A 55,618-nucleotide genomic window follows, 5' to 3' on the forward strand; every position below is an offset into this window, starting at 1 on the left:
CAGCTAGGGCTAAGGGGTTGGTAGAACTGTTTGTCATTGGTAAACACGCCCTAAAAAATGCCATGCTGCCTGTGGTTACAATTGTGGGTTTGGAGTTTGGCACCCTTTTAGGGGGAGCAATTTTAACAGAAACAATTTTCTCTTGGCCCGGTATTGGCAAATGGATTTATGAGGGCATTTTGCAGCGCGACTACCCAGTAGTCCAAGGTGGTGTTATATTTGTGGCCTTTGTTTTTGTCTTGGTGAACTTGATTGTGGATATTTCCTACGCCTTCCTAGACCCCAGAATTCAATACAAGTAGAGACATTTCCATCAGTTTTTTTGTACCAACCCCCTGTTTTATCCCACCATCATGACGCCCGTTACCGCCACTAGACGCATTCCCAAATTCCTCAAAAATCGTGCCGTGCAGCGATTCTTGGAATCAACCTCTGGACTCATTGGTCTAGGCATCACAATTTCTATTGTGCTGGCTGCCCTATTAGCTCCGGTGCTCAATCCCTACGATCCGGCCTCCGATCGCAACTATGCCATTCGGTTACAGGGGCCTAGCTTAGAGCACTGGTTTGGAGCGGATGGTCTGGGACGGGACATTCTCACCCTAGTCTGGTACGGTCTCAGGACATCGCTGGTGATTGGCCTGGTGTCGGTTCTGATTGGTTTATTGATCGGGGTGACGCTAGGGTTATCAGCCGGTTACTTTCGGGGGTGGGTCGAAACGGTGATTGGCTGGATCACGGATGTACTGCTAGCGTTTCCGTCAATTTTGCTTGCGATCGCAGTCGTCACCGTCACTGGCCCTAGTGTCCTCAGCGTCATGTTTGCCGTTGGCGTTGTTCAGGTACCCAAGTTTATACGCCTGACCCGTAGCATGGTGCTCTCACTACGGGAACAAGAATTTATCCAAACTGTTCGGGCATTTGGCGCTAAGTCACCCCGAATTGTTTTCTTGCACATATTGCCCGCCAGCTTAGCCCCCCTCGTAGTACAGGCAACATTGGCCATTGGCACCTCTACTTTAGAAGCTGCCGGTTTAGGTTTTTTAGGGTTAGGCGCTCAGCCCCCTACACCAGAACTGGGCACAATGTTATCCGATGCGTTTAAGGGTGGCTATTCCCTCTCAGCCCCCTGGACCATTGTTTTTCCAGGGTTGTTTATTACTCTGACCGTTCTGGCCTTTAACCTACTGGGCGATGGGCTGCGAGATGCCCTTGACCCCAAAGGTAGTCGTTAGGCTTTGATGGCATCTGCCTTAAATGAGACCAAGTCTGAGATTTCAGCATCAGTTTTTATCTCAAGTGCTAATAAAGCCTTATATGGATCACCCTCTAACCCTAACGCAAAGGCAAAGGCAGGTTCTGTTTTCATGCCGTCTTGCTTTAGCTTTTTGACTACGCTTTTTAGACGAGGTTCCGTTTCTAGCAATCTGCGTTCAATCAAAAAGTGTTTTACTCCCCATTGTTGACTAGTCGGAACAGATTGACAAAAGAGTTCGATTTGCCATCCATGGGACTGGAAAACAGCACATACAGCCGGTTTGCCCTGTGCACTGATTGCTTTGGTTTTGAAGCCAGATAAATTGCCAAACTTGGCGGTAACGCTTGCTATGAAATGGTCTAAGTCTGGCGCATAACATGCTATGTCAATATCGCTGGATGAGATCGCAATACCAAGGGGCGGAGTGCCAATAACAAATGGTTGAAATGCTTGAAGCCTCGCCATCAGGTCAAGCTCCTCAAGCACAGACACAAAATCAGATCTCATTACGGGTACAGTAGTTATATACGTCAATTATCCCTTGGTAGCTCATTCACAGAATATCGGCACTTTGCAGAAGACTATCGACCAATTCTCGGTTTACCGCAAACGTCTTCCAGACTGAAGCACACCAATTGTGAATCATTTGATCGCGTTCTACCCCTGCTACTGCCATTAGGGCATCGGTAGCATTGATTTCACCACGGTCCTTTGGGATTTGAAAGACTGGCCATTGAATTTTATTGCGGGCAAGCTTCGCATGGGCCTGCTGAATCTGTTTGCCTGTGAATCCCTTCTCGACATGCAAATACAAGCCAACCAGAGCAAACGTCAATCCGATGGACCGATCATTCTCAGATGCATTTTGTGCACCAAAAGCATCAACCACATGCTGATGAATAAACGATGGATCACTGTGTGCAAGCGTATAACAGTACAATTTGTGGTATGCATCTTCATGGGGACTCATAGCTTATCGTAATGTTTTCGTATCCAGGAAAGCGGCATAACAACCTGCGCTAACAACTGTATGAACCAACCAAGGGACTCTATTGGTAGAGATTCAACGGGATTGTTGAGCTAATCAAATCTTCTAAGATTTCCTATATCCGTCCAACCATAAGCCACCTCAATCAACGATTTTCCGCCAATTTCAAGTGCTTTTTCATGCACTGGAGTACCTCCCAGTGCAGCATAAAATTGACACGCAGGGTTATCGAGCAAAACCCATACCAGCATAGAATTAATTCCCAACAGATGGAGCCTTTCCGCAACTGTCTGCACTAAGCAATGCCCGATTCCCTTACTTTGATAGCCTTCTAGAATGTAAATGGCCATCAGCTCACCTGCATATACAGGATCATTGGTACGCTCTACCCCTCCGCTTGCAAAGCCAACAATTTCACCAACTTCTTCCTCAGCAACGTAAGTAAAGGTGCCATCTTCCGAAGCACGATTCAAAATTTGAGACCAGCTATTGACTCGACGCTCATAAGATAACTTCGCTAAATGCTGATCTGGCACAATACCTTGATAGGTTGTTCGCCAAGTATCTACATGAACTCTGGCAATGGCAGGTACATCAGTTCGAGTTGCTTCCCTGATCATCATCGGCACTCTGACTAAAGTTTAAGGTTAGTAGTTGTCCAACTATTTGGAGTCAATTCATTGACACTATTTTGCGGAATCTTTAGCTGTGAGCATCAGAGACTATGTTAGCTGTCATGCCTATTTGGCAGTTTCAGCACCATAGGGATGAAGCCAATACCGTTTTTGACTTGTCTCTCCCCGGCTGCACGAAAGCCCAACTTCTCGTAAATCGGCACTGCATACGACGACGAATTTACGCTGATTTCTGAAAGCGTTGGCTCGTTGGCTCGGCAAATCTGCAAAGCCTGGCGCAGAAGTTCTTTGGCAATTCCCCGACGCTGAAACTCTGGCGTGACGAAAAGCAAGGAAATATGATTATGGTCTCGCATTTCAATCACCCCCACAATCTTGTCTTGATCCAAAGTGATGAGGCTGAAATGATTGGTTTGAGCACGTGTTCGAAAGGCATTCGACTGAATATAGCGGTAAAACTCTTGAACCCCTTCAGATGAACATTCCGGGGCAACAAACTCATTGAAACCACGAGCCACCAATTCACTGACTTCACGTGTATCTGTTACGTTCAAAGGTCGGTAAGTAAGCGCCTTATCCATCGCTGGTGAGAAAAGCCTTCCATTTGGTATGCTCAGGCTCTTATACGGCAAACATTTGCCATTAATGCATACAGCTGAATCAACTTTTTTACCGTCAATAGTTTTGAGACTGACCATGCAGGCAGTTGGCCATGGGTCTAACTCAAATGTAAAGAGTGCGATCGCAATATCAAGGGGCGGAGTACCAATAGCGGGCGATCAACCTAAAGCGGGACGTTTTCCCAAGGATATTAGTCAGGTATCAGGTGCCGGTGAGGGACTTGATTCTGATACCGGAAACCTAACCTAGCCTAGGTTTCCTAGCTTCAGTTGATGCCCGTATCCTGATCTTCTAGGCGTCTAGATATTGTGTTTCGATCTCTTCCTCTATAATCTGCCCATCCACGTTAGCAACTTTATAAACTTTAGCGTGAGGGCGTGAACTAACCGCACAAGCAAACTCACCATCAATAAAATGGACTGCTGCTCCATCATCTGCTGCATACCCACTCGTGATCTTATCTTCACTTAACAACTGATGTAGAGAAGGTCGTCGCTCAGTCTCTCCATCATAATGAGGACAAAAGCTTCCACGGATAATTCCTAAACATGGCAAAACAGTAAACTGACCAGGGAGCGAATCTGTACTGCACTGGTCAAACCAACAGTTTGCACCTGCGCTGACACCGGCCAAAACTGTGCCATTTTCATAGGCGTTACGTAGGAACTTATCCAATTCCCACTCACGCCATAATGCCATCATGCTTTTTGTGTTGCCTCCACCCACATAGATAATATCTTGCTCTATCAGGAATGATTCAAGGTCTACTATCTCAGAACCGAATAAGGACAAATGGGTAGGGTTTACGTCTAGCTGCGTAAATGCCTTAAAAAATTTGAAAGTGTAACGGATGGCATCATCTGTAGCATGAGGCAGAAAACAAACAGATGGCTTAGTTTGACGAGCTTGCTTAACAACATATTGATCAAGGAGTGGGTTCTCAGGTTCCATAGAGAACCCACCTCCACCCATTGCTATTACTTGACGCTTGATATCAGTCATCAGTAGCCCAGATCCTAACGACACCATCATCGCTTGCTGTAGCGATGGTTTCACCATTAGCAGAATAGCTTACTACCCAGACTTAAGCAGGATGCTTGGGTAACTGATTCACTTCAATGCCTATGAGCAGCAATTCCAAATTCAAAACGAGTTTGCGTCGTTTCAGCCGATCAGAATCTCTCTTAGGAGGCAGAGCTGAACGAAAAATCAAGGGTTTCAGACGTCTGTAAGCTGGATTTTTTTATTGCTGGCCTATGAGAGATCTGTCTCCTTCGGCAAATACAACAGTAGGAATATCGCTGTCATAACCATGAAAAGTTTGCAAAACTTCTTGCATGTAATATCCCAAAGCTTTGCAATACGGTCGTCGCTGACACTTTTCTACCTCCCAAAGTTTTGCAGTTTTATCATAACTACTGCTACCAACATCATGAACTTATTACTTTACATCTAAAATCTGCTTGATTGTATATTCAGTTTTACAAGCTGCTTTTCTAAGTTTCTCGTGGTTCGATTTTTGTAATTTCTCTAAGGCATTGACAATTTCTTGATCGTCTGGATAAATCACTTGAGCAAGATTCTCAGTAGCAAGAAGCTGTTGCTGAGACATTCCTTCACTTAACGTATGCAACACAAAATTGCGATAGATAGTTAAGTAATGGTTGCTGAAATCAAGGGCATCCTGACATAGTGATTGCAATATCTGTCGGTCTGCTTCTCCTTCAGGGATGAGATAGTGCCAACAATTTCGACATTGTTCATATACCTGCTCGACTAGGGTTGTCCACTGATCATTGATTTGTGTTTTATATAATTGCACTGCTTCTCCCTTACTGCCGACATACTGTTTTGTTCGGTGGGCTACCAGCGCGGTTGCGATCCATCCCACAGTCGCAACTAACCATTTACTACTTTGACGGTCAACGCCGTCGGCATTGGGAATTGTTTGGCGCTCGTAACCATAAAACTCTGCTTGAGTATCTGGTTGTTGCAAAGGAAAAATCAAAACCTTTGCCGACCGTGTGACTCTCAAGGACGCCTGAGGTGCTTTCATAGCCCACCATACCCAGGCATCGGAAGTAAAAGTAGGGATTTGGGCACGAATATCCTCACCGTAAAGGAACTGGGTTGAATATTTGAAATTCAAGGCAATTCCTGCATGTTCAACCCGATAAAGATCAAGCTCAGCTCCAGGTTTGATTTCCAAAAGTAATGGACTGATTTGAGCACAGGAGCGACTTACGCTCAACGCTGTCATAGCTTCCCCCGAACTGCTAAAGTTCTCTTTGAAGATGACATACATATCGAGATCGCTGTTAGTGACTGTGCTCCGGTTCCCAAAGCTGCCCTGCAAGTAATAGCCTCGAATCCGCCCTAAAAAAACTTTTTCAAATACGCCGATCACACCCTGAAGAATCTGGTTGATTTTAGGGTATTGAGTGAGATAGGCAAGTGTGTACAGCTCATCGCTCATGAAGTGCCTATCTATTAATAGTTCTCCAATTTTAAGTGAATCATCATTGCCTCACCAATTATCGCAAAATCTGTGTCTGATTACTTAGGCAGCAAAATCAATCAACTTCCATATTTTGGATGTACAGACGTTCCATGGAACGTCTCTTCAACATTTACTTTAGTGTGCCAACTAACCTCCGACCGAATGCCTCCTCGCAACTGGACGAGCAATTTCCCCTTCTCGGGCTAATGAGGAGAGAAAGAGTGTAGGTTCAGAAACGTTATAGTGGCGAGAAGTATCTAACAAAAAATCAAGCCTGCCATCGCGATCTAAATCTCCAGCCCAAAGCAAACTAGGTCCAGTCCAATCACAACAGTTTTCCAATCGATATTCTTGCTTCTTGCCCTCCCCATCCTCAGAAAACGTCAAAATAGTCTGTAGCGTGTCTGCTGAGTCAACCTCAGTCAATTGAAATCGATAGTGAATGGGTATTTTTGATGATTCATCGGCATTTAGAACAACGCTTAACGAAGACAGATGATCTTGCTGTGGTAAATGTCTAGGAACCGTGACGGATCCGGCAAAAACTGTTTTAACCATGCCAGAGGTTAAAAAGTCTGGGCCTTTGACCAGAAACATTGACATCGCATCGTTATCGGTGACAATCTCCTTACCTGTAAACTCATCTCCTTCCATATCCAGAATGCCATCTCGGATCGTATTGACAGTAATGGTTGTCGGCAACAACTCAAACCCATCATCGGTGACAAATAGGCTCCACCACTGCTCCCCAGATGCTGCGACAACTTCATCACCATGGTATTTACGCACTTGCAGTAGCTCATAGGGCAGCGTTTCATCATTGAGACTGGGCAAGGATGCAGTAGCGATCGCACCATCAATATTCGCCGGGAAACCTGCTTCTGCCAGGGAAGTATCCAGAGATAAACGCGTTATCGCTAACATCGGAGTGCTGGAAGTGATTTCTTGGGCTGAGACATGGCTACAGGCCGCTAGCCCCAGACACCCCAGGCTAGCTAGTAATTGACGATACATTTATCTACCTCATTAGAGCGCTCTTGATCGGGTACCGATGCAGCCTGATAAATTGTCACCTAGATATTTCCAAATGTAACTTTTTAATCAACAGCCAGCTCAGCGCAATAGTAAACAACTTTTAAGACAATTCTAATCTGGCCTATATCTCAAATCTAGAGGGTCACGTTAACGTGGGACATAACTGATTTGGTATCGTACGCGGTGAAATAACCATGGTTGTAACCTCGTCATCCCCGTCCATTGCTGAGTGGCTGGGTCCAGAAGCTGATGATCTGCTGGGCTACACAGCTAAAGTTCCTAAAAGTCAACTACATCTGCCTGGAGCTGACTGGGTAGATCGCATTTTTACCCAGACCGATCGCAACCCACAGGTATTGCGGAGCTTACAGCAGCTATATAGTACTGGACGCCTTGCAAATACAGGCTACCTGTCAATTTTGCCTGTAGATCAAGGCATCGAGCATTCAGGAGCGGCCTCGTTTGCGCCCAATCCCATTTATTTTGACCCACAAAATATTATTGAGCTTGCGATCGCAGGCAGCTGCAACGCCGTTGCCACTACCCTGGGTGTCCTGGGCATGACATCCCGCAAATATGCCCACAAGATTCCCTTTATCGTCAAGCTTAACCACAACGAACTACTCACCTACCCTAACCAGTTTGACCAGCTGATGTTTGCCTCTGTGGAACAAGCCTGGAATCTGGGAGCCGTTGCCGTTGGCGCAACCATCTATTTTGGCTCACCTGGGGCGGCAAAACAGATTCAAGACGTTAGCAAGGCCTTTGCCCGCGCCCATGAGCTAGGTTTAGCAACAATCTTATGGTGCTACCTGCGTAGCAGCGTCTTTAAACAAGATCAGGACTATCACCTCTCCGCTGACCTGACTGGGCAGGCAAACCACCTGGGCGTCACCATTGAAGCCGATATTATCAAGCAGAAGCTACCGCTCAACAACGGTGGCTATAAAGCAGTTACCCAGGCAACCGGCGAAAAATATGGCAAAACCCACGATTTAGTCTATTCAGAACTGACTACGGAGCACCCCATCGACTTAACTCGCTACCAAGTACTCAACTGCTATGCCGGTCGTGCTGGGTTAATTAACTCAGGCGGTGCATCAGGGGAAAATGACTTTGCTGAGGCCGTGCGGACTGCAGTCATTAATAAACGAGCCGGTGGTTGCGGACTTATTTCTGGACGTAAGACATTTCAGAGAGATTTCAAAGAAGGAATCAAACTGTTTCACTTAATTCAAGATGTCTATCTAGACAATGACATCACCATCGCATAACAACATCAGATAGGTGCAATGGCATTGGCCGATGAGTTTCTGATCAACCAATGCCTCTCATTTTGTAAGCGTCCCCTGATCTGATCAACCAATGCCTCTCATTTTGTAAGCGTCCCCTGAGCGGATAAGCGTCCCCTGAGCGGAGTCGAAGGGGACTTTTTCGTGGGGGTTGGCTTCGACTTCGCTCAGCCAACATTCAGCCAACATATTTTCTGGGACGGTTACTTAATATTTATATTTGTTCCCCAGATCTACAAAAAATCTTAGACTCTTCACAATCTTAAGCAAGCGGCACATTTTCTCAAATAAAAGGGTAAATATAGGGTTTTATCTATGTATTCTTGATTCTTTCCAGATATTTATCAGGGTCGTATGTATTTATATTTGTATTTACCACAATCACCACTAATTAAAGTAATTCCCATCAAGTCCGATCCTCACAGTAGGCGCTTGCCAGTTCATGCTTAAGCAGCCAAAATCATGTTCCAGTGTCCATTTGTCCATATTCTGAAACAAAAGGAATTGATTAGGACTCTGTACCCCCATGCTCGCTGCTCATTAGTCTCCTAGGGAATGGAGTATGAAATACAAACCAATCATACTGTCAGCTGCAATTGGCGCACTGCTAGTTTGGATAGGGTTGCTAGTAAAAGGGCGTTCAGTTAATGGTGCCCCCCATGTGCTCTATCAAGGGCATCTATCGGAGCAACTTCAACAGGATTTAAGTGTCAACGAAACTGTTCTTAAAAACCGACAATCGCTACAACCGTCTTCTAAGGAACTCGCCCAAGAATTAAAGCAGATAGATAAACTGCACGGTGAGCTTCAAAATATTCCTAACTTTCTGAGCAATCGGAGCAGTCAGCAACTGCAAGGAATTTTGGATGACTATGGCGACAGTGTCACTGCAAAAGCTGAACTTGCAGAACAGTTTCAAGCACAGAACTTAGTTATAAAAGATACGCTATCGGCCCTACTCACCTTAAATAAAGACATTAAGACAGCAGGTTCTGAAAAGGTGGGAAAACAGACTTATCCCGCTGTCACAGACCTGCTCGAACAGATCGTGATCTATACTTTTGCGCCAAGCGAGGTATCACTCACTGAACTTCAGGGCCAAATTGACCAGTTGCAGGCGTTGGTGGATGCTGGCAATGTTCGCGATCGCGCCACCGCCGAGAGGGTGCTCAATTACTCCCGTATTATCTTAGAACAGAAACCTCAGATCGATCAGCTTAGCCAATCGCTATTAGCATTACCCACCACACAACAGTTACAGAATCTATCTAATACCTATGAAGACGCTTACTCTAAAGCCCATACCAGGGCTAAACTGTTTCAACTAGCCGCTCTGCTATGGAGCATCGGCATGGTGGGGGTTCCTATCTATTTCAAGCTGAAAAAGCAACAATCCCATAAAGCTGAAAAAATCACCAATTTTCTATCCGAGAGCCTGGATGATGCCTTTATCGATGTCGATAATCAGTGGGTCATAACCTATGCTAATGCCCATGCCGCAAAAGATTTAGACAAGTCACCAGACGAACTCATCGGCCAAACACTCTGGAGTGCATTACCACCAGAGCTTGGCAAAGACCAGGAACATTACTACAAAGAAGCGTGTAATCAACAGTCTACGGTGACATTTGAGGCTCGTCTCATCTTGAAGTCTCGCTGGCTTGAGTTCCGCCTTAGCCCCAGCATGGATGGGCTTTCGATATTTTGGAAAGATATCAGCACCCATAAGAAGGCCGAGTTTCAACTGGCCCTGAGCCTTGAAGCCAATGATGAAGCCCTAAGAAAAGCTCACGAAGCCCAGAAAAAAGCAGAAGCAGAGCGTCTAAAAGCAGAAGTAGAGCGTCTAAAAGCGGAAGAAGCCAGCCAGGCCAAAAGTGAATTTCTTGCCAATATGAGCCATGAGCTACGCACACCGCTCAACGCTATTATCGGTTATAGCGAAATGCTTGAGGAAGATGCAGAGGATTTGGGTCAAGATGGCTTTATCCCTGAACTACAAAAGATTCATGGTGCTGGCAAACATCTCTTGGGCCTGATCAACGATGTTCTAGATCTCTCTAAAGTGGAAGCTGGTCGCATGGAGATGTATTTAGAAACATTTAACATCAAACCTTTGGTGCAGGATGTAGCCGCAACAATGCAGCCGATGATCGCAAAGAATAACAATACTTTAAAGATTCAATATTCAGATGATATTGACAAGATGCATGCAGACCCAGTTAAGGTCCGACAAAGTCTCTTTAACCTGTTGAGTAATGCCAGTAAATTCACTCAAAATGGCACCATTACCGTCAATGTGACTTCAACCCAGACTGACAATAACAGCTACATAGACTTTTGCATCCAAGATACGGGTATTGGCATGATGCCAGAGCAGTTACAAAAAGTCTTTAATGCTTTTTCTCAAGCAGATTCTTCAACCACCCGAAAATATGGTGGCACCGGACTTGGGCTCACGATCACTAAACGATTTGTCCAGATGATGGGAGGTAACGTCAATGTCCAAAGTGAAGTTGGCAAAGGCACAACATTCACGATACAAATCCCGAAAACTATTCAGGAAATCACCCGCCCCTTATCGGACAAAATTATAACTGAGCCAACCATAGAATCCACCAGTCCGCCCCCACATACCAATGGACATAGCCCAGAATCGACCGCTGACATTTTCAATTTCTCTTTAATAAAAGCACCCTGTTCGGGATGTGTATTGGTTATCGATGAGGATACAACAACCTGTGAGTTGATTTGGAAAACTCTAGTTAGTCAAGGTTTTTTTGTTGTTTTAACCCACAATAGTCGCAAGGGGGCAAAAATGGCCGATCAGCTCTTACCTGACCTGATCATCCTGGATCCAATGATATTGGATATGAATGGTTGGCGAATGATTGAGGCCATCAGACAAAATTCTAACCCCAGGAAAATGCCCATCATTTTACAGACTTCAACAGCAGCGCAGAATCATGGTGTTTCTCCAGATGCTGCGGATTATTTATCTAAACCCATCAATCCTGAAATACTATTAACGGTCGTTAACAAGTACCTACAGGAAAGCGACCCAACCATTCCTGCATTAATTTAATTCTCTCTCACTGCAATCGCATGACTCAGACAATCCAAAATAGTGGGTGTAATATCTGTGAGATCATCCACATGACTAAATTTGTTAGCCGCAGGGCCAACCACCCATAACGGTACGGCATTGAGGGTATGGCATTTTGTAGATAAGTCTTCTACATTGCCATGGTCACTGACCACAATGAGTGTTGCATCTGCGGCTAAGGCTGCAATGACGGCAGCCAGGAACCGATCAATCCGCTGCAATACGGTTACGGCTCGGTCATAGTGTTGGGCATGGCCTGCATAGTCGCTGAGATAGCACTCAAACAAGGTGACGCTATGGCTGTTGCCCAGTGCTGCTAGATAGTTACCCGCCACCTCAGGGGTAATGGGTGGTGTAGCCACACCCCGAGAGCTGGCGATTTCTCCCGTAATATCCCAAAAAATTGCTTCTCCTGCTTCATATTCGTACTGCATACGAAACGGCAGCCCTGCGGTCATATTCAACAGCGTACAGACGGAATAGCGCCATCGCCGCTGAGCAATGGCTTCAAAGTAAGCTGGAGAATAGAGATTCGCTAGGGTGGCTGTTTCTCCCAGGGCGAGTACCTGTTTGAACAACCCATAGGGTTCAATCAGCTGACGCAGGGAGCCATTGGCAAAACCGGTCTGGTGCTTCCCGCGAAACTTAGCGGCATTGTGGCCTGTGTAAATGGTGGTTTGTCCGGTGGCACTCTGGGGAAGTCCTGGCACCCCCAGGGTGGCGTCTATGGGTTTGAGCAATAGGTTAGGGCGTTGGGCATAGGCCCCAGCCAGCAAGGGTTGGCTGCACAGGGATTGCCAGTGGGGCATCGCGGCAGGATTACTCACAGGGTTATGGGGTCCAGGGGTGCCTAAACCTAGACCATCTAAAAACAACAGAATGAATTGGGGTTTGCCCATTGTCTGGTGTTGGGTGAGCCTATCCCCCTCCTATGCTGTTGCCAGTATCGGTTTCTTTAAGTGAATTTGATTAGCCTCGGCCCAGGTGTGGAGATCGGAGAAGCTGCGATCGCGATATTTCCCATACCGTTCTCGCTTATTACGAATCCGCTGGGGTAATGCTGGAAAAATACCAAAGTTTGGCGGCATCGGCTGAAAATGCTTAGGTTCTGCAGAGCTAATAAAGTCAAACAGCGCCCCCATCATTGTCGTCACCGGCAGCGACACCAGGGGCAGCCCCAACACAGACCGAGCGGCATTGGTGCCCGCTAACCAGCCCCCTGCACAGGCGGCTGTGTACCCTTCAGTTCCCACCAGCTGACCGGCTGCAAACAAGTTGGCCCGCTGATGAAACTGCAGCGCACTGCTCAACAGTTCCGGTGAATTGATAAAGGTGTTGCGATGCATCACCCCCATGCGGACAAATTCAGCATTCTCCAGACCTGGAATCATGCGAAATACTCGCTTTTGTTCGCCCCAGCGCAGATTTGTCTGAAACCCAACCATATTCCACAGCTGACCACCTTTATCTTCCTGGCGCAGCTGCACCACCGCATAGGGTTTTTTAGTTTTATTTTCCGGTGCATCAAACGCACCATAACGCTGAGTATCAAACAAACCGACAGGCTTTAGAGGCCCATAGCGCATGGTGTCTTCACCGCGACGTCCCATTTCCTCAATGGGCAAACAGCCCTCGAAAAACTTTGCCGTTTCCTGCTCAAAGTCCTTTAGTTCTGCCTGTTCTGCCGCACATAAGGCTGTCCAAAACGCCAGGTACTCCTCCTTATTCATGGGGCAGTTGAGATAGGCCGCCTCACCACGGTCATAGCGGGAGGCCATAAACGCAACATCGCGATTGATGGACTCGCCTACCACAATTGGGCTGGCCGCATCAAAAAAGCTCATGTAGTCCTGGCCTGTAAACTGGCGCAGGTCCGCCGCCAGGGCGTCGCTGGTCAGTGGCCCTGTGGTCAGCACCACCGGGCCATCGGTCGGAATAGCTGTGACCTCATGACGACGCAACTCAATTAATGGATGCTGCTCTAATGTTTCTGTCAAGTCGCGACTAAAGACGCCCCGATCCACCGCCAGGGCACCGCCGGCAGGGACCGCATGTTCATCAGCCCGGGCAATCACCACTGAGCCGAGCTGTCGTAGCTCCTCATGCAGCAATCCTGACGCGCGATCGGTGGCCTTGGCCCCAAAGGAGTTACTGCACACCAGCTCTGCCACATGCTCTGAGTGATGGGCCGGACTGAGCTTGACCGGACGCATTTCGTGGAGCACCACGGGAATTCCTGCCTGGGCAATTTGCCAGGTGGCCTCAGTACCGGCAAGGCCACCGCCAATAACGTGGATAGGTTTTGTAGGGTGATCCGTCATAGCGCAAGTAGTGCAGAATTCATCATTGTAGGTTGGGTTGAGCCCGCGAAACCCAACAAATCGACATTGTGATATTTCGTTGGCCTTGTTGGGTTTTGCGTTGATTGGGCTTGGTCAGAGGCGAGGGATATCGCTTGTTGGGTTTCCCATGATAGGTTCGGGCAGAGGCGAGGGGAATTGTGGGGGAGCTCAACCCAACCTACGAGGGGCTGGTCCACTGGGGATAGCCTGCTTCAATCAGGGCCTGATCGCGAATGCGGCAGGAATCACATTTTCCGCAGGGGGTATCTCCACCGGCATAACAAGACCAGGTTTGGGGAATTGGCACCTTTAGCGCCACCGCCCGCTTCACAATATCAACTTTAGAATCCATCACTAAAGGTGCCTTCAGCGTAATCGGGGTTCCCTCTACACCCACCTTTGACGACAAATTTGCCAGGGTTTGAAATGCTTCTAGATACTCAGGTCGACAGTCTGGATATCCTGAATAGTCCACCGCGTTGATCCCTAGATAAATCGCTTCAGCCCCTTGAGCTTCAGCCAGCGATAGGGCCAGGGAAATAAACACCGTATTGCGCCCTGGCACATAGGTAGATGGAATCACATCCGGTGCCACCCCATCTTGAGGCAACGTTTGCTGAGTATCCGTAAGGGAAGAGCCCCCCCACTGGGACAGATTCACATCCACAATGAAATGCTGGTTAATCCCTAGATGACTGGCAATTACCTTAGCCGCCACTAACTCGCGACTGTGGCGCTGACCATAGCGAAACGATAGGGCAATGACGCCATAGCCATCTGCGATCGCTTGGGCAGCGACAGTGGCAGAATCTAACCCACCGGAGAGTAAAACAACGGCCTTTTTCATCTCATCTCCCCTACTCCTACCTAACTCCCAAGAATTTGTGGGTTTGCAAGCTCATACGCCAGCCAGAATGCCGTTTGACATAGTCAAATACCAGCCGCTGACTATGGTCACTGGTCCATTCCGGCTGCAGTAGCTTAATGGTGGTCACCGGCACCTGGGCCGCTTGCTCTTGAGCCCAAATCAGATCGTCTTCGGTGCTAATCACCACTTTCAGTTCATCTGCCTGGGCATAGATACTGGACTGGGGTGGCTTAAAGCGTTTCGGAGACAATGAGACCCAGTCAAACTCACCGCTAAAGGGATGGGCCCCTGAGGTTTCTAGATGAATGCGTAACCCTGCCTGTCGCAGTGCCTGGGTGAGGGGGGCCAGATCGTGCATCAGGGGTTCGCCCCCAGTAATGACCACCATGAAGGGCTGGGCTGTGTGCGCCTGTTTGACCAACTCACCCATGGTCTGCTGCGGATGGGGCTTGGTGCTCCAGGAAATTTTGGTATCACACCAGGGGCAGCCCACATCACACCCAGCCAAACGAATAAAAAATGCGCTGGCCCCGCACCAGGTTCCTTCGCCTTGCACAGAGTGAAAGGTTTCAACTATCGGGTAAGTAGTTTCGGCAATATCTGCCGTAGGAGACAAGGTTAGTTCGCTCAGCATCATGCACCCTCATCGTATTCAACCCAAGAATCGGGAGTTTCGGACACCGCCACCTTTAAAGTGACCCCGACAGGTAGCGACTTACAGGTCTTGTCGTAGATGTATTTGGCAATCATCTCAGCGGTCGTTTCATACCCCTCCGGCAGCACCTCATTGAGTAGGCAATGATCCAGCCCCCCTTTTTCCACATCGCGTTTAGCCCAACGCAGGGTCCGAAAATCTGTCACCATCACCTCATGGGGACAATATTCAGAGCTGTGGAGCTTAGCGGCAGCCGCTTCCATACGAACTCGATAGGTGTGGCCATGCATACGTCCGCAGGGGCCGTCATAGTCTTTGATGAAGTGCGCAGCATCAAAGGTAAATTCTGTTTTGAGAGTCCACTTGGCCATGGGTGCTGGAAAACTGATAGGCAGTTTCCCATGATAATTCAGAAATCACTACAACCTGAGTTGTAAGGAAAATATCAGACGCTGAAAATCCAAGAAATCTAAAGTATCCACGAGCATGGTAAATCAAGAACCTAAAAACCTGGCAGAACAGCAGTTAATCCAATCGTTAGATTCGCAACAGTTAGCCCTGGTAGCAACCTGGCTATTATCCGAATTAGAGCATCGGTTTGAAGAAGGCTATAGGCATCCTGATATGGTCTGGTCACTAGCCTGGATGAGTCACAAGCTTTGGATCTTGTCATCTAACAAACAAAATCCCCAATAGCTATATGCGGTCAGCTATCGGGGATTTATTGTTGGCAAATGCAAAGATTAGCAACATCCTAAGTACATAATTTGCGTAGTTTTACTGTACTTTTTACGTACATTCTTCCTATTTTTCCAAACATAACGACTCAAAAAACTAGACTTAATCTTAATCCCCCGTTAATTTCCCCTTGAACTATGCGTACAGAGCCCCCTCTTCATTCCAGCGAGCAGGTACTGCTCAACTCGCTGACGCCAGAACAAATGATGGCGGTCGCCGAATGGATGGGTATAGAAACAAAACTGAGAGCCAAAGAAGGCTACAGCCAGCAAGTAAAAGACACCTTAGAATCCATGGCTGAGCGGCTACGAGATCTAGCTCCACAAAGTAAGTTTTTTACCAAACCCAGTCACAAAAAGGAACCTAAAGGATACGTCGTCAGTTACCTGGAATTCTTGTAGAACCTAAGATTAAGGCGCTTGCCCCCCTTCAACCACGGGAACCTCAATCGACTCCTGAACTTCTGGCCTCGCCTTACTGATCCTGGCCAACATCGCCAGCAAAAACCCTTGGGGAGGGAGATGGCTTGGGCGCTTGGCATTCATAGCCATTGCTTTAATAATGGCTTCTTCTATATCGCCACCGTCTAGAATCGTGGTGATTATCCACATGCGTGCGTATTTTTTAGGCAACATTGTTCACATAATCTTTGCAAAGTAACTAAAAAGCATCAGCAAATTTAACTAGATACTTATCAGGAATTTTTACCAGGTATTCGCAAATACGTACTCTTGTGTTGGTAAGTGCATGGGTGATATAGGGGTCATTAGCGTCTTATAAATTGAACAGTTACAGCGAAAACAATGGATACATAGAGTTTTCAACAACTATACGTTCAGCATGAGCCAACGCTCAGCCGTACTCACCAGAAAAAGTAAAAAATCCGTCAACTGTCAAGGGCAAACGATAAACTACATAAAATTTTTACATTTGTTTGACTAGGTAACGGAGTGTTGACTAAGCGATGTGGCTGAACGTTTGCCTACATTCCACATCAAGATCTTAGCGTCGAGCTAGACACCAACATTTGAGCAACCAAAGCTTCCCTCAGACCCAAAGCTGAATTTCTATGCCTGAAACCCTCGGTGGTCTTATAGAATCTTTCAGAAGTGCTTGATGCTAGGTCAAGCTGACGACATTCTAATGTTGGGTACCCCCTTTATCTTGGTCGTAGACATTTAAGTCTTGTCCTGCCAAAGACTACCCACGGATCAGAACCGCAATTTTCTCCATCCCCTCATCCATGACTAAAAAGCGTATCCTTTCAGGCATTCAAACCACTGGCAACTTGCACTTGGGGAACTATCTCGGCGCAATTCGTAACTGGGTAGAGATGCAGGATGAGTATGATTGCTTCTTATTTTTGGCCGACCTGCATGCCATCACCGTTCCCCACGATCCAAAACTGCTGGCAGAAAATACCTATAAAGTCGCGGCGGCTTACTTGGCCTGCGGCATTGATCCAGAGCGCTCAACGGTCTTTGTGCAATCCCACATCAGTGCCCATAGTGAACTGGCTTGGCTGTTCAACTGCATCACCCCCCTAAACTGGTTGGAACGGATGATTCAGTTTAAGGAAAAGGCTGTCAAGCAGGGAGAAAACGTTAGTGTCGGATTGCTGGATTATCCGGTACTACAGTCTGCAGACATTTTGTTGTACGAACCCGACCTGGTGCCCGTTGGTGAAGATCAAAAGCAGCATATTGAGCTTACCCGCGATATCGCGGTCAGACTAAACCATCAGTTTGGCAAGAAAAAAGAACCGGTACTCAACGTGCCCGATGCCTTGATTCGTACTGATGGAGCACGGGTCATGAGTTTAACCGATGGCACTAAGAAAATGTCCAAGTCAGACCCATCTGAACTTAGCCGCATTGAAATTGGCGATACCCCTGATTTGATTAAGAAGAAGATCAAAAAATGTAAGACTGACCCCATGCGTGGGTTGGAATTTGGTAACCCAGAGCGTCCCGAATGTAATAACTTACTGACGCTGTATATGCTGTTATCGGGTCAAGAAAAAGCAGCCGTAGCAGAGGAATGCGCCGATATGGGTTGGGGTCAGTTTAAGCCGTTATTAACGGAAACTGCGATCGCAGCCCTACAGCCAATTCAAGAAAAGTACCAGGCCCTGATGGATGATCGTAGCTATCTTGAATCGGTGCTCAAAAAGGGTAATGAGAAGGCTACAGTTATTGCCAATAGCACCTTAGCTAAGGTTAAGGACGCGTTAGGCTATTCAAAACCGCTATAAAGATTACTGTCCCACTGTCCCGTACCATGGAGGATATCCACTGGACATCTGTTGACTATTCCCCAGGTGAAGCATTTCCCAGGGGAGCGATGTTCTATCTCTCTACAATCTTGCTTAAATAATTTTTTTCGATGAGCACATCTAACGGCTTCCATTCAGCCCCTTCGCTGTTGCGGTCTGCGATCGCAAACCATAAATTTATCATTACCGCCGAGGTGATGCCCCCCAAGGGCGGAAACCCCAGCCACATGATCAAAATGGCGCAGCTGCTAAAAGGACGGGTGCACGGTGTCAATATCACCGATGGCAGCCGGGCCGTGTTGCGGATGTCCTCGCTAGCCTCGGCAGTATTGCTTAAGCAAGCGGATGTTGAACCCATTTGTCAGATGGCCTGTCGCGATCGCAACCGCATTGCCCTCCAGGCTGATCTGATGGGAGCCCATGCCCTGGGCATTCACAATGTTTTAGCCTTAACCGGTGACCCCGTTAAAGCGGGCGACCACCCTAAAGCGCGAAGCGTTTTTGATCTCGAATCTGTGCGGCTGTTGCGAACCATTGGCCAGCTCAACCGGGGGATTGACCTCAACGAGAAAAAATTACCCGACGGTCCCCTGAACATTTTTGCCGGAGCCGCCATTGATCCCCAGAGCCCCAGCTGGTCTGGCTTACAAAAGCGCTTTGAGCGTAAGGTCGAAGCTGGTGCCCAATTTTTCCAAAGCCAGCTAATCTCTGACTTTGAGCGTCTAGAAAAGTTTATGACCCAGATTGCAGCCCAGGCCCAAAAGCCCATTTTGGCTGGCATCTTCCTGCTCAAGTCGGCTAAGAATGCAGCTTTTCTAAATCGCAATGTGCCTGGCGTTCACATTCCAGATGACATTATCAACCGTCTGGCCACAGCGAAAGAACCCTTGCAAGAAGGAATTGCGATCGCGGCTGAGCAAATCAAACTGGCTCAAAGTCTGTGCCAGGGTGTGCATATTATGGCCATTCGTCGCGAAGATCTGATTCCAGAAATTTTGGACCGGGCAGGCATTGGCCCGGTTGACAAACCGAAAACATCGATGGAAACGCCTCAGCCATTAGAATTTCCAGTGTTGCAAAACTAAACCTGATCTATGAATTTACAGCCTCAGCCCATGGCAGATCGTGGGAGCGGTTAGGCCTGACCATTGTCCCAAAAGCATCATGCCCTGCTTACGCCACACCCCTAGGTCTGCGCAGAAATCCCCACCAAGGATTGCAAGTCATAGTCGCGATCGCAATCCCTCAGGCAAATTCCCGCACTAATCACCGCTAGATCATCCTTAGCAAGGGTACTCGTATGAGACTCACCATCCGCCGTAGTCCAATGAGCTGACCAAAAGTCTCCTTGCTCCTGACAATGTTGCAAATTACCATCGCCAGTTTTAATCGCTAAGCTATAGGCCGTAAGAGCCTCTGGGGTTAAGCCTGCCATATGCAGCTCATCGGGCGCAGTACCCTCAGCAAGCGATTGACAAAGGTAGGGTGAGATTGCATGCTCTGCTGACCGCTCTCCCTGCTCAAACCAGAAAGCATTGCCATCCCAGCGAGCAATCACCTGATCAAAGGCAAACGCATCAGTCACCAAATGCACCACCACAGGCCTCACTTCCCCTAGCTGCCGGTGCACATCAGCTTCATTAATTGGATAAGCTAACCAGCTACGATGATATAACCGATGCACTAAATAAAATCGAAACGGCTGCAATCGCCGTAAATATTGCGCTATCTCAGGTACTCCTGCTTCCTTAACCAAGGTAACAGTCTCATAGGTCGTCGGGCGAAACAGTCCCCAACCTTCAAAAGGCCATCCCTTTAATGTAAATGTATACACCAATCCGTTCACACGGGTACGCAAATAGCCCTGGCGTACACAGGGGGCTAAAAAGTCTGATTGACTAACAGTCTGTTCAGTCTCGATTAAGTGATTCAGTAGCTGATGGATACTTACCATGGGGTCACCTCCTGAATATCTTTAACAGTGACCCCGGTGTGAATTCCTAACGGATATCCCAAGCTATACGGGATCTTGCTTAATTGCCTGGACAAATTCCACAATTTTCTGCGGAACGTCCGGAAAAAGGCTACCGAGTTTTTTAATAACGTTATGGATGCCCTCACTGCCTCCAGCAATTAAACCGGCTGTTAATATGACATCCAACACTCGAAACAAATAGAAGCGAAAGATCTCCAACACAGACTCTGGTACTGGAAAGTTGAATGCATTTTCTAGAGATCGCACACCCACTAAACTAATCAGCGCTCCAAAAATAATAGCCACTCGCAAAAGATTCTGGCGCATGTAGGTTCTATAAACCCGAAGCTTTTCCTCTGCATTAAATAAACGCAGCTGAGTTGCTTCAATAACTACGCTCTTCGAACTCGCCTCAGCCTGAGCGAATAGCCCCTGAAGCTCTAGCTGCATCTGCTCTACCTGAACAGCTAATCGCTCTTTCTCCGGTGATAAATATGAAAGCTTGTATACCTCTAGGGCACGCTCTAAAAAAAGAGCTATAACTATTAATAGTGTCAGCTGCTGGATAACAATCTTAAGAATAGAACCCTGCAGTGCAGGGGGATCCATCGGAATCAGGATATACAATAAACCACATACTAAAACCGTATAGAACGCATAACGAGGAAATTTTAGTAGGGATTCACGGTCCATAGAATTGCTTCCAGATAGCTCTCTGTTTGAGCATTTCATTATCTATGGCTGCTTGTCTACAGTTTCTATAGATTCTTCACTGCCCCAAAATAACGTGGTCGCCAATAAAAGCATGGGCTAGAAGTTATTAGTTATTGGGTATTAGGTGTGCGGTTAAGGTGCATGGCATAAAGCTAAATGTAAGACCCACAATGCTAAATCCAAAACTCATAACTAAGCCCTCAGGTTCTCCATCTAAGAGAGTAAGTCACGAACTTTTTTCAGGTCTCGCTTACTACACTGACGTTTCTTTGCAGCGTAGATCCTTCGACCATATGTTCGCAAAGCTTTTTTGGCATCAATTGTCTCTTTGAGTAACATATCCCAGACAAAGGAAGATGATAGTACCTCAAAGGTAATGCGATACCAGATATTCTTTATTTGACGATACTGTTCATAAGCACTGATTTCAATCTCACGTTTAGGGGGGGTAGGTTCCAATCTACGGCACGTCAGGGGAGCCACACACAGCAATCCCGTTTCAGGGTGCACATAGAATTTTGTTCCATAGCTGTCTGCTAAAGAAGGCCGTTCGCCACGCCAGGACCAACGATTATTGTTGGCATACGGTAGACCATCAATAATTTCCACATGCTGTTCTACAAAATCCCAAAGGTGATCAATCACATGCTGACCAGCCATGGTACGAGGATTAAGATCACGACAGAGACGACTATACACCTGGTCCCAGGGTTGACCCACTTGCGATTGCAACAACTTACGCAACGGTCCTAGATGATCCGATAACCACTTCGATTTCCGTCGTGGCTTAATCAGATATGGGCTCAGCAACCCATCTTCGGTTGCTACCCGCGTAATCTGCTCCAGCTCTTTGCGATATCCTTTGAGTTTTTTAGAACTAATACGCATCCCACCTCGGGGACGCTCAATCACAATTTCACTCAGTCGATGTTCGCTCATAATGCAAACTCAATAACAATCTTATGTAAGGCTTTTCCTTCTGGGCATTTTTTATTACACCCATGCCAGGTAAGACTTTCAACCGAATATGGGCCATTTCGGCCTCCAACGATAACAACTAATGGAGAGGACGGGACTCGAACCCGCATCGACCAACGATAACTTTCAGGAAACGCGCTTCCTTACTACCCGCAGGCAGATGGGAACTTCCCCCATCTCGGACAATGAATTCCTTTCAGTGCTTCTGCAACCTGTTATCCGTTTACGGTTTTCGGGAAACGTCGCGATGCAACTATGAACCCTACTTTGGTAAACCTGGTCGTCCTGATGGGAACCGTCTTCCAACGTTTTTACGGCTGCCTTGTCCAATTTAGGCTACCTCCCCTTGGGTTGACCGACGGGGCTTGAACCCGCTAACACTGGTTTCACAGACCAGCTCCTCGTCCACTTCGGATTCGGCCAACATAATAAATTCGAAGAGATTATTGGGTGGACACTGGTCGGAATTGTAGGCGTAAGCCTTCTCGCTAGAGTACCGACATCTTTCTGCTTGCAAGGCAGATGCTTTTCCAGTTAAGCTACAGGCCCATTGTTTGCAGTGGCAGGAGTGGTAGGATTTGAACCTACACAGATCGAGTTAGAAGATCGATGCCCATCCTCTAGGCGACACTCCCTTGCTAAGCTGTTGCTCGAATTGTTGACCTCACAACTTCTAAAATTTGACCTAATTTGTTCAGACCGCTGCCATCTTTTCCACACCCCCAATAGTAATCTCCAGGAGCATTTTCAACCAATGTCTCATTGTCAGTCCCTAGCAAAATAGCTTGGATATCCGCATGTGTGCGAAATTTAGTGAGCACGGCTCGATGCATAATGTCATCTTTGACCTGTTCCCAATCAGGACGAAGGGGATGGCTTCGGTTTCGACCCATCACAGCCGCATCCTTGGGTGCTTTCGCATTGCCAATTTTGTCGGCCCAGCTTGGATCGGTTTCTATGAATTTCTGAGCCTGGAAGTAATGTTCTGTTGTCGGCCACCATCGACCATCTAACAACACACCATGTCTCGAAAAATTTGAGAAACACCCGTAAGGTTCTTCGCGATTGCTATAAAAATAAATCGTCATAAAAACCTCCACCTTCATTCAGGAAATCCTTGTAGGGGCAACGCCTTGTGCCTGCCCTGTTGCAGAATCTTGTGATGAGTTTTTACACACTCCTTAGAGGATGGCTACTTTAAAGCCGACCTTTCAGATTCTTCGCGATCCCTGTTTGCAAACGCACATCGTTTTGGTATTACCGTTCCTCTCGTCCTTAAAGTATGTAGGCTCTAACCGTGAGGGCACGCATTATGATCCTGGCCTCCTGAAGAGACGTTCTATGGAACGTCTCTTCAGGGTAATTTCTAAATAACATAAACTTCAATAAAAACAACCTCCTTACTGGTTAATAACAAGCACCTCTACTAGCCTTTGTAGGCTTTACCTTCTCGAAAAGTACCTAGGACCATCGCCTTCGAAGGGCGCTGCTCTGAATCCGCTGGGCTATGGAAGCAAGTGGTAGTCCCGATAGGAATCGAACCCGTAACCTTCTGTGGGTAAAACAGCTGCTCTGCCAATTGAGCTACACCAGCAATAGTCCCCGAACCCACCCTCACTAAATTCAACCGATCAACACAAGGTAGTAAGCAGTCACAATAGGATGTGCACTTGTCACAATGCTGGGCGTAATTTATAAACGGGAATCGAACCCATTTGCACTGCCCCAGCGCATCCAAGGGTCGTTTGGTATACGACGTTTCCAACTTGCCCAGTTGGCGGGTTGTGTTCGCTTCTGTTGAATTTAGCTACCGACTATTTGTTTTAACCACCTAACAGGTCAATCTGCCAGTTCAGCGATTGAATCTGGGCATCTAGCAAACGATAATCCCGTGAGATACCGTCTAACTGACGCTGTAGACTGCCAATATCTACTGTACTCACAAATCTCACCTCTGAACGGCTGTACCGATCATGGGTAATGGAGGCGGCTTGGATTAGGTTTTCCAAAACACTTCGCTTAGTGAATAGAGTATCCCGCTGAGCCAGGGCATCTGACAGAGAACCCTCAGCAAATGCTGTATTAGCATTAGTCTGATTGATCCGCTGCACCAAACGGGTAAGTTCAGTAATTACAGTATCCACCTCTGACAACAGCTCTTGGGGGTTCTCGGGAGGCTGTTCACCTTCCTGGACCTTGGCACTGCGGGTCAAACGCTGACGCAGCTGAGCAATTCTCTTCTGACAATCTGCCCGTTGCATTAAGGCTTCTGCAAGCTTCATCGGATTCACCTCCTTTTGTAAGTTTGTTGCTATTGGCATTACTGCCATACCCCTGACAGGAGTCGAACCTGCAACAAATCCGTTTTAAGCGGATCATGTCTACCAGTTGCATCACAGGGGCAAGGGACTTAAAAGTCCATGGGCTGTGTAGGATTCGAACCTACGCTCTTCCGTTTAAGAGACGGCTGCTGTACCACTTAGCTAACAACCCAGAAAACATATGTAGAGTGGGCAATGTCCACCATCCAAAATTTGGTGGGCCGCCAGAGATTCGTTCGCAAAGCGTCTCCGCTAGGAGTTACTCTGATCTGTCTGCTTAAAAGGCAGCCACTCTACCATTGGGCTAACGACCCTGGTACTCTCGGTGGGAGTCGAACCCACAAAAACTAGATCCTCGGTCTAGTGCGTATACCGTTCCGCCACGAGAGCATATTTGGGCAAACGCCCAGTACCCTTGGTGGGAGTCGAACCCACAAAATCTGGCCTCTGAAGCCAGCACGTATACCGGTTCCGTCACAAGGGCAAATGGTCAGGATGGCAGGATTTGTAGACGCCAGGCTTCTCGAAGAGTACCTGCGGCTCCTTGCCCCCAAAACAAGGCTTCTGACCACTGAATTACATCCCGATTTGGTACCCTTGGTGGGAATCGAACCCACAACAACCGCGTTCTAAGCACGGCATGTCTACCAGTTGCATCACAAGGGCAAATGGTCGGGATGGTAGGATTTGGTACTCCTGATGGGAGTCGAACCCACACGTAAGCTGGTTTTGAATCAGCCGCCTCTTCCAGTTGGGCTACAGGAGCAAGAAATGGAGAAATTAAATCGACCCAAGCATGATCAAATCTCTCCAATTCCCCCGCTAGGGTTTGAACCTAGAATCTTCGCAGTCAAAGTGCGAGATGTTGCCAGTTACACCACAGGGGACTGGATGCCGAGGTAGGATTTGCACCTACAACCTCCTGATTCAGAGTCAGGCGACTTGCTAATTCGTCCACTCGGCAATAGTTGCTGCTGATTTGAAGCATATTCTGTCATTAACCTCGTCACTAGCGGAATATGTTTAACTTGACTTAATCCTGATTCCACCTCAGTTTGTGTGAGGGGATGTAATCAACGGTCTCCGTCCATTGAGAGAAGAGGCAATTAACAAATTACGCATCCAGTCGTCATGATATCGGAAGCCATTGAGTTTCTCAAAGGGACACAAACAGCCTCCATTTTGCTGCTGAGTTTTACGACAGAATGGATGAAAGTTCCACAGCATCGCCATGGAGCGAACGGATAACTCAGCAGCCTCCCAAGCCCCATGAAAATCTTGCATGGCATAGAGTGCCCGGTCGAGATAGTTCATGGGGCGATCCACCTGATTACTGGTGCGATAGGCATTAGGAAAGTCGAAGGCTCTCTGGAAAAATAGAGATTTTTCTCTGAGTCGTTGTAACCGGTCATGGATGGCGTCGGGAAGCTCCACCGATTGTGTCCATTCGAGAAAACGACGCAATCGCTGAGCAAATTGACGTTTGCTGGTGGCGTGATAGATATGCCAAAGCTTGTCGGTTAAGCAGGTGCGTAACTCAGGCTTAGAGCGACACCAATCACGCACTTTAATCACCTCATGTAGAAAGCATAGAATCCAGGTGATGCCAGGAAATAGGGTTTCCCAGGCTCGACGAGTCGCGTCCCATCCATCGGTGGTGACTGTCTCAGGTCGATAGTCAGGGGCATGCTCGCTCATCTCTTGCTCAAAGTCCCCATACGCCGCTTGCAAGTCCTCGTATCCAGCCGTTGGGCTCAGACCACTGCCCACAATACACCCCTTAGCCGCTGTCACCACCCAATAGATACGCTCTCCTTGATGGCTACCATGCTTTTCATCGGCCACTAGATGGGGGGGAGCGACTCTTCTGTTTTCAACGTTGTTCCGACAATGGATGCTCGGCCAAGAGATTGACACAACCGATACCAATGCATCTCCGAGCGGCCCAATACGTAAGCAATCCCATCATAAGAGAGGCCATGCTTTCTCAAATACATTGCTTTGCCTGCTAGCTCAGACGTTTCACTCATATAAGGCGTGACGAAATCGGGACGCAGTTGATAGGCTGTTTTTTGTTTGGGAAGATATATACGACGTGTTTTCAGGTGCTGACGAGCTGAGGTCACCCACCCATGAAACCGATATCCCTCCTCAATTCCCTTGGGGAACAGCTCCGGATAGCTGGCTATTTGCTCGTTCAGGTACTCTCGGTAGGCCTCACGGTCCTCAACCAACTGGTCATAATCAATGCTATCGGCGATGGGCAGGCAGATCGTTTTATCCCCTGCTGTCCCTCGTTGCTTGCGTTTGGCCATCATACTTGGCCTCCAAACTCGATGACCTTATGATATCCAAACAAACTTAGTTGGAACTAGACTTAATCGGGGATCAGCCACACCCGACAATCAATGGCTGGGGCGAGAGGAGTCGAACCTCCAACTTCCTGGGTAACAACCAGGCGCTCTGCCAATTGAACTACACCCCATTGAGCACCCATGATTGAGTGCAAGCCCCCCAGATCCGATTTGAACGGATGACCTCTTGTTTTTCAGACAAGCGCTCTTACCTGACTGAGCTACCAGGGGATTCAATATATGTTTTTCAAACTCATTGAAAAACAACGAGAACGGCAGGACTTGTAGACGTAAGGCTTCCCGAAGGATATCTGCAATCTTCGGTTCCGCAAACCGACGTGTTATCCATTGCACCACGTTCTCTGGAGGAGAGAATGGGAGTCGAACCCATAGTGAGATTTGCTATCCCACGACTGCTTAGCAGGCAGTTTGCTTTACCAATGACGATCTCTCCAAAGAGGGTCGGGTGGGAGTCGAACCCACAGTGTTAAAGAACTCCGGTTTTACAGACCTTTACCTGCGCCCATAGGAGCCGACCCTTGGCAGTGGCGACGGGAGTCGAACCCGCAAACACACGAGTGAAAGTCGTGGGGCTTTACCAATTTGCCTACGCCACCCTAAACCGCAGAGACTAGAATTCGTAGACGACAGGCTTCCCGAAAGATACTCAGATCATCGGGTTTGGAGACCGAGGTGCTAGCCGTTACACCATCTCTGCTTCTGGTTGCAGCGATGGGAGTCGAACCCACATATTCTCGCTTATGAGGCGAGCACCTTAACCACTTAGGTTACGCTGCAGTGGAGTCCAGGACGGGGGTGACGAGATTTGAACTCGCGACGTCCTGTTCGACAGACAGGCACTCTAGACCACTGAGTTACACCCCCAGAAAGGGAAATATTTAGTTTTCAAGGTTCTGGTTTGAGTCTTGATGACGTGTTAAGCACTTATCTTTGAGACTTAAATTCGTAGCACTCCTGCGTTATTTATATACTACAAAACATAATACACAACGTCAAGAGTTTTCGAGAGATTTTTAGAGAGATTCTTGAAGTCATGTACAAAAAGGGTTTGAGCGCCTTTAAGGATTTTCAATAAAAATCAACAAGATAACAAAAAATCTTATTGGAATCTTCTCGAATTTTACACAAAGGGGCCACGCTCAAGGAAATAAAGCCGTTTTACTTTTTGCACTTCACTTACGGCGTCAACATGATGTTTATCAGTAGACACCGTCAAGTTTCTCTCATTAGATGCACTGAAATTGGATGGTTGTTGTCGCCGAGGAAATCGCCAATATTTAAATGACTTACGACTCCAAGCGAGAAAAAATGGTGAGACAAAATACATGGTAATGCTCCTGGTGGGAAAGCAGATTTTTACAGTTATGCGATCGACAAACTAGATGTATGAAATCTGTGGAATTGGAAAATGTAGAATTTTGAAATTCCAAGGTATAGCGATATTTCTCGATTATTTTCTGGCGCTGTAAGCCGTTGTTTCACAGCCCATATGCCCAACACAGAGCAAATTTAGCCCAGCTCAAAGCCTCCCTTCTATGAAGGAGATGTAGGAGGGATCTCACCTTACATTAGTGATTAACAAGCCCTACTAGCCCCTTTGGCAAGGGGCCTTACAAAAGGACTTTTACCAAAGGGGGAGACTCAAAGTGTTACTCAACGTGGCACAACGTTTACTGATTTTCACAGCAAAAGACTATTTTTAAGTCTCCATGCAACAACTACATGAAATATGCCGTCTGTCGGTGGGTTACTCGCCACAGTTCGTAGATAAGCATTTCACTTTCAGGTGTAAGGGCAGTTATAAAAGTGCCAGATTCAGCGTTAGCACTATTTGCAATCCAGGTTCCCTTAAGGCTTACTTCAACAAACTCGTCATCAACACTTGCTAGATCAATGACATCTGTTACATTTTGCCGTAGTAGATACTCAAGCTGATTAATACCAGGCAATTTAACAGGCAGTAAAAAGGAAGCTCGACTGGGTTCTAGATGTAAGGGTTCACCAACATGAACTGCTAACATAACTCGTTGGGTAGCAACCGCATCCAACGATGCAGTTACTTGTTCAAGAAATAAGCCGTAATCGGTATAGTTCAGCTTCAACACGGCTGACAATCTCCATGGATGGTTGGGTCAGTCACATGCCGACGGCGGCATAGGGTTAATTTTTTTGTTCTTTCCAGAATTGCTCTGCAAAAGCAACTACTGGATGCATGGGCGCTTTAGGCTGTTGTTTGAGCGGCATATTGGCAAGCTCAGGGGTACGGGCACCCTTGCGAGAATTGCAGGGGGCGCACGCGGTAACCACGTTATCCCACGTGTGAGCACCACCTTGTGATCGCGGTACCACATGGTCCAGCGTGAGCTGTCGCTTACTACCGCAATATTGACAACTATGGCCATCACGCCGCAGAACTTCGCGACGGTTAACCGGTGGTGTTTTCCAAATGTGCTCGCTATCCCCAGCCCGCAGACGAAGGTGCTCAGGAATCTCAAGGGTCAGGCTGGGCGATCGCATCTGCCAGGTTTTCCCCAGTAGGTCTACAGGTTCTGCCCGGCCTGTTACTAAAAGAACTGTTGCTCGCTTTAGGTTAATTCGCACCATGGGTAAGTAGTTTCTGGAAAAAAGTACGATGGGTCGATACGTAGGCAATACGTACTTATATGGTCGTAATGTCATGGTTAAGCCCTTACAGCTCTGAAATTCGTAAAAAAGTCCACAAACAATGACCCCCGCTTCCGGGTTCGGGAAGCGGGGGCCAAAAACCTGACTAGTTTTGGAGTTAGGTAGGTAACATGGCTAAGCGCCTGCATCCCCCGCTTCGTCTATATCTTGTTAGTTCTGGTCGATTGAGATCATCGCCAATCAAGCTATGGCCTATTTCGCTAAATGCAAAACGATCTAAACCAGCGCCAGAAATCGCTTTGGCCATAGTGCCACCCATAATCGTGGGAACGTTACTAGATTCTAGACACCGCACCACCAGCGCCATGGATACATGGCCAAATAATTGTAAATATCTTTTCACGACTATGGTTTCCATAGAGTTTTTCATGGTATCTAAACCTCTGGTGTGACAATTAAAAAGTGCCTCTAGTGCACTTGACCAAAGCAATTCGACCTGACTGCCTTTCTGTCTTACTTCTTATACTACATATGTAATACAAGAATGTCTACCCTCTTTGAGTAACTTTATGGTTTTAACGAAAAAAGCCTACATTAAAACTATTCATGCTTGTTAGAGCTACATTCTCTGGGAGAGCTATAGTCAGCAACACCTTAACAGTTGTGGATTCCGGATGTATCTCAAAATTAGTTTTGGATAATATTCAGGATACGATTGCTTGCGTTCACCCAAGTAAAAATGCCATAGCAGCCTCGCAGCTACAGCCCGCCAGGGTCGCCATGCCTCGCTAATCATTTGAGCTTCATCAGCTGTAGGTCGTTTAGTCAGGCCCTGATATTGAACAGTATTGAGGGTTATCTATTATTGAATAACGTCATAGTCAATTGCTCGGGCTGTTCTCACAGGTGGAGCAGGTTCGTTTTGAATGGCCTTGATCGCTGTATATCCTAGGGGCAGTGACGCCAGCAAACACATCGCACCAGTCCCAACCAACGATAGCTGTCTCACGGCTTTGGAAGCTCGACGAGCATCGGGATATTGTCCCTGACGGTAGAATTGTCTAACTTGCCAGGCATAGAGTAACGCCGTTACTCCAAGGGGTGGAAACGTAATGAGGGCAGCTAAAGCTGTTGACCAGTGACTGGGGGGGCAGGGCTGATCCTTATAGAGATCATATGTTTTTTCCCACTCAGGTCCACGGACCTTACCGACATAGCCAATTAGGGTAAACTCAGTGATTTCTGAGAGTTCCAGGGGCAACAACAGGTCACGAATCTGATTGGGTAGCGAAAAATAGCTAATACCTTCACCCACCTGTCGCTTGAGGAAGATTTCTAGGTTTTTACCCCGTTGTTTTACATCAACCTCGACAGGCTGTAAGGCATCCTGCAGTAAATCTCTAATCGGGGCTAAACCATCTGGTTTTGCAGGGGGTGGGACCAATTCAGTTAAGGCTGGATCATTCAGGACCGCCAGTTGCCAATCAGAGATCGCACCCTCCATATCGCCCAGCTGTTGGCGTACGTTGCCACGCCTTAGATATGCCTCTGCTGCATTAGGGTTGAGTTCTAAAGCTCGGTTAAAACTGACAAGCGCCGCATCAAAGTCCTCTACCTGACTTTGAATGACGCCCACCTGATAGTGGGCTCGGGCATAGTTAGGATTCACCGCAATTGCCTGTTGCCAATTGCTCAGAGCATTTGCCATATTGCCTTGAGCATAGGCAAGCTGACCATATTCAAAATAAGCAACTGCGGGATTCTCAGCACACTCAATTGCAGCAATAAAGTCCTGTTGGGCGTTATCCAACTGGTCTAACGCGCGATAACTTAAGCCACGTGTAATATAAACCGCAGCCACATCAGGATGATGACTTAATGCTTTGGATAGGGTTGCGATCGCACTCTGATGATTGTCCTGTCGTGCTAGCGTACACCCACGTCGATAGGCTAAACGTGCTCGCTGCCGTGCGTACCAACTTTGCTTATCCATAATTAATTAAACTTATCCCTGCCGTTATTAATCCCAAGCTATCCGTAGCCTAACCATCCTTCAGAGGAAATAAAGTCAGAGTGATAACGGAAGCTTGAATAGTCAATAAAGAATTGATTCAGTACTTACCGTTACAAAATTAAGCAGTTCGATTCATGGCGATTACCCAATCCTTCACACCAATTTTGCTTGTTTCCTAAAAAACTTTCCAATGTCGAAATTATTTTCTGGGAAAAATTCACCTATGCCATTGCACCTAAAGTCCTACGACAATTGGCGTAGAGGGAAGTTCCAGAAATCCATTGCTATGAAATGGCGATGAAGCCTCGTCAGTTTTTACAGACACTTCGATGAAACCTATGTAATTCGAATGAACAGGCATGGAAGCCCAAAATAAGCCTATGTTAGCGTCAGTGAGAACACTTACACACCATGGTCAATGACCGTTCTCTCGCTGAAAACAGAATTGGATGTCGCAGAGTTTTTATTAAGTAAAGGATGGTTTCCTGAGGAAATCAACGGAATTTTAGTTTTTCCTCTGCCTAGCGCTGCTTTTTACCAGTTAGGCAGTAAAAATCATCCAATAGTTAATAGCGATGTAATTAAAGCTACAACTGTTACGCCAACTACCCTTTTCCGAGCCCGGCAGCTTCTAGAAGCGGCTGGGTGGGTAGATCGAGAACTCGACTCTTTGCTTAAACCCTGCTTATACAGTGTCGATCCTTGGGCCAATCAAACGATTCACCACTGCGAGGCTACTCATCAACGTTTCGGCTATTTAGATGACCCATTACCAACCCTGAATCACTATCGACGGGCTATGGCATTCAAGCGCATTGTTAGTCTGGCCCTAGTAATAACAATGGTTTCTGTAGCTGTAGTCTTGTTTGGATGAGCAGTTGTGTAGACATCTCTACATCCGCACAAATTTATCAGTTGCCTCCACCAAAGCACTCAAAATGCCTGGTTCTGTAGCCGAATGGCCTGCATTCGGGACAATGATTAATTCAGCTTCGGGCCAAGCACGATGCAACTCCCAAGCAGACGTCATGGGACAAACGACGTCATAACGGCCTTGTACGAGCACCGCTGGAATATGGCGAATTTTAGCGACGTTTTGCAGCAGCTGATCAGGTGGGTTGAAAAAGCCCCCATTGATAAAGTAGTGGCACTCAATGCGGGCAAAGGCATCGGCAAATTCATCATTGCCAAATCGTTCAATAACTTGGGGGTTCTGAATTAAATAACTGGTACTTGCTTCCCAAATAGCCCAGGCACGGGCAGCCTGCTGTCGAATGTCAGGATTAGGGCTGGTTAAACGTTTGTAGTAGGCTGCCACCAGATCATGGCGCTCCTCTCCAGGAATGGGCGCAAGGTAGTGCTCCCAGGCATCAGGGAAAATATAACTTGCTCCCTCCTGGTAAAACCATCGGATTTCCTGGGGGCGCAGCATAAAAATACCCCGCAAAATTAGCCCTGCACATTGCTGCGGATAGCGCTGAGCATAGGCCAACGCCAGGGTGCTGCCCCAACTGCCACCAAAGACCGTCCATTGATCGATGGCGAGATGCGATCGCAATCTTTCAATATCATCCACTAAATCCCAGGTGGTATTCTCCGTAAGCTCAGCGTGGGGTGTACTCTGACCACAGCCCCGCTGATCAAACAGAACTATGCGCCAACGTTCAGGGTCAAAAAACTGTCGATAGATAGGAACCGTGCCGCCGCCTGGTCCACCGTGCAAAAACACGACCGGTTTCCCCTGAGGATTTCCGACTTCTTCAAAATAAAGGGTATGGATTGAAGAGACAGATAACTGACCGGTGCGGTAAGGCTCGATAGGAGGATAGGGTTGACGCATAGAGGGGCTTAGCAACGATTTGCCCCGTCATTGTCGCACCCAAATTGCCCCCGATTCCGTTTATTTCACAGAAACCGGCTTCCGCACCACATACCAACGCCCAGTTTTTGGATCACGATAGGTTTGAAACGGCTGTTGTTTCAGCGGTTTAGTGCAAGTTTTGGGCATTGACTTAGCGATTTTCACGACTCTTGTATAGATCAATTCACATATTGTGGCCCGATTTCCCAAAAAAATTGAGTGATCAATCCTTAAGTACCATGTGATTTTTGTCACAAAAGAACAAAAAATCCTGGTGGTTTCCCCATTGTATCCAGGATTTACAGAGTAGTGCCAGGTGTCGGTCTACACCTGAAATGAGTCTAAGCTTAGCAATTTCAATGACATAATCAAATCAATCAGAACCAGATAAGCCAGTGACTTAACCAATTTGGGCGTCAACTCAATCGCAGACACCCCTGATCATTTAGCCACATCCTGTAGATAGCTTACCCAGAAAATTTATTGCTCAAAGTTTAATAAGGCATGGGCATTCATTTAAGAGAAGATTTTTAGGAATTGATGAATGAGTCTCTCCTAGAAAGCTCATCAAAGCGGTCTATAGGCACTTACGCCTTCATTCCTTACGTGCAAAATCACTCTGCCATCCCCACATAATCGGGTCAGAATCATGTTCTCAAGTCAAGACTTATGCGTTTAAGGTAGCGGCGAAAAACGCAGGGGGCTTACTATATAAGACAGTTTTGGCGTGATCCACCATGTCGGCAATACTATGGCCCGGTCGTTCTCATCCCTTGGGAGCTACCTGGGACGGTCAGGGAACAAATTTTGCAGTTTTCTCAGAAAATGCCTCAGCAATCGAGCTGTGCCTCTTTGATGCTAATGGAAATGAGCGTCGGCTAAGGTTACCAGAGGTAACAAACCACGTATGGCATGGATATTTACCAGACGTCGGCCCCGGTCAGCGCTACGGGTATCGGGTATATGGTCCCTATAAACCTAAACAGGGTAAACGGTTTAATGCTGATAAATTACTGCTTGATCCCTATGCTCTGGCCATTAGCGGCGATATGCAATTTAGCCCCGCTATTTTTGGTTATCCGATGGAGCACTTTGCCAATAGCGATCGCGACTTAGAGAAATCCACGCTGGATGATATGCAATGCGTGCCCAAGGGTATCGTGGTGGATCAAAGTTTTGATTGGGGGGATGATCGCCATCCTGAGACACCCTGGCATGAAACAGTTATCTACGAAGTGCATGTCAAAGGGTTTACGCGTCAGCATCCAAACATTCCACCAGACCTACAGGGTACCTATGCAGGGTTAGGTCACCCTGCCGCCATTGAGCACCTGAAAACATTAGGGGTTACTGCGGTAGAGCTCCTACCAATCCATCACTACAATGCCCACCCTAGTCACCTTGTCACTGTGGGGCTCCACAACTACTGGGGCTATGATTCCATTAACTACTTTGCTCCCTTTGCAAGCTATAGTGCCGGTGGGGATGCGGGTGACCAGGTCAATGAGTTTAAGGCAATGGTCAAAGCCCTCCATCAGGCAGGCATTGAAGTGATTTTAGATGTGGTCTATAACCACACGGGCGAGGGCAATCACTTTGGCCCAACGCTGTCTCTGCGGGGTATCGACAATGAAGCTTACTATCGATTAGTTGAGCGCAGTCCTCGCCACTATATGGACTTTACCGGCTGCGGTAACTCTCTCAATGTCCGCCATCCCCAGGTACTCAAACTGATCATGGACAGTTTGCGCTACTGGGTGCAGGAAATGCACGTAGATGGCTTTCGGTTTGACTTAGCGTCAGCCCTGGCGCGCGAACTGTATGAAGTCGATAGCCTCGCGGCCTTTTTTGACATCATCCACCAGGATCCAGTGTTGTCCACCACAAAGCTGATTGCAGAACCCTGGGACCTGGGTGAGGGCGGTTACCAGGTCGGTAATTTCCCATTACTCTGGTCTGAGTGGAATGGCAAATATCGTGATACCATGCGAGACTTCTGGCGAGACAATCATTGTCGCCTGGGAGAGTTTGCGTTTCGGTTTACGGGCAGTTCTGATCTCTATCAAGCGAATGGGAAACTCCCCCATGCTAGCGTCAACTTTATTACCGCCCACGATGGCTTCACCCTGCGAGACCTGGTGAGCTACAACGAAAAACATAATGAGTCTAACGGTGAAGGTAATCGGGATGGTGAGAGCTATAACCGGTCCTGGAACTGTGGTGTTGAAGGTGAGACTCAAAATGAGGAAATTTTGGCGTTGCGATCGCAACAGCAGCGGAATCTTCTCACAACGCTCTTTCTCTCCCAGGGAGTACCCATGATATTGGGGGGTGACGAGATGGGCCGTACCCAGCGTGGCAACAACAACACCTACTGCCAGGATAATGAGATCGCCTGGTTTGACTGGAATCTACGTCACCAAAACAAAGAGCTACTAAACTTTACCCAACGCCTGATTGCATTTCGAAAACAGCACCCTATCTTCTGTCGTCGTCAATGGTTCCTGGGTCGCGAGATCCATGGCTCCGGCGTCATTGATATCGGTTGGTTCAATCCTGACGGCAGCATTATCAGTGAGGAAGACTGGCACGATGGTAGCTCCAAAGCCATCAGCATCTTTCTCAATGGAGAAGAAATTCTCACCACCGATAAGCAAGGTCAGCGCATTATTGATGATAGTTTTCTTGTCTTTTTCAATGCCTATCCTGAGTTTCAAGAGTTCTCCCTACCACCATCAGTCGATCGCAAAGAATGGCGGGTTATCCTAGACACCAAAAATCCCACCGGGTTTGTAGATGATGGCCCCACATATGATCATACCCAGAACGTCCCGGTTGCTGCTCGATCCCTGGTTTTACTAGCCTGTCCCCACTGTTTTGATACAACTTCCGGTGCTGATGGGGCTACATGCACGTTACCAAAGCGAGGGTAACATATGGCTAATAGTTACGATCTAATCTATGCAGTGGTGCGCCAAATTCCCGCAGGCAAAGTCGCCACCTACGGTCAGGTGGCCGAGCTAGCAGGGCTTATGGGCAAACCTCGGGTAGTCGGCTATGCACTTTATAAGGTAGCGCCTGAAGATGAAATCCCATGGCAGCGGGTCATCAATGCAAAGGGAGAGATTTCCACATCTGCCTTTCGCGATGGCTCAGACGACCTACAGCGGATATTACTGGAGGAAGAAGGGATTGAGTTTGAGGGCAACAAGATCAACCTTAGCAAGTATCGCTGGCAGCCGCCGCCAGAGATGATTGAGGCGATTGATTTTGGCGAGGATTAGAGTTGGGGTTCGACTTCGCTCACCCCTCTCGACTTCGCTCACTTCTCTTGAGCAACTTTTAGTTCTTTCAATTCGGTTTTACTCAGTCGTAATGAACCTAGCTGGCTGAGCAAAGCCGAAGTCAGCGGCACTACATCTCCGACATCACACAAAAACTCTTTCCATGGGCATCAAAAAACCAGGCAAAATCGGCGATTGCAAACTATCTTTCGACAATAAAGTCCCAACTAACTCCAGCTGGGCATCACTGCGGCGATAAACTTCCATCGTCTGGAGTTGCCAGTTTACAATCCAGTATTCTTGCACTCCATACAGTGAGTAAAGCTTCAGTTTAAACTCTTTGTCACGTTGTTCATTGCGTTCGCCAGGGGACAAAATTTCTACCATCAGCTCTGGAGTGATCACTAGATGACCAGCTTCGTCAATACCATTGACTAAACGTTCTTTGCTGATCCACACCACATCTGGAATGACTGCATCGTTAGGGGAAAAGATTACACCTGGTGTTTGGAAAGCGCTACCCAAACCAGTTTCTTCTGACCAGACTTCTAATCGGACCTGTATTTTACCCGCTGCGCTTTGATGACGAATATGGGGAGCGCGGGTCACAAGTAGTTCTCCATTGATGATTTCATAACGTTTCCAACCACCGTCGTCGGGCATGACGTCGAGGTCTCGAACTGTCCAGCGTATGGGGTTGGTAACCATAGAAATTGCAACTTGGTTTGGGTCTAGTATAGCGAGGGGATAGCTGCTCTATTAAGGCAATGCTACAAATCTGAGTAGATACCTTTAGTTTGGCTAGAATACAGCGGTGGCAATGATATCTCCCCCCATGACTGATACGATTTTGCTGGTGATTGACTGGCGTGATGCTGATAGCGATATGCCCGAGGAACAGCAAGAGGTATTGACCCAAACATTATTTCAGGAGCTACGGGCACTAGACGAGGTGGAGGACGTTAAGCGGATAGCTGACCCAGATGTTCCCGATGGGGGCATGGGAGCTAAATGGTTATGGAGTGTCCTTACAGCAGAAATCACCATTGAGGGGATTAAACAGGTTTGTCAGGATGCCTATGAACGACTACCAGGAAAGCCCATTGAGTTCACCCTGGAGGTTGACGGCAAGAAAACGAATATTGAGGCTAAAAACATCCGTCCAGATAATTTCGAGGAGACGCTCGAAAAACTGGTTGCAGCAGCGCAGAAACTTAAGGACAGTTAATCAAACAGTGGGGGATTGACTGGCTTAGGGCTGAAAGAACTATAAGGTGCTGCTAATTGCTGGGTGAATGGCTAAGAAAATTGCATTGCTGATTGGTGTTGGGGAGTATGGCAATGGGCTGAAGCCACTGCGATGTCCAGCCAATGGTGTGAAGACGATGCAAGTGCTACTGAGAAATCCTGATATTGGCGGCTTTGACGAAGTAGTACCGCTGATTAATCCGGATGTGGGGACGATGCAGGCCCGCATTGGTGAGGTATTTGGTCAGCTATCCAAAAATGACCTGGTGCTTTTTTACTTTACCGGTCATGGCATCAAGGATATGACCGGTAAATTTTACCTATCTACGGCTCAGACTCAGCTGTTTGAAAGCGGCACCCTCAACCCGGGCACTGCTGTTTCAGCAGACTTTGTGAAAGGTGTTATTGGTAATTCCTTGGCTCAACGAAAGGTAGTCATCCTCGACTGTTGCTTTGGGGCAGCCTTTGCCAAGGGCTTTTTGGGCATGGATGATAGCAGTATTGATGTAGAAACTCAGCTAGGTGGAAAAGGTTGGTGCGTCTTGACAGCATCTACATCGACTAAATATGCCCTAGAGCAAGAAGGTGAAGACCTATCAGTGTATACCCGCTACTTAGTGGAGGGTTTAAAGACTGGTGGTGCTGCTCCCGACGGACAAGAACTAATCTGTATCAGAGATTTGCATAGCTATGTGCAAATCCAGGTAAAAGCCGCAGCTCCGGCAATGGAGCCTACAATTTTTAACGCAAAGCAAGGAGAAGAGATTGTTATTGCCAGAGTGCAGTTGGATAACTCACAGCGCTATCGCAAGCAGGTACAAACCAAAATAAAAAATATACGCAATATTACATTGAATGAATTTGCCCTTAACGGTAATTATTGGACACTGGCAGACGTTATTCGTCCTACAGCTTTTCATAATTTGACTTTGTTGAAAGAACAATTAGGTTTGACAAATGAAGTTACCGAAGCGATACAAGAAGAATTTCTTAAGCCCTACAGGGAAAAAACTAAGAGTTTAGCTAAATACGCTGATTGCTTAAAAGCAGAAAAGGACTATGGCTATCCCCTTGATAACGATGCTATCAAGGAATTAGAGGAATCTAAGCAACTGCTCAATTTACGAGATGACGATGTGCAGTTGGTGGAGAATAAGATTCTAGGCCACTGGTTGAAGCAACAGCCTCACAAACAGCTACCAGTTGAATCGTCTACGCTACCTAATAAGAAGCCTGTATCAGACTTATCGGCTCAAAAATATCAACAACAACAACAACAACAACAACAGAAGCTAAAGCATCCTAAATTTTCTTTCAAGACAGTAAAAGTAAATAACAAAGGAAATGTCATTGAAACTAAACAAAGTAAGGCGGAATGCTTTGCCGAAGACTTGGGTAATGATATTACGTTAGAAATGGTGCACATCCCAAGTGGCACGTTTATGATGGGAGCTGCCGAAGGAGAACCAGGTGCGAGTGGATATGAGTACCCGCAACATAAGGTGACAGTGCCTGAGTTTTGGATGGGGAAATTTGCGATCACTCAGGAGCAATGGCAGGCGGTGGCAAGACTCAAAAAAGTTGAGCGAGATTTAGAGAGCGACCCGGCACACTTTAAAGGAGTAAAGCGACCGGTCGAATGCGTGTCTTGGCAGGATGCTGAGGAGTTTTGTAAGCGGTTGTCAAAAAAGACAGAGAAAGAATATATGCTGCCCAGCGAAGCTCAATGGGAGTATGCGTGTCGGGCTGAAACCACAACACCGTTCCATTTTGGGCTAGCAATCACTACAGAGTTAGCCAACTATGATGGGAGCACTTATTATTGGAGTTATAGCTATGGTAGTGCTTCACGAGAAAAGTATCGTCAGGAGACAATTGATGTAGGCAGCTTTGCGATCGCAAACGCATTTGGGCTCTATGATATGCACGGCAACGTGTGGGAGTGGTGCCTGGACCACTGGCATGATAGCTATACTGGAGCACCGACGAATGGTAACGCTTGGGTTACTGGTGGTGATTCATCTCTACGCATACTGCGGGGTGGTTCCTGGAACTATAATCCAGGTTACTGTCGCTCTACTAAGCGCCGCAGGGCCAATCTTGGGAACCGTCTCAACAGCTTCGGTTTTCGGGTAGTCTGTTTTTCCGCCAGGACATAATATTTACTCTTTTAGCGCGAAGCGCTTACTCGCCCCTAGGCTCTGCCTGGGCAGCTCTACTGGTGGCTCCGCCACGAATACTAGAGGCAGAGCCTCTGGAAATCGGTCCAGGCAGGGCCTGGGACCTAGAGGGAGCAATTGGTAACACCCCTAGTTCTCCCAAATAATCCCGATGACTCGCATAACATCAGTAGCCTGAATCATCCACATGCCAGTACTTTACCGGATTATTAAGACTGTTGTGCAAACTGTTCAGGATAAATTCCCCAATTCACCCACCGAATCGCTTCCCTTGCCGACTGTAAGTTAGGAGGCACACGAATAGTATGAATAAAGTTAGTACTGGGGCAAATCATCTTCAATAAAGAAATAGATTGACCATCAATATCATCAACCAACTCGTTTAATTTAAGTAGGGTATACTCTTGCCAGGAATCCACCTCCGAAGCATTTAGTTCCTTACAAATACGCTCGTACCCAATACCCTGAATTAAAATTCGCCGTAGTTCAGCATTGTTTTCATTCAATACCCATTCTGCAACCCAGTTTTCAGGTTTAACCTGTCCATATTTTTTAGGCAGAGCGACCCCATGGTGAAAGTAAAGACCATACCCATCTTCATATAAAACAGAAAACTCTCCTTCTCCATGAAGACGCTCATTTACATCAAAGGAGAGCTTAATAGGACGACTACAAACAAAGCAAACTTTTTCATAAGGTAAAACCCAACCACAACGGGTGGTTAAACCGTGAAAAGCAGACCATTTCTCAGAGTCGTATTTACAATTTAGTATATTGATACAAAAGTCCCACCAAACTGCCTGAACCGCCCATAGCTCTGGATAAATACACTGATCGTAAGCAATATATTGGCTGAGTTGCTTACCCAAACGATGCACAAAGCGGCTAAATTGTTGATGTTGTAACAAGATCTCTAACCGTTTCAGCTGAGAAAATACCGACTTATCATTGATACGATGGCGTAGTTTACGCACCAAGCAAGCCACCATTTGCATATGAAGCCGCCCAATTTGTTTTTCTACTAAGTCAGTCAAAGAATGTTTTAAGGGCGGATTAGAAAGCCTCTGTTTGATTAAAGATAATTTGTCCACAGACAAACGGCGTTCTGGCCGATCAATCAGTGGTTGCCGCAGTTTTTTCAGGAGATCGCTTTGTGGTTTTCCTAAGGTCTCACTGCTCTGTTTTCTTAATGAAATGCCTAAGTTATGCACCAAAAACTGGGCAAGTTGGCTATTTAGATCGGGGCCACATTGATTGAGATATATTTCAACTCTTTCAATCAGCTGTTGCTCCAAGTCTCCAACCAGGTTTTCAAGGATATGTCCCAGGGCAGCATAAGGACTCTCACAAAAAACAACTTGAGGTAACGGTAGGCCTACAGCTGCATAGGCTGTCGTAATCGCCTCAGTTGCATGTTTTGGATCAATCGCTTTTTCGGGAAAGATATGGGATTCCCATTTTTTCTCTATCTGTGATGCCTTCTTAAGTTGTTCTGATATTAGGTGAGTCGGTTGTTTCCAAAACATCTGCTGCCCTCTAAAATGTGCGTTTTATCTACACTCAGAACAGGGATTAATCGACCACATACTTCCAATTACTTAAAGATTTTCGCTTTCCAGCTTTCTTTGAGGTAGTTTTACGTTGACGTTTGGATGTCGTTTGGGAAGAGGGTGTAACTGCTGAAGATGTATTAACATCTCTAGTGCTATATTGCTTGTCTCTATATCCCAGCACATCAGCCATCAATTGCTGCTTAGAGCTAGTTCTCACACTATCAACAATTTTCTTTAGAAATTCTTGATCGGCATTTTCTTCAGTAATAAACTCTTGGTTGAGTTGGGATGAAAAGGCACCATTTTTGCGTGGGACATACTCCCTTTGAACATATATCTTCCAATTACCGTAGTGAACTTTTAAGGGCCGATGTTCATCATGGGACAAAATCGCCACCTTAGAGCGGACCTTGAGATAAAGTTCCCCCTGATGGGAAAATAAAGTAGCAATGCCTTTACTGATGCGATGTGAATGCCCCGTAGACATGCCTTCTAGCAAGGTAAGATGGGGCAGTTCATCACCAAGAACATGTGAGGTTGGCAATAGAATGACATCTCCCTGGCGTATTGGTCTCATAAACCTATTCCTTGAGTCAAAATTTGATTGTTATCAACTCTATACAAAGATCAGCAGGAAACTAATGAGGCAGGGTGTATGAACTGAGCGCTATGTATTGTTAAAAATCTTACTGGAGTAAAGCTTTACGCAATTCATTTTGCCCATATATTACGGATATAAAAATCGAAAAAGTTTACATCAATTCAGTATTTTCACTACCATTTTGAAGCTTGAGGCTTACATGATGCCAGTCCACAAGACTGATTTCATAAATGCTCCAATATTGATAAAGCTTTAATAAAGTCAACTTGGACCATACAAACCTGTTTTAGGCAACTTGCGACGTTTTATTACCAGCTCCTACTGGTGATTACCAGCTCCCACTGGCTCCACCTCCTGAAGAACGACCTCCCCCTCCTCCTGAAGAAGAACCTCCTCCAAACGAGCTACTGCTACTTGACTTTTGCTTTCTGGGAATCGTCACTGTGTAGGTATTCTCATAAGAACAATGCTGACATGTCTCAGTTACCCGAGCAGTTCCTGAAGAGGAATAAGTGGCTGGGCGAATTATATCTCGCCTAGATAAAAGAGTTTTGTAGCGACACCCTCTACAGGTTTTATACTGAGACAACAAACTACCATAGCGATTAATATTATGGCTTTGACAGCTAGGGCATTGCCAAACATCATAATCAACAGAACCTAGTTGTTCCTCCACATTTTGCCCTTGATCCAAATACTGATTGTCACTGTTCTCATCCAGACGCACCATATCAGCACCACAGTCCGGACAACGACGACGACGGTAGCGTAAAAATTGCCTCATTATCAAACCAACACCACCCAAACCAGTCAGACCACCCCCCACTAACCAGTTCTTATGATTGCCATGGCCATCGTAAGAAGGCGCAGTGTCACGGCTGACGACAGGGCTACTTGACCGAGATGCTGCCGCTGGTGATGTTGTTGTTGTTGTCTCCTCAGGCTGAGTTACACGCCGGATAATTGCTTCAGTCCCCTGCAAAATTCCACCACTGTAGTCGTCTTGCTTAAAGCGCGGCACCATGTACTCATCAATCACTGACTTCATTGCAGAGTCCAGAGATGTGCCGTAGCCAGAACCCACTTCTATCCTTACTTTTCGATCATTCACAGCCACCAACGTCAGAATGCCATTATTCTTTTCGGCATCACCAATGCCCCAGGTATTAAATAAGTTGGTAGCAAACGACTCAATCGTACTGTCCCCAGTCCCATAGTCCTGAATTGAATTAAGGGTAACAACCGTAGCTTCAATGCCATGGTTAGCCTCCAGGTTTGCCAACGATTGCCGAATGCTGATCGCATCCTCTGGGCGCATCAATTGAGCATAGTCGTTGAGGTATGGATCGCTGGCTGTGGGATACCCCGTTTGAGCCCAGGATGGTAACACACTAAGATGAGAGAATAGAATGGTTGCGATCGCAACCACTGTCACTATCACCCCTCGCCGCATCCAATGCACAGGCATGTTAGGTCTACTAAGCATAGTTACGATCACCTGAAGAGCCATTGTTATCTACAGACCTTCAGAATTATATTTCGGATTTTTCCATACAACAACATCAAGAAAATACCGGTTGCTGAAGAATACTGTACTCAGCAACCGGTGTTTTTATGACTGACTTGTTACAAAAGCGATGAATTCCCTAGAACGCAGGTAAAGCAGGCAACGGCTCTCCTAACCATTTCTGGGAAAAGTCATCTAATTGACCACCTAAACGCTTGTGATAGACAAATGTGTTCACCCATTGGAGTAAGTCAACCTCACCACGACGTAGGCCGATGTGAGCGGGGGATTCTTTGATGATAAATTTGCCCTCAATAGTCTTGTCGGGGTTGTTCTTTGATAGCTCAGATGCAACCACATTACCTGTGGCAATCATATCCACCTGACCAGAAATCAAGGACGATGCTGTCAGGCTGTTGTCAGCAAAGCGCTCTATCTGTACATCATCGCCCACCGCATCGGTCAGTTCCAGATCCTCTAAAGTCCCCTGGGTCACCCCGACCTTATAACCACCTAAATCGTCAAATTCACCCACACCAGAAATCTCCGATGAGCCGTAAATTCCAGAGAAAAATGGAGCATAGGGAATGGAGAAGAAAATAGACTTAGCCCGCTCAGGATTAGCTCCCATACTGGAGATGACTAAATCCACCTTATTTGTTTGTAAAAAGGGAATCCGGTTATCACTGGTCACTGGCACCAGCTCTAGCTCAACGCCCAAATCTTCAGCAATCAAGTTGGCCACATCGATGTCATAGCCTTCCAGATTACCGCTAGCATCCACAGAACCAAAGGGGGCAAAATCTTGGGGTACCGCAATTTTAATTGTCCCTGCTTCAATGATGCGGTCCAGACTGGAAACAACAGCAGCATCGTCCTGAGCTGTCACACTGGGGGAGTTACCACCACCAGCACAGGCTACAGCAACCAACGAAAACACACAGGCGATCACTGCAATGGAGATGGTTTGCAGCCACCGTCTTGGGATAGAAAAACCCATGATTAAAGAATCCTCACTCAAATCCTTATGGGGCTAAGGAATGTACGATAGGCCCACCGTAGCAGGCTGAATAGCAATCACTGTATCCTGGGTTACTTTTTTATCTCAGTATGCTAAGGATTTCTCTAGTTTTCGGCTGGCAACAGAAATTGGAAAACAAATGCCGAAGTAAACAATGGCAGTAACCAAATATACAAAAAAGGGTTCGAAGGTCACATTTGTAATATTGGTAGCTGAACGGGCCAGTTCAACAAAGCCAATGGCAGAAGCGAGAGAGGTTCCTTTGATCACCTGTGCTAGAAAACCTACAGTGGGAGCAATGGAGCGACGGACAGCCTGGGGCAAAATCACTAACCCTAACTGTTGACAGTAATTCATACTTAATGCCTTGGATGCCTCCCACTGGCCAGAGGGAATCGACTCCACCGAGCCGCGCCAGATGTCTCCCAGGAAGGCACTGGTAAAGGTAGTTAGGGCAAGCGTTGCAGACATCCAAGGACTAATGTCAATGCCCAAGATGCTGATGCCAAAGAACGCCAGTAAAAATTGAATGAGCAGGGGTGTGCCCTGAACAATTTCTAGATAGACCCAGCTGATGCCCTTAAGAGGGCGAAATGGAGAGATTCTCATCAGCATAAGGAGGAAACCAGCTACTCCTCCACAAATAAACGCAATGGTGGATAACAGCAACGTCCAGCGGGCGGCCCATAATAGAGCAAAGACAATATCTAGGTGACTAAAATCTCTCATGTAATCCCTCAAATGTAGCGGGTGAAGGTGAAAAGGCGACGGTGACAGAGCTGAGCGACGAGTTTAAAGCTGAGGGCCAGCACTACATAAATCAGAGCCAGGGCAAAGTATACTTCAAAGTCTCGGAAGGTGCGCGATCGCAAAAAATTTCCCATAAACGTGAGCTCTTTAGCTGAAATTTGCGACACTACACTAGTTAGTAGCAATAGCAACACCATTTGGCTGGTGAGTGCCGGGTAAATATTGGCAATGGCGGGCTTAAGGATCACCAGACGAAAAATCTGCCATCTGTTTAACCCAAGGGACATACCTGCCTCAATCTGGCTTTGCTCAATGGACTGAATGCCGGATCGAATGATCTCGGTGGAGTAGGCTCCAAAATTAATGGTAAGCGCCAGCAAAGCGGCCTGACTGCTGCCCAACCGTGGCCCCAAGCTAGAAATACCAAAGAAAATAAACAGCAGTTGCACCAGGAAGGGCGTATTGCGAATGGTCTCCACATAGGCAGCTGCTAACATACCAAAATAACGATTGTCAGAGGTACGGCAAAGGGCACCAACTATCCCTACCATTAACCCTAAAACAATGGCCAAAGCTGACAGCTGCAGGGTGAGGCCCACTCCTGCCAATAACAAATCCCAATTATCCCAAATGACTTGAAACTGAAACCGATAGGTCATTATTTATCTATGCATCCTAAGCTGTGACTGTTGCTACTTGCCAACCCAGAGTGCGGGCTCGCTCCTGGGCAATTTTAGGCACATCTGCAGCAATAAATTGTTCATGAAGGATCTGAACGCTAAGGAGATGATTGATCATGGCATCAATCTGTACTTGCTCGGCAACGGGTATACTCAGGTGACGACAATTTGCGGCAATGTACGTTATAGATCGAGACCGCTACCCTCATCTTGATCTGCGGGTCGACCATGACGAGCAGCCCCTGGTTACCCTGCGCACTGCCTTTGAAGAGTCTTGCAAGGATTATTATCAGTCCTTCCGTCAAGCGATGCCTTCAGAACAGGCTCAGGTGTTACCCCTGGAAACACCCTGGTTAGATGAAGCAGTGTAAGTCTTATTTCACCACTAACGTTTTGACATAGCCTTCTAACTCAGGGCTAAACCGAGCGATAAAACCGCCGTCGGCACCATACAGTTCAATCGGTAGCTGGGTGCGCTTGCCAATATTGATCACCTCTTGCAACAGCTGGTTGACTTCAACAATCATCTGATCAGAGGCCGGTACACTCACACGATTATTCGGATCGGCAATGGAGAAATCTGCCAATGCATCATAATCTTTGGCTAATTTGAGCTGTACTGCCCCCCGCTTCATCCCAAACTGACAAAACGTGGGCTTACAAATACTAGAGAAATCCTCTTTAGCCTTATCGAATCGAAGGGCTAAACGCAGATTTTCCTGAGCCTGAGACAGCGCCGGTTCATAGTTTTTTAAAAGGGTCTGACCATCGGCATAGCGTGACGTGCCCACCGGCACCCCCTTAACCTGGGTAATCGCATCGCGCCAGCCCAGCATAGCGAGGGTCCACTGTTCCTCTGATTCATATTGACGGGCCGTAGCTGCATAGCGCACAGCTTCGTTGTAAAACTGGTCGGCAGCCTGCTCCTGTTGATAGCGGGTACGCACCTTGGCTAAATCAGTCTCATAATTAGTTAACAGCTCATTCGCCTCCCCATGGGCCATGGTGCCTCTGGGAATCTGTTTTAGTTGTTTAACAGATTTATTCCAAGAGTCTAACGCCGTTTTCCAAGCAGACATTGTATTGGCAATTTCCGCTTGGTCCTTAGCTAAAGAGGCCGTCAGCTGTGCCTGATTCAAGTTTTCTTCTGCCTGCTGCTCCGACGTCACCCGTCCTTCAATCGTAGTTAAGTTATTGCGGTATTCCTGCAACTTTGGTGAAACAAACACCTCATAGATAGGGCTTCCGGCAGGAATCTCCTCTAGCTGGGCAATGGTTGCACGCCAGCGTTCTGCAATGCTTTCCCAATGGGCAATGGGGTGGGGTGGATTTTGACTTTCCTTGGCAGCGGTCAGGGCATTTTCCTGGGCGGCAGCCACTGCATTAAGCAGGTCAGCCTCACCCTGATAGTCATCCAATAACGCTTGCGCACTGGCATGATGCCTTGACCATGGGGGAATTGGCTTGAGGGTATTCACAGCGGTATTCAGCTGGTCCCCCATATCCAGTACAGTTTGCGGAGTCGGCTGATCCTGCAAAGCGATTAAGGCAGCATCTCCTAAGGCTTGGGCTTGCTGGATGCGATCGCATCCAGCCATCACACAGGGTCGACTTAACCCGTACCCCAAAGCGCCAAATACAGCTGCCATGCCAATACCCGCCGCCATCAAACCACGACTCACCGCAGGCGCATCCGCAACAGTCTCAGGTGTTTCATTCACAGCGACTGACGCCGCTTCTCCCACATCCTCTGAGATATCTTCTGGAGACTTCTCGTAAAACCCATCCAAATTTAAGAGTTCATCGACTGATGGCTCATCGACCGGCAGGTCCCCCTCCATGGGGGGCAGTTCTTCACCAAATAATAATTCTTCTCCAGATAAAAACTCTTCCTCTGATAGATCACCCGTTGCCTCATCCTCTCCGTCATCCTCCTCAAACAGGCTCTCAGAAGCTATTTCCGGCTGATTGTTCAACAAAGGTTCAAACACCTGATCGTCAAGCACCACATCATCCAACAATATGGGACCTGAACTATCTTGCAAGAGCCAATTAAACCGATGCACCGCAATGGGTTTCGCCATAAATGGCTGCTTTAAATAGACTTTAATTGGAATGGGGTCTCCCGTTGCACCCAGATGCTCTGCTTCAACAGGCAACCCATCAATCTCCAACCGATGGCGGATCGAGGTTTCTACCTCCGCAAAGACATAGTTGACAGGCACTGTGTCCACATTAGGGCTTTCCACCAGCACCATAAGCTTGCCTCGGCTAACAGCACACTGTATCGCAACTGCTTCAGGGACCTCCGGTGAGCGACTTAAATCGTAAGTCAAATCAGCCGATAGGCGACTTAGAGTAAACGCCGACGCTAGACTCATGCTCTACGCCTCCACAAAGTTAACCAACAGGACAAGTGCCCTAATAAACAACTATTCACAACGCATCTATGATGCAATCATTAGGCCTTAGCTTACCCCCATAATTTCCTTGGGCTCAGAGGGGCAAGGGGGTATTAAAGCTATTGAATAGTGGCCTATTGTTTACGTTTTCGCAAGCCCTTTTCTTCTTTGTTCAGCATCCATTTGTAGAATCCTAATATCATTGATGGCTCCATCGATTACCCCATGAACGTTCTAATCGTTGAAGACGAAACTGACATAGCTGACCTGATTCAGCTGTACTTAACCAATGAGAGCTTCACCACCGAAATCTGTAGCAGCGGCACAGCGGCCCTTGAACGTTTCCCTATTTTTCAACCAGACCTAATCATCTTGGATTTAATGATTCCCGGATTAGACGGCCTAGAAGTATGCGCCCGCATCCGTCAAACACCTGGCACCAAAGATCCCTACATCTTAATGTTGACAGCCAAAGGGGAAGAGTTGGATCGCATCATCGGCCTATCCACCGGAGCCGATGACTACATGGTCAAACCCTTTAGTCCCCGCGAGTTAGTTGCGCGGGTAAGAGCCTTATTACGCCGTAGTCTGCGTGGGGCACCTGCCAGCCACACCTATCGAACCGCCCACTTTGCCATTGACTTTGATCAGCGCTCTGCACTGTACCAAGATTCAGAGCAAACTTCAGACTCCATTGCCCTTGACCTCACACCGCTAGAGTTTGACTTGCTCGCCACATTTTTGAGCTACCCTGGTCGCGTTTGGAACCGATCACAACTCATCGAAAAGCTCTGGGGAGACAATTTTTTTGGCGATGAGCGGGTAGTCGATACCCACATTGCCCGTCTCCGTAAAAAAATTGAACCGAACCCGGCTCAGCCTACATTCATCAAAACCGTTGTCGGTGTCGGTTACCGGTTTGAAGATAACCATCAACGTTCTTAATTTTGAATTTTAAGTTTTGAGTTCAAGGCTCAATTCAAAATTCAAAACCCAAAATTCCCCATAGCCTTTAGTCCATGGCCAAAGTCCCAACAAACATTAGCTTACGCACCAGATTGCTGCTGTCCCACCTGATTGTCATGGCAGTTGCAATCATCGCTTTGGCCGGTGTCAGCCGTCTGTCCACTCCCCGATACTTTGTGGTGACGCTTGAGCGTTTAGAAGGCCGGGGGATTCGTATTCAGCAGGTGCGCGGCCAAATTTTAGAAAGTTTCACCGATGCTTGGGCTCGGGGGATGGTCTGGTCAGTTCTCTTAGGAGGAGGAGCCGCTGGTGGTATTAGTTATTTGCTATCGCGACGTATTATTCGTCCACTGACGCGGATGGAGGGAATTACCCAACGATTTGCCGCTGGAGACTGGGCAGCCCGCGTTCCTCCATCCGATATCCCAGAACTCCATCAGCTTGGCCATAGCTTTAACCGCATGGCTAGCGAACTGGAACAAGTAGAGCAACAGCGACGGGACTTAGTCAGCGATTTATCCCATGAATTGCGGACACCGCTCACCATCCTCCGGGGCTACCTGGAAGCCCTGAGCGATCAAAAATTGCCTGCCACCCCTAAAACCTATGCAAAGCTCATGGGTGAAACCCAACGTCTGCAACGTCTCGTCGAAGATTTACAAGAACTCTCGAAACTAGAGGCAGGGTATCTACCCATTCAACGGCAATCCACCGATCTGACAGCCCTGACGGAGCAGGTCACCCAGCGTTTCCTCGATCAGCAGCTAGCATCAGACAAACCGCAAATTGTCGTAGATACGACTCCTGATTTACCCGCCGTTGAAGCTGACCCCGCCCGTACCGAACAGGTTCTCGTTAATTTACTGAGCAATGCTCTGAAATATACCGAAATTGGGCAAATTACTGTCAAAACCTGGCAAAATGAAAGTCAGGTTTGGCTCGCGGTCCAGGATACTGGCATAGGCATCGCTGCTGCTGATTTACCCCATGTTTTTGAACGTTTTTGGCGCGCCGACCGCTCCCGCAGTCGTGGTTCTGGTGGTACCGGTATTGGCCTCGCCATCTGCAAACGTCTAGTCGAACTACAGGGTGGCGAAATTTATGTCAGTAGTGAAGTCAATCGGGGCAGCACATTTGAATTTTGGTTACCCAAAGCTACGCAAACCCGCTAAGTTTTGACGTAGATAGCCAACCCACCGATTACAATCCTTCAACCAATAGGCCATAATAATTATTATCAATGACCGTGACTGCGGACACTCAATTGATGAGAGACTATTGCTAGCATCATGGTTTATCCAATTGAGCCCTTCTTAACCGCGGCTAGTAATCGTCCGCTTCATTTCGCTCATGTCTGAATCCAATTCCCCAGGTCGTCAAGATCCTCGCCTTAGTAAAAAGCTGTGTGATTCAGGTCAGCTTTTTCGGGAGCGTTATGAGGTTGTGCGCATTTTGGGGCGCGGTGGTTTTGGGGTCACCCATCTAGCGCGCGATCGCATGCTGCCAGGTTCACCACTCTGTGTGATCAAACAGCTATTTCCAAAAGTCAGCCATCCCATTGCCCTAGAGCGAGCTAAGCAACGATTTCGCCGTGAGGCTAGAATTCTCGGACGGTTAGGCAGCCATTCTCAATTACCAATGCTGCTGGATTACTTCACCTTTAAGGGGGAGTTTTTTCTAGTACAAGAGTATGTGCATGGAGATACCCTGAGTCGCGAAGTTCGCAAAAACGGTGCTCAAAAGGAACCTGCCGTTAAGCAGTTCCTCATCGAAGTGCTGCCAGCAATCCGCTACATCCATCGAAATCGAGTGATCCATCGGGATATCAAACCCCCTAATATCATTCGCAGTAGAGATGACAATCGTTTGGTACTGCTAGACTTTGGGGCCGTACGTGAATGTCTTCATTATGATGATGACCCTGGGGACCATGCCGCGAGTCCTACGACACATTTTGTGGGCACCATGGGGTTTGCTCCACCTGAGCAATTGGCACTACGTCCCACCTATAGCAGCGATATTTATGCCCTAGGTGTTACTTGTTTATATCTACTGACAGGTAAATCACCTTTAGAATTTGACATCGATCCCAATACCCAAGAAATCAGCTGGCAGCGCTCTGTCAACATCAGTACATCCTTTGAACGATTACTGGCTAAAATGCTGACCACTGACTTATCAGAGCGATTCAAACGCATTGATGAAGTGCAGCGTGCCCTCCAATTAGATGCCCACTACAGCAATTTAGAACTCTGCCTCAATCGCGTACCCAAGACACAAGAAGTATCCAACAAAGAAAACGTCATCGAGTTGGATCAAAATAAATCGCCAATTCAACGCCGAGCAGCCGCTATTCGTCGACTACGCCAACGTCAGCATATGAAAAACCGACCGAGCACGGGGCCTGCGTTCCCGCTTTAATTAGCCTCCACATCCGCCAAATGATTGAACCAGGCCTGGATGGTCCTATCAAGGACTTCAGGCACCTCGTCATACAAGCAGTGGCCAACATCATCAATGGCTCGATAGCTGATGTCTGGATTTGCCGCCAGGATTTGCTTCGCCCACGCCGTCGGTAAGATATTATCCTTCGAACCCCATAGCAGGAGAATTGGGGCAGCTACCTGCTGAATTAAATCAGCGGTAACATCACTAAACTCTGCTTTAGTGCGAGATTTCACTAAGTAACAAAGTGTACGGGCTGCACCGCGTTCCAAGGTAGGTCGCGTAAATATCTCCACAAGTTCATCATCTACTCGCTCAGGCTGCTGATAAATGTTAGTGAGCACCCGGCGAATAAAATAAGGCTGACGCACTAGTGCAAATAAAGGACGCAATAGTAATGGCGTTGAAAATAGCCCCTCCACGCCCCGTGATAGACGGTCTGCCCACCCAGATACGAGTTCCTGACGGGCCAGTGGCAGTGTGAGCAAAATCAGCCTCTCTACCATGTCTGGATGCCGAGCAGCTGCCGTCAGAGCCACCAAAGCTCCCAGGGAATGTCCCATCAAAATTACGGGTTGCCCCATGAGCATTTGCCAAAAATCGTAGACTTGCTCCTGCCACACCTCCGCCCCTAGAACCGCTGCCGCCTTCTGGGAATGACCAAATCCTAGAAGGTCCAGAGCGTATATCGGTCGCTGTTGGCCCCATAGCTGTAAATTGGATCGCCACTGTTCCAAATTGGCCCCAAAGCCGTGAACCAATAGCATCGGCGTCCGCTGTTGGGCCTCCAGTTCATGGGGGCGAATGTAGGTATAGCGAATACGCCATCCTCGCCAGTACCAGAAACGCTGCTGCCCCAACTCAGGATGATTAATGGCTTGAGGTTGCTTCATGGAGTCGCTCTATAGGGGCAGATGATAACTATCATGTAACTTAAGGCAGATTGCTATTAAAGGAATCAATAGTGGTGAGTGGTAGATACCTTTAAGATAGATTAAGAATCATTTACTGATGAGTTGATTAGTCCCTCAGACTCATCACTGGGGATAGCGAGGCGTACTATGACCGAGACCAAGCAGAGAGATGTTCAGGTATTGCCCATCGCAACAAATACACTGGCCCTGCGCTCCCGCAGTTGGAATCGACTGCGTTTTGAAATTGAGTATGCGCTCGAAAAGGGAACAACGGCTAACTCTTATTTGATTAATGCTGATCAAATCGCATTAATCGATCCTCCGGGGGGCTCATTTACCACTATCTTTTTAGACGCGTTGCGATCGCACGTTGCCCTCGACCAACTTGATTACATTATCCTGGGTCACATTAATCCCAACCGATTGGAAACCTTACAACACCTGGTTAATGAAGCCCCCCAGGTAACAATTGTTTGTTCTAATCCAGGTGCGATCGCCATCAAAGCAGCGGAGCTGTCCCTACAAAACCCTTTATTTGTTATCAAGAATGCCGACGAGGTTCTCGATCTCGGTCAGGACCATAAGCTGCAATTTATGCCAGTGCCCACCCCCCGTTGGCCTGACGGACTGACTACCTACGATCCTGCCAGTTGCACCCTTTATACCGATAAATTTTTTAGCGCCCATATTTGTAATGATGACGCCTACGATCTCCGCTGGGAAGATTTGTTAAACGATCGTCGTTACTACTTTGATACAGTGATGGCCCCTAACGCTAAACAGGTTGCCACCGCTCTGGAAAAGCTTAGTGAGTTTCCAGCCCACCTTTATGGAGCTGGTCATGGCCCCATGGTGAAGTATGGCATCCATGAACTCACCCACCAGTATCAACAATGGTGTGCCCAGCAAAAGCAACAAACCCTTAGTGTTGCTTTAATTTATGCGTCGGCCTACGGTAACACTGCCACCATTGGTCAAGCCATTGCCCGAGGCATCACTAAGGCGGGTGTCGCAGTTGAATCTATCAATGCTGAACAGGCTCCCCAAAGTGACATCAAAACCGCAGCCGAAACCTGTGCCGGGTTTATCATTGGTTCTCCCACCCTCGGTGGTCATGCACCGACCCAAATTCAAACAGCACTGGGTTTGCTGCTCTCTACGGCCTCTAAAAATAAACTAGCCGGTGTATTTGGCTCCTACGGCTGGAGTGGCGAAGCCATCGACCTCCTCGAAAGTAAATTGCGGGATGGCGGCTATAGTTTTGGCTTTGATCCCATCCGTGTCAAATTTAAACCGGACGAAGTCACCCTCAAGTATTGCGAAGAAGCGGGTACCGACTTTGCCCAAGCTTTGAAAAAAGCAAAACGTGCAAAAGCACCCCGTACCCCCGCAAGCAACGTTGAAAAGGCCGTTGGTAGGTTAGTCGGCTCCCTATGTGTCATGACGGCTAAACAAAGTGAAGTTGCCAGCGCCATGCTGGCTTCATGGGTCGCCCAAGCGACATTTACACCGCCTGGTTTCACCGTTGCTGTCGCCAAGGAGCGCGCCATCGAAACATTGATCTATCCAGGCAATCCTTTTGTGCTCAATATCTTGGGTGAAGGCAAGCATCTAGGTCCCATGAAACAATTTCTCAAGTCCTTCACCCCCGGTGAAAACCGCTTTGAGGGTATTGATATTGAAGTTGCCGATAATGGCGCTTACATTCTCAAAGATGCGATCGCGTATCTAGAATGTACCGTCAAACATCGTATGGACTGTGGAGACCACTGGGTTGTCTATGCCACAATTGATAGCGGCCAGGTCCTCGACAACAATGCTAAGACGGCTGTTCACCATCGCAAATCCGGCAACCATTACTAATCTTGCATTAGAAGCTAACACCGAGAGTCTTAAGGATCAGTCGAGACTCTTACCAAAGCTCTGATTTTCTTACCTGCTAAGCACTTTTCTAAGAAAAGGAGTATGCTTTAACATCTCAACTCTCTTCCAGCATCTCTTGGCCGACCAAAAGATGAAATTCCCATTGCCTAGAAACGAGAGTCATTGATTATTGAGCTGCATCCCTATCTTCATGTACGTAGCACGTTTTGCTATTGCTTATAACTATGTGCGCAGCAAACTGCTATTGGTGCAGCCTCTCCTTTGGAGATATGCATAGCAACAAGCAATCTATTGAAACGCAAAGTTTTCCAGAGACCTAAGCCTACAAAGGTTTCCCCTTAGGGTAGAAGCACTAAATTCAATGCTTGGCTAGTATTCCTCACAAGGATTCATGACTCTTTACATGTCAATTGGCAAGCTAGCCCATGCGCCTAAAAATATGTTACCTGTAGAAATATTTCATTCCCTTAAAATTACACTGTTCAATATTAATTTATGACCGTTGCGCCGTATCAGTCTGATCTATTCAAAAGGTGTAAAGAAATTTATGGCTTCTTGTCAGATTGCCAGCGACAAGCAACCTATAGTCAGCATGCGAAGCTAGCTAACTTTACAGTTCCCATTAGCTCCATTGAACCGTGGCTAGTTCTACAACAGCTAGAAAAAACATACCCAATACATTTTTACTACTCCACCCCTCAATATACCCTTCTAGGATTAGGCATAACTGTTGCTCAGCAAGCTGCTGGGCCTGATCGGTTTGAGCGTATGCAACAGTTTGTAGACGTCTGGAAACGTCGCATTCTTTCATCAAACCAGAGTGGGCCGATTATTCAACCCTATTTCCTTTGTGGATTTACCTTTTTTGAGCAAGCCCATGGTCTCTTTGATCCAGCTCAGGTATTCGTCCCACAGATACAAATTCTTCAGCGTAATGGACAAACAACCGCCAGCTTAAACTATCTCATCGACGATGCTGTCAATATCACTCGTGTAGTTGATGACATTAG

Annotated in this window: 56 protein-coding genes, 20 tRNA genes and 1 pseudogene (1 of these 77 running past the window's edge); 20 read left to right on the forward strand and 57 right to left on the reverse strand. The window is 47.3% G+C overall.

Going from position 1 to position 55,618, the window contains the following annotated elements:
• Window positions 1-302: ABC transporter permease (locus DXZ20_RS18960; RefSeq protein ID WP_163703544.1), on the forward strand; the 302-nt coding region annotated here is incomplete at its 5' end.
• Between the two features lie 51 nt (window positions 303-353).
• Window positions 354-1,235, forward strand: a complete 882-nt coding sequence (locus DXZ20_RS18965; protein WP_163699867.1) for an ABC transporter permease — start codon at window positions 354-356, stop codon at window positions 1,233-1,235.
• Here DXZ20_RS18965 and DXZ20_RS18970 read toward each other — a convergent pair.
• The 4 genes from DXZ20_RS18970 to DXZ20_RS18985 all read right to left on the reverse strand — a co-directional run bounded on the left by DXZ20_RS18970 (window position 1,232) and on the right by DXZ20_RS18985 (window position 3,579).
• Window positions 1,232-1,723, reverse strand: a complete 492-nt coding sequence (locus DXZ20_RS18970; RefSeq protein ID WP_250565832.1) for a DUF4269 domain-containing protein — start codon at window positions 1,721-1,723, stop codon at window positions 1,232-1,234. The genes DXZ20_RS18965 and DXZ20_RS18970 overlap by 4 nt on opposite strands.
• An 88-nt stretch (window positions 1,724-1,811) precedes the next feature.
• The gene (locus DXZ20_RS18975; RefSeq protein WP_163699872.1) at window positions 1,812-2,228 is read right to left on the reverse strand and encodes a DUF5946 family protein; all 417 of its coding nucleotides are present in this window, start codon (window positions 2,226-2,228) and stop codon (window positions 1,812-1,814) included.
• A gap of 110 nt (window positions 2,229-2,338) precedes the next feature.
• Window positions 2,339-2,869, reverse strand: coding sequence for a GNAT family N-acetyltransferase (locus DXZ20_RS18980; protein WP_163699874.1), 531 nt, complete (start codon window positions 2,867-2,869; stop codon window positions 2,339-2,341).
• Window positions 2,870-2,973: 104 nt separating this feature from the next.
• Complete coding sequence (locus DXZ20_RS18985; RefSeq protein WP_163699876.1) at window positions 2,974-3,579, reverse strand: GNAT family N-acetyltransferase; 606 nt, start codon at window positions 3,577-3,579, stop codon at window positions 2,974-2,976.
• Here DXZ20_RS18985 and DXZ20_RS18990 point away from each other — a divergent pair.
• Window positions 3,578-3,751 carry a hypothetical protein gene (locus DXZ20_RS18990; protein ID WP_163699878.1) on the forward strand — a complete coding sequence of 58 codons (174 nt, stop codon included), beginning with the start codon at window positions 3,578-3,580 and terminating at the stop codon, window positions 3,749-3,751. The genes DXZ20_RS18985 and DXZ20_RS18990 overlap by 2 nt on opposite strands.
• A gap of 42 nt (window positions 3,752-3,793) precedes the next feature.
• Here DXZ20_RS18990 and DXZ20_RS18995 read toward each other — a convergent pair whose 3' ends face one another.
• From DXZ20_RS18995 to DXZ20_RS19005, 4 genes and pseudogenes are all read right to left on the reverse strand, one after another.
• Window positions 3,794-4,504, reverse strand: a complete 711-nt coding sequence (locus DXZ20_RS18995) for a Type 1 glutamine amidotransferase-like domain-containing protein (RefSeq protein WP_250565833.1) — start codon at window positions 4,502-4,504, stop codon at window positions 3,794-3,796.
• Window positions 4,497-4,577, reverse strand: a pseudogene (locus DXZ20_RS38760) (WD40 repeat domain-containing protein); the annotation flags it as partial. The pseudogene DXZ20_RS38760 and the gene DXZ20_RS18995, both read right to left, overlap by 8 nt.
• 366 nt (window positions 4,578-4,943) lie before the next feature.
• Window positions 4,944-5,978, reverse strand: coding sequence for a hypothetical protein (locus DXZ20_RS19000; protein WP_163699880.1), 1,035 nt, complete (start codon window positions 5,976-5,978; stop codon window positions 4,944-4,946).
• A 171-nt stretch (window positions 5,979-6,149) separates the two neighbouring features.
• Window positions 6,150-7,016 (reverse strand): hypothetical protein, encoded by an 867-nt coding sequence (locus DXZ20_RS19005; protein ID WP_163699882.1) that lies wholly within the window; start codon window positions 7,014-7,016, stop codon window positions 6,150-6,152.
• A 215-nt stretch (window positions 7,017-7,231) separates the two neighbouring features.
• On the opposite strand from DXZ20_RS19005, the gene DXZ20_RS19010 reads away from it, so the two are divergent.
• Window positions 7,232-8,311 (forward strand): class I fructose-bisphosphate aldolase, encoded by a 1,080-nt coding sequence (locus DXZ20_RS19010; protein ID WP_163699884.1) that lies wholly within the window; start codon window positions 7,232-7,234, stop codon window positions 8,309-8,311.
• A 580-nt stretch (window positions 8,312-8,891) separates the two neighbouring features.
• Entirely contained in the window at window positions 8,892-11,411 is a 2,520-nt protein-coding gene (locus DXZ20_RS19015; RefSeq protein ID WP_163699885.1) for a DAHL domain-containing protein, read from the forward strand.
• Here DXZ20_RS19015 and DXZ20_RS19020 read toward each other — a convergent pair.
• The 5 genes from DXZ20_RS19020 to DXZ20_RS19040 all read right to left on the reverse strand — a co-directional run bounded on the left by DXZ20_RS19020 (window position 11,408) and on the right by DXZ20_RS19040 (window position 15,668).
• Window positions 11,408-12,331, reverse strand: coding sequence for an alkaline phosphatase family protein (locus DXZ20_RS19020; RefSeq protein ID WP_163699887.1), 924 nt, complete (start codon window positions 12,329-12,331; stop codon window positions 11,408-11,410). The two genes, DXZ20_RS19015 and DXZ20_RS19020, sit on opposite strands and share 4 nt — an antisense overlap.
• A gap of 30 nt (window positions 12,332-12,361) precedes the next feature.
• Window positions 12,362-13,753, reverse strand: coding sequence for an FADH(2)-oxidizing methylenetetrahydrofolate--tRNA-(uracil(54)-C(5))-methyltransferase TrmFO (gene trmFO / locus DXZ20_RS19025; protein ID WP_163699889.1), 1,392 nt, complete (start codon window positions 13,751-13,753; stop codon window positions 12,362-12,364).
• Between the two features lie 199 nt (window positions 13,754-13,952).
• Window positions 13,953-14,621, reverse strand: a complete 669-nt coding sequence (gene queC / locus DXZ20_RS19030) for a 7-cyano-7-deazaguanine synthase QueC (RefSeq protein ID WP_163699891.1) — start codon at window positions 14,619-14,621, stop codon at window positions 13,953-13,955.
• Between the two features lie 16 nt (window positions 14,622-14,637).
• A complete protein-coding gene (locus DXZ20_RS19035) occupies window positions 14,638-15,276 on the reverse strand; it encodes a 7-carboxy-7-deazaguanine synthase QueE (protein WP_163703546.1) in 639 nt (212 codons plus the stop codon).
• On the reverse strand, window positions 15,276-15,668 hold the full coding sequence (locus DXZ20_RS19040; RefSeq protein WP_163699893.1) for a 6-pyruvoyl trahydropterin synthase family protein: 393 nt from the start codon (window positions 15,666-15,668) through the stop codon (window positions 15,276-15,278). Before DXZ20_RS19040 ends, DXZ20_RS19035 begins: the two co-directional genes overlap by 1 nt.
• Window positions 15,669-15,783: 115 nt before the next feature.
• Between DXZ20_RS19040 and DXZ20_RS19045 the strand changes: the two genes are divergently transcribed.
• Window positions 15,784-15,993, forward strand: coding sequence for a hypothetical protein (locus DXZ20_RS19045; protein WP_163671163.1), 210 nt, complete (start codon window positions 15,784-15,786; stop codon window positions 15,991-15,993).
• 179 nt (window positions 15,994-16,172) lie between these two features.
• Window positions 16,173-16,436 (forward strand): hypothetical protein, encoded by a 264-nt coding sequence (locus tag DXZ20_RS19050; protein ID WP_163699895.1) that lies wholly within the window; start codon window positions 16,173-16,175, stop codon window positions 16,434-16,436.
• Window positions 16,437-16,445: 9 nt separating this feature from the next.
• On the opposite strand, the gene DXZ20_RS19055 is transcribed toward DXZ20_RS19050, so the two are convergent.
• Entirely contained in the window at window positions 16,446-16,670 is a 225-nt protein-coding gene (locus DXZ20_RS19055) for a hypothetical protein (RefSeq protein ID WP_006518826.1), read from the reverse strand.
• Window positions 16,671-17,278: 608 nt separating this feature from the next.
• On the opposite strand from DXZ20_RS19055, the gene trpS reads away from it, so the two are divergent.
• Together trpS and DXZ20_RS19065 are read left to right on the forward strand one after the other, a co-directional pair.
• On the forward strand, window positions 17,279-18,289 hold the full coding sequence (gene trpS, locus DXZ20_RS19060; RefSeq protein WP_163699897.1) for a tryptophan--tRNA ligase: 1,011 nt from the start codon (window positions 17,279-17,281) through the stop codon (window positions 18,287-18,289).
• 131 nt (window positions 18,290-18,420) lie between these two features.
• On the forward strand, window positions 18,421-19,395 hold the full coding sequence (locus tag DXZ20_RS19065) for a methylenetetrahydrofolate reductase (RefSeq protein ID WP_163699899.1): 975 nt from the start codon (window positions 18,421-18,423) through the stop codon (window positions 19,393-19,395).
• A gap of 101 nt (window positions 19,396-19,496) precedes the next feature.
• Here DXZ20_RS19065 and DXZ20_RS19070 read toward each other — a convergent pair whose 3' ends face one another.
• The 32 genes from DXZ20_RS19070 to DXZ20_RS19225 all read right to left on the reverse strand — a co-directional run bounded on the left by DXZ20_RS19070 (window position 19,497) and on the right by DXZ20_RS19225 (window position 31,291).
• Complete coding sequence (locus DXZ20_RS19070; RefSeq protein ID WP_163671167.1) at window positions 19,497-20,264, reverse strand: hypothetical protein; 768 nt, start codon at window positions 20,262-20,264, stop codon at window positions 19,497-19,499.
• Window positions 20,265-20,327: 63 nt separating this feature from the next.
• On the reverse strand, window positions 20,328-20,978 hold the full coding sequence (locus tag DXZ20_RS19075) for a hypothetical protein (protein ID WP_163699901.1): 651 nt from the start codon (window positions 20,976-20,978) through the stop codon (window positions 20,328-20,330).
• Window positions 20,979-21,212: 234 nt separating this feature from the next.
• On the reverse strand, window positions 21,213-21,938 hold the full coding sequence (locus DXZ20_RS19080) for a hypothetical protein (protein ID WP_163699902.1): 726 nt from the start codon (window positions 21,936-21,938) through the stop codon (window positions 21,213-21,215).
• Window positions 21,939-22,324: 386 nt separating this feature from the next.
• Window positions 22,325-22,401, reverse strand: a tRNA-His gene (locus tag DXZ20_RS19085).
• Window positions 22,402-22,537: 136 nt separating this feature from the next.
• Window positions 22,538-22,612: transfer RNA gene (locus DXZ20_RS19090), tRNA-Arg, on the reverse strand.
• Window positions 22,613-22,615: 3 nt separating this feature from the next.
• Window positions 22,616-23,065, reverse strand: a complete 450-nt coding sequence (gene ybiA / locus DXZ20_RS19095; RefSeq protein WP_163699904.1) for a riboflavin biosynthesis intermediates N-glycosidase — start codon at window positions 23,063-23,065, stop codon at window positions 22,616-22,618.
• Between the two features lie 430 nt (window positions 23,066-23,495).
• Window positions 23,496-23,568 (reverse strand) — tRNA-Val (locus DXZ20_RS19100).
• 232 nt (window positions 23,569-23,800) lie between these two features.
• Entirely contained in the window at window positions 23,801-24,259 is a 459-nt protein-coding gene (locus DXZ20_RS19105; protein ID WP_163671171.1) for a DIP1984 family protein, read from the reverse strand.
• 47 nt (window positions 24,260-24,306) lie between these two features.
• Window positions 24,307-24,380, reverse strand: a tRNA-Leu gene (locus DXZ20_RS19110).
• An 18-nt stretch (window positions 24,381-24,398) separates the two neighbouring features.
• A tRNA-Lys gene (locus DXZ20_RS19115) sits at window positions 24,399-24,470 on the reverse strand.
• Window positions 24,471-24,512: 42 nt separating this feature from the next.
• Window positions 24,513-24,612 (reverse strand) — tRNA-Lys (locus DXZ20_RS19120).
• Window positions 24,613-24,688 (reverse strand) — tRNA-Leu (locus DXZ20_RS19125).
• Window positions 24,689-24,708: 20 nt separating this feature from the next.
• Window positions 24,709-24,782, reverse strand: a tRNA-Leu gene (locus DXZ20_RS19130).
• A 3-nt stretch (window positions 24,783-24,785) separates the two neighbouring features.
• Window positions 24,786-24,884, reverse strand: a tRNA-Pro gene (locus tag DXZ20_RS19135).
• Window positions 24,885-24,887: 3 nt separating this feature from the next.
• Window positions 24,888-24,964: transfer RNA gene (locus tag DXZ20_RS19140), tRNA-Leu, on the reverse strand.
• A 22-nt stretch (window positions 24,965-24,986) separates the two neighbouring features.
• Window positions 24,987-25,064: transfer RNA gene (locus DXZ20_RS19145), tRNA-Leu, on the reverse strand.
• Window positions 25,065-25,112: 48 nt separating this feature from the next.
• Window positions 25,113-25,185, reverse strand: a tRNA-Gln gene (locus tag DXZ20_RS19150).
• 1 nt (window position 25,186) lies between these two features.
• Window positions 25,187-25,262: transfer RNA gene (locus DXZ20_RS19155), tRNA-Gln, on the reverse strand.
• A gap of 86 nt (window positions 25,263-25,348) precedes the next feature.
• Window positions 25,349-26,143 (reverse strand): hypothetical protein, encoded by a 795-nt coding sequence (locus DXZ20_RS19160; RefSeq protein ID WP_163695747.1) that lies wholly within the window; start codon window positions 26,141-26,143, stop codon window positions 25,349-25,351.
• A complete protein-coding gene (locus DXZ20_RS19165; RefSeq protein WP_163695745.1) occupies window positions 26,143-26,616 on the reverse strand; it encodes a hypothetical protein in 474 nt (157 codons plus the stop codon). The genes DXZ20_RS19160 and DXZ20_RS19165 overlap by 1 nt, the downstream gene beginning before the upstream one ends.
• A gap of 91 nt (window positions 26,617-26,707) precedes the next feature.
• Window positions 26,708-26,783, reverse strand: a tRNA-Asn gene (locus DXZ20_RS19170).
• 25 nt (window positions 26,784-26,808) lie between these two features.
• Window positions 26,809-26,883: transfer RNA gene (locus DXZ20_RS19175), tRNA-Phe, on the reverse strand.
• A gap of 36 nt (window positions 26,884-26,919) precedes the next feature.
• Window positions 26,920-27,015: transfer RNA gene (locus tag DXZ20_RS19180), tRNA-Arg, on the reverse strand.
• Window positions 27,016-27,106, reverse strand: a tRNA-Ser gene (locus DXZ20_RS19185).
• Window positions 27,107-27,192: 86 nt separating this feature from the next.
• A tRNA-Glu gene (locus tag DXZ20_RS19190) sits at window positions 27,193-27,269 on the reverse strand.
• A gap of 104 nt (window positions 27,270-27,373) precedes the next feature.
• Window positions 27,374-27,450, reverse strand: a tRNA-Ile gene (locus DXZ20_RS19195).
• Window positions 27,451-27,463: 13 nt separating this feature from the next.
• Window positions 27,464-27,537 (reverse strand) — tRNA-Asp (locus tag DXZ20_RS19200).
• Between the two features lie 256 nt (window positions 27,538-27,793).
• Window positions 27,794-28,000, reverse strand: coding sequence for a hypothetical protein (locus DXZ20_RS19205; RefSeq protein ID WP_163699906.1), 207 nt, complete (start codon window positions 27,998-28,000; stop codon window positions 27,794-27,796).
• Between the two features lie 391 nt (window positions 28,001-28,391).
• Window positions 28,392-28,778 carry an alr0857 family protein gene (locus DXZ20_RS19210; protein ID WP_163671173.1) on the reverse strand — a complete coding sequence of 129 codons (387 nt, stop codon included), beginning with the start codon at window positions 28,776-28,778 and terminating at the stop codon, window positions 28,392-28,394.
• Between the two features lie 55 nt (window positions 28,779-28,833).
• Window positions 28,834-29,352, reverse strand: coding sequence for an HNH endonuclease (locus DXZ20_RS19215; protein ID WP_163699908.1), 519 nt, complete (start codon window positions 29,350-29,352; stop codon window positions 28,834-28,836).
• Between the two features lie 103 nt (window positions 29,353-29,455).
• The gene (locus DXZ20_RS19220) at window positions 29,456-29,728 is read right to left on the reverse strand and encodes a hypothetical protein (protein WP_163671175.1); all 273 of its coding nucleotides are present in this window, start codon (window positions 29,726-29,728) and stop codon (window positions 29,456-29,458) included.
• A gap of 432 nt (window positions 29,729-30,160) precedes the next feature.
• A complete protein-coding gene (locus DXZ20_RS19225) occupies window positions 30,161-31,291 on the reverse strand; it encodes a tetratricopeptide repeat protein (protein WP_163699910.1) in 1,131 nt (376 codons plus the stop codon).
• A 439-nt stretch (window positions 31,292-31,730) separates the two neighbouring features.
• Between DXZ20_RS19225 and DXZ20_RS19230 the strand changes: the two genes are divergently transcribed.
• The gene (locus DXZ20_RS19230) at window positions 31,731-32,186 is read left to right on the forward strand and encodes a hypothetical protein (RefSeq protein WP_163671177.1); all 456 of its coding nucleotides are present in this window, start codon (window positions 31,731-31,733) and stop codon (window positions 32,184-32,186) included.
• Between the two features lie 18 nt (window positions 32,187-32,204).
• Here the strand turns inward: DXZ20_RS19230 and pip are convergent, their stop codons facing one another.
• Window positions 32,205-33,152 (reverse strand): prolyl aminopeptidase, encoded by a 948-nt coding sequence (gene pip, locus DXZ20_RS19235; protein ID WP_163671178.1) that lies wholly within the window; start codon window positions 33,150-33,152, stop codon window positions 32,205-32,207.
• Between the two features lie 758 nt (window positions 33,153-33,910).
• Between pip and glgX the strand changes: the two genes are divergently transcribed.
• Window positions 33,911-36,106 (forward strand): glycogen debranching protein GlgX, encoded by a 2,196-nt coding sequence (gene glgX, locus DXZ20_RS19240; RefSeq protein WP_163699912.1) that lies wholly within the window; start codon window positions 33,911-33,913, stop codon window positions 36,104-36,106.
• Between the two features lie 3 nt (window positions 36,107-36,109).
• A complete protein-coding gene (locus DXZ20_RS19245) occupies window positions 36,110-36,457 on the forward strand; it encodes an MGMT family protein (RefSeq protein ID WP_163671180.1) in 348 nt (115 codons plus the stop codon).
• Window positions 36,458-36,601: 144 nt separating this feature from the next.
• Here the strand turns inward: DXZ20_RS19245 and DXZ20_RS19250 are convergent, their stop codons facing one another.
• Window positions 36,602-37,165, reverse strand: coding sequence for a Uma2 family endonuclease (locus DXZ20_RS19250; protein ID WP_163671181.1), 564 nt, complete (start codon window positions 37,163-37,165; stop codon window positions 36,602-36,604).
• 127 nt (window positions 37,166-37,292) lie between these two features.
• Between DXZ20_RS19250 and DXZ20_RS19255 the strand changes: the two genes are divergently transcribed.
• A complete protein-coding gene (locus DXZ20_RS19255; RefSeq protein ID WP_163699913.1) occupies window positions 37,293-37,685 on the forward strand; it encodes a hypothetical protein in 393 nt (130 codons plus the stop codon).
• Window positions 37,686-37,752: 67 nt separating this feature from the next.
• Window positions 37,753-39,864 carry a caspase, EACC1-associated type gene (locus DXZ20_RS19260; protein WP_250565834.1) on the forward strand — a complete coding sequence of 704 codons (2,112 nt, stop codon included), beginning with the start codon at window positions 37,753-37,755 and terminating at the stop codon, window positions 39,862-39,864.
• A 230-nt stretch (window positions 39,865-40,094) separates the two neighbouring features.
• On the opposite strand, the gene DXZ20_RS19265 is transcribed toward DXZ20_RS19260, so the two are convergent.
• The 7 genes from DXZ20_RS19265 to DXZ20_RS38270 all read right to left on the reverse strand — a co-directional run bounded on the left by DXZ20_RS19265 (window position 40,095) and on the right by DXZ20_RS38270 (window position 46,115).
• Entirely contained in the window at window positions 40,095-41,180 is a 1,086-nt protein-coding gene (locus DXZ20_RS19265) for a DUF6745 domain-containing protein (protein ID WP_163699916.1), read from the reverse strand.
• A gap of 277 nt (window positions 41,181-41,457) precedes the next feature.
• Window positions 41,458-42,015 carry a hypothetical protein gene (locus tag DXZ20_RS38540; RefSeq protein WP_348918709.1) on the reverse strand — a complete coding sequence of 186 codons (558 nt, stop codon included), beginning with the start codon at window positions 42,013-42,015 and terminating at the stop codon, window positions 41,458-41,460.
• Between the two features lie 352 nt (window positions 42,016-42,367).
• The gene (locus DXZ20_RS19275; RefSeq protein WP_250565835.1) at window positions 42,368-43,507 is read right to left on the reverse strand and encodes a TPM domain-containing protein; all 1,140 of its coding nucleotides are present in this window, start codon (window positions 43,505-43,507) and stop codon (window positions 42,368-42,370) included.
• Window positions 43,508-43,685: 178 nt separating this feature from the next.
• Window positions 43,686-44,546, reverse strand: coding sequence for a transporter substrate-binding domain-containing protein (locus DXZ20_RS19280; RefSeq protein WP_250564624.1), 861 nt, complete (start codon window positions 44,544-44,546; stop codon window positions 43,686-43,688).
• A 105-nt stretch (window positions 44,547-44,651) separates the two neighbouring features.
• Window positions 44,652-45,296: an amino acid ABC transporter permease gene (locus tag DXZ20_RS19285; protein ID WP_163699919.1), complete on the reverse strand. Its 645-nt coding sequence runs from the start codon at window positions 45,294-45,296 to the stop codon at window positions 44,652-44,654.
• An 8-nt stretch (window positions 45,297-45,304) separates the two neighbouring features.
• Complete coding sequence (locus tag DXZ20_RS19290) at window positions 45,305-45,976, reverse strand: amino acid ABC transporter permease (RefSeq protein ID WP_163659087.1); 672 nt, start codon at window positions 45,974-45,976, stop codon at window positions 45,305-45,307.
• A 16-nt stretch (window positions 45,977-45,992) separates the two neighbouring features.
• Window positions 45,993-46,115: a hypothetical protein gene (locus tag DXZ20_RS38270; RefSeq protein ID WP_284681684.1), complete on the reverse strand. Its 123-nt coding sequence runs from the start codon at window positions 46,113-46,115 to the stop codon at window positions 45,993-45,995.
• 58 nt (window positions 46,116-46,173) lie between these two features.
• On the opposite strand from DXZ20_RS38270, the gene DXZ20_RS19295 reads away from it, so the two are divergent.
• On the forward strand, window positions 46,174-46,368 hold the full coding sequence (locus tag DXZ20_RS19295) for a hypothetical protein (protein ID WP_163659088.1): 195 nt from the start codon (window positions 46,174-46,176) through the stop codon (window positions 46,366-46,368).
• 3 nt (window positions 46,369-46,371) lie between these two features.
• Here DXZ20_RS19295 and DXZ20_RS19300 read toward each other — a convergent pair whose 3' ends face one another.
• A complete protein-coding gene (locus DXZ20_RS19300) occupies window positions 46,372-48,378 on the reverse strand; it encodes a hypothetical protein (RefSeq protein WP_163659089.1) in 2,007 nt (668 codons plus the stop codon).
• A gap of 246 nt (window positions 48,379-48,624) precedes the next feature.
• Between DXZ20_RS19300 and DXZ20_RS19305 the strand changes: the two genes are divergently transcribed.
• The 3 genes from DXZ20_RS19305 to DXZ20_RS19315 all read left to right on the forward strand — a co-directional run bounded on the left by DXZ20_RS19305 (window position 48,625) and on the right by DXZ20_RS19315 (window position 51,786).
• Entirely contained in the window at window positions 48,625-49,344 is a 720-nt protein-coding gene (locus DXZ20_RS19305; RefSeq protein WP_163659090.1) for a response regulator transcription factor, read from the forward strand.
• 74 nt (window positions 49,345-49,418) lie between these two features.
• The gene (locus tag DXZ20_RS19310) at window positions 49,419-50,537 is read left to right on the forward strand and encodes a sensor histidine kinase (protein WP_163659091.1); all 1,119 of its coding nucleotides are present in this window, start codon (window positions 49,419-49,421) and stop codon (window positions 50,535-50,537) included.
• 178 nt (window positions 50,538-50,715) lie between these two features.
• The gene (locus tag DXZ20_RS19315) at window positions 50,716-51,786 is read left to right on the forward strand and encodes a serine/threonine-protein kinase (RefSeq protein WP_163659092.1); all 1,071 of its coding nucleotides are present in this window, start codon (window positions 50,716-50,718) and stop codon (window positions 51,784-51,786) included.
• Here DXZ20_RS19315 and DXZ20_RS19320 read toward each other — a convergent pair.
• Window positions 51,783-52,703, reverse strand: coding sequence for an alpha/beta fold hydrolase (locus tag DXZ20_RS19320; RefSeq protein WP_163699922.1), 921 nt, complete (start codon window positions 52,701-52,703; stop codon window positions 51,783-51,785). The genes DXZ20_RS19315 and DXZ20_RS19320 overlap by 4 nt on opposite strands.
• A 168-nt stretch (window positions 52,704-52,871) precedes the next feature.
• Between DXZ20_RS19320 and DXZ20_RS19325 the strand changes: the two genes are divergently transcribed.
• Both DXZ20_RS19325 and DXZ20_RS19330 read left to right on the forward strand, forming a co-directional pair.
• A complete protein-coding gene (locus DXZ20_RS19325) occupies window positions 52,872-54,587 on the forward strand; it encodes a diflavin flavoprotein (protein WP_163659094.1) in 1,716 nt (571 codons plus the stop codon).
• A 516-nt stretch (window positions 54,588-55,103) separates the two neighbouring features.
• Window positions 55,104-55,618, forward strand: the beginning of a protein-coding gene (locus DXZ20_RS19330) for an isochorismate synthase (protein ID WP_163659095.1). 907 nt of this gene lie beyond the right edge of the window; only the first 515 of its 1,422 coding nucleotides appear in the window; it begins with the start codon at window positions 55,104-55,106; the stop codon falls past the right edge of the window.

Origin of the sequence: Adonisia turfae CCMR0081 (assembly GCF_011009555.1) — a bacterium.
Classification (GTDB): domain Bacteria; phylum Cyanobacteriota; class Cyanobacteriia; order Phormidesmidales; family Phormidesmidaceae; genus Leptothoe; species Leptothoe turfae.

What these genes read in the sequence shown, in the direction of transcription:
- queC (WP_163699891.1), bottom strand. Translation starts at nt 14,621, where the DNA reads ATGAAAAAGGCCGTTGTTTTACTCTCCGGTGGGTTAGATTCTGCCACT.
- DXZ20_RS19010 (WP_163699884.1), top strand. Translation starts at nt 7,232, where the DNA reads ATGGTTGTAACCTCGTCATCCCCGTCCATTGCTGAGTGGCTGGGTCCA.
- DXZ20_RS19040 (WP_163699893.1), bottom strand. Translation starts at nt 15,668, where the DNA reads ATGGCCAAGTGGACTCTCAAAACAGAATTTACCTTTGATGCTGCGCAC.
- DXZ20_RS19255 (WP_163699913.1), top strand. Translation starts at nt 37,293, where the DNA reads ATGACTGATACGATTTTGCTGGTGATTGACTGGCGTGATGCTGATAGC.
- DXZ20_RS18965 (WP_163699867.1), top strand. Translation starts at nt 354, where the DNA reads ATGACGCCCGTTACCGCCACTAGACGCATTCCCAAATTCCTCAAAAAT.
- DXZ20_RS19310 (WP_163659091.1), top strand. Translation starts at nt 49,419, where the DNA reads ATGGCCAAAGTCCCAACAAACATTAGCTTACGCACCAGATTGCTGCTG.
- trpS (WP_163699897.1), top strand. Translation starts at nt 17,279, where the DNA reads ATGACTAAAAAGCGTATCCTTTCAGGCATTCAAACCACTGGCAACTTG.
- DXZ20_RS19050 (WP_163699895.1), top strand. Translation starts at nt 16,173, where the DNA reads ATGCGTACAGAGCCCCCTCTTCATTCCAGCGAGCAGGTACTGCTCAAC.
- DXZ20_RS18970 (WP_250565832.1), bottom strand. Translation starts at nt 1,723, where the DNA reads ATGGCGAGGCTTCAAGCATTTCAACCATTTGTTATTGGCACTCCGCCC.
- DXZ20_RS19230 (WP_163671177.1), top strand. Translation starts at nt 31,731, where the DNA reads ATGACCGTTCTCTCGCTGAAAACAGAATTGGATGTCGCAGAGTTTTTA.
- DXZ20_RS19315 (WP_163659092.1), top strand. Translation starts at nt 50,716, where the DNA reads ATGTCTGAATCCAATTCCCCAGGTCGTCAAGATCCTCGCCTTAGTAAA.
- DXZ20_RS18975 (WP_163699872.1), bottom strand. Translation starts at nt 2,228, where the DNA reads ATGAGTCCCCATGAAGATGCATACCACAAATTGTACTGTTATACGCTT.
- DXZ20_RS19285 (WP_163699919.1), bottom strand. Translation starts at nt 45,296, where the DNA reads ATGAGAGATTTTAGTCACCTAGATATTGTCTTTGCTCTATTATGGGCC.
- DXZ20_RS19105 (WP_163671171.1), bottom strand. Translation starts at nt 24,259, where the DNA reads ATGAAGCTTGCAGAAGCCTTAATGCAACGGGCAGATTGTCAGAAGAGA.
- DXZ20_RS19080 (WP_163699902.1), bottom strand. Translation starts at nt 21,938, where the DNA reads ATGAGCGAACATCGACTGAGTGAAATTGTGATTGAGCGTCCCCGAGGT.
- glgX (WP_163699912.1), top strand. Translation starts at nt 33,911, where the DNA reads ATGTCGGCAATACTATGGCCCGGTCGTTCTCATCCCTTGGGAGCTACC.
- DXZ20_RS19005 (WP_163699882.1), bottom strand. Translation starts at nt 7,016, where the DNA reads ATGTATCGTCAATTACTAGCTAGCCTGGGGTGTCTGGGGCTAGCGGCC.
- DXZ20_RS19045 (WP_163671163.1), top strand. Translation starts at nt 15,784, where the DNA reads ATGGTAAATCAAGAACCTAAAAACCTGGCAGAACAGCAGTTAATCCAA.
- DXZ20_RS19245 (WP_163671180.1), top strand. Translation starts at nt 36,110, where the DNA reads ATGGCTAATAGTTACGATCTAATCTATGCAGTGGTGCGCCAAATTCCC.
- DXZ20_RS18980 (WP_163699874.1), bottom strand. Translation starts at nt 2,869, where the DNA reads ATGATGATCAGGGAAGCAACTCGAACTGATGTACCTGCCATTGCCAGA.
- DXZ20_RS38540 (WP_348918709.1), bottom strand. Translation starts at nt 42,015, where the DNA reads ATGAGACCAATACGCCAGGGAGATGTCATTCTATTGCCAACCTCACAT.
- DXZ20_RS19275 (WP_250565835.1), bottom strand. Translation starts at nt 43,507, where the DNA reads ATGCCTGTGCATTGGATGCGGCGAGGGGTGATAGTGACAGTGGTTGCG.
- DXZ20_RS18985 (WP_163699876.1), bottom strand. Translation starts at nt 3,579, where the DNA reads ATGGTCAGTCTCAAAACTATTGACGGTAAAAAAGTTGATTCAGCTGTA.
- DXZ20_RS38270 (WP_284681684.1), bottom strand. Translation starts at nt 46,115, where the DNA reads ATGATCAATCATCTCCTTAGCGTTCAGATCCTTCATGAACAATTTATT.
- DXZ20_RS19165 (WP_163695745.1), bottom strand. Translation starts at nt 26,616, where the DNA reads ATGATGGCCAAACGCAAGCAACGAGGGACAGCAGGGGATAAAACGATC.
- ybiA (WP_163699904.1), bottom strand. Translation starts at nt 23,065, where the DNA reads ATGACGATTTATTTTTATAGCAATCGCGAAGAACCTTACGGGTGTTTC.
- DXZ20_RS19070 (WP_163671167.1), bottom strand. Translation starts at nt 20,264, where the DNA reads ATGGTAAGTATCCATCAGCTACTGAATCACTTAATCGAGACTGAACAG.
- DXZ20_RS19260 (WP_250565834.1), top strand. Translation starts at nt 37,753, where the DNA reads ATGGCTAAGAAAATTGCATTGCTGATTGGTGTTGGGGAGTATGGCAAT.
- DXZ20_RS19290 (WP_163659087.1), bottom strand. Translation starts at nt 45,976, where the DNA reads ATGACCTATCGGTTTCAGTTTCAAGTCATTTGGGATAATTGGGATTTG.
- pip (WP_163671178.1), bottom strand. Translation starts at nt 33,152, where the DNA reads ATGCGTCAACCCTATCCTCCTATCGAGCCTTACCGCACCGGTCAGTTA.
- DXZ20_RS19325 (WP_163659094.1), top strand. Translation starts at nt 52,872, where the DNA reads ATGACCGAGACCAAGCAGAGAGATGTTCAGGTATTGCCCATCGCAACA.
- DXZ20_RS19015 (WP_163699885.1), top strand. Translation starts at nt 8,892, where the DNA reads ATGAAATACAAACCAATCATACTGTCAGCTGCAATTGGCGCACTGCTA.
- DXZ20_RS19215 (WP_163699908.1), bottom strand. Translation starts at nt 29,352, where the DNA reads ATGACATTACGACCATATAAGTACGTATTGCCTACGTATCGACCCATC.
- DXZ20_RS19020 (WP_163699887.1), bottom strand. Translation starts at nt 12,331, where the DNA reads ATGGGCAAACCCCAATTCATTCTGTTGTTTTTAGATGGTCTAGGTTTA.
- DXZ20_RS18990 (WP_163699878.1), top strand. Translation starts at nt 3,578, where the DNA reads ATGCAGGCAGTTGGCCATGGGTCTAACTCAAATGTAAAGAGTGCGATC.
- DXZ20_RS19220 (WP_163671175.1), bottom strand. Translation starts at nt 29,728, where the DNA reads ATGAAAAACTCTATGGAAACCATAGTCGTGAAAAGATATTTACAATTA.
- DXZ20_RS19205 (WP_163699906.1), bottom strand. Translation starts at nt 28,000, where the DNA reads ATGTATTTTGTCTCACCATTTTTTCTCGCTTGGAGTCGTAAGTCATTT.
- DXZ20_RS19055 (WP_006518826.1), bottom strand. Translation starts at nt 16,670, where the DNA reads ATGTTGCCTAAAAAATACGCACGCATGTGGATAATCACCACGATTCTA.
- DXZ20_RS19075 (WP_163699901.1), bottom strand. Translation starts at nt 20,978, where the DNA reads ATGGACCGTGAATCCCTACTAAAATTTCCTCGTTATGCGTTCTATACG.
- DXZ20_RS19295 (WP_163659088.1), top strand. Translation starts at nt 46,174, where the DNA reads ATGTACGTTATAGATCGAGACCGCTACCCTCATCTTGATCTGCGGGTC.
- DXZ20_RS19225 (WP_163699910.1), bottom strand. Translation starts at nt 31,291, where the DNA reads ATGGATAAGCAAAGTTGGTACGCACGGCAGCGAGCACGTTTAGCCTAT.
- DXZ20_RS19305 (WP_163659090.1), top strand. Translation starts at nt 48,625, where the DNA reads ATGAACGTTCTAATCGTTGAAGACGAAACTGACATAGCTGACCTGATT.
- DXZ20_RS19065 (WP_163699899.1), top strand. Translation starts at nt 18,421, where the DNA reads ATGAGCACATCTAACGGCTTCCATTCAGCCCCTTCGCTGTTGCGGTCT.
- DXZ20_RS18995 (WP_250565833.1), bottom strand. Translation starts at nt 4,504, where the DNA reads ATGACTGATATCAAGCGTCAAGTAATAGCAATGGGTGGAGGTGGGTTC.
- DXZ20_RS19250 (WP_163671181.1), bottom strand. Translation starts at nt 37,165, where the DNA reads ATGGTTACCAACCCCATACGCTGGACAGTTCGAGACCTCGACGTCATG.
- DXZ20_RS19000 (WP_163699880.1), bottom strand. Translation starts at nt 5,978, where the DNA reads ATGAGCGATGAGCTGTACACACTTGCCTATCTCACTCAATACCCTAAA.
- trmFO (WP_163699889.1), bottom strand. Translation starts at nt 13,753, where the DNA reads ATGACGGATCACCCTACAAAACCTATCCACGTTATTGGCGGTGGCCTT.
- DXZ20_RS19320 (WP_163699922.1), bottom strand. Translation starts at nt 52,703, where the DNA reads ATGAAGCAACCTCAAGCCATTAATCATCCTGAGTTGGGGCAGCAGCGT.
- DXZ20_RS19035 (WP_163703546.1), bottom strand. Translation starts at nt 15,276, where the DNA reads ATGCTGAGCGAACTAACCTTGTCTCCTACGGCAGATATTGCCGAAACT.
- DXZ20_RS19280 (WP_250564624.1), bottom strand. Translation starts at nt 44,546, where the DNA reads ATGGGTTTTTCTATCCCAAGACGGTGGCTGCAAACCATCTCCATTGCA.
- DXZ20_RS19300 (WP_163659089.1), bottom strand. Translation starts at nt 48,378, where the DNA reads ATGAGTCTAGCGTCGGCGTTTACTCTAAGTCGCCTATCGGCTGATTTG.